Genomic DNA, 55,010 nt, shown 5'->3' with positions numbered 1-55,010 from the left:
TGGTGATCCTGCCGGCGGAGCAGGTCAGTGAGACAGTCAAAGCCACGCTGAAGATCGAAGAACACGACGGCACCCTCATCGTCCGCGCAACCGAGGGCACTGCCCTTCCCGCCAACCTCGTCATTGTCGATGGGGACGACACCCCCATCGCGATCTACTCGGCTGCCGAGCTGCCCCGGCCAGTCGCGTTGCAAGGACGCACGGCCGACATCCAGGTCCTCACTCAGACCCTCGATGGATTCAACGACTGGCTGCTCACCGAATCAGGCGAGCCCCGCCAGTAGTTCGCATCCACGGGCACTACTGGCAGCGGCTGCCACGAATCCGTCGTGAGCGACAGAGCCCTGGAGACACCTTGGTGTCTCCAGGGCTCTGTCGCGTACGCCCGACATTGGCCTCCGGCCCTGCGCATCAGCGCCGCCCCCGCCATGCACCGCCGTCTCCTCGCCCGCTGCCAGCCGCTCAACGGCGCCCAGGGCGTCCCGGCGGTCCCGGCCCAGCGCAAGGCCCGCCGCGAGTACGAGAACCGGGTCAGCACACTCACGCCGCCCGGACCATGATCGTTCTCACCGATAACCGCTGTACCGATGTTCCCTGAGGCCGGTATTCCGGCACTCGGGCTGCGACAGGAGACTCCGGAGGCGGCGGGCGGCACCAAACGGACCTCACCGACGCCGGGATGTCTTAGCCACCTCGCGCTCCGGGAGCCAACCTCACGGACGGACCGTCCGCCCGAAATTCCGGGGAATCCTCGCCGCCGTTGAGACATTGGCGCCCCCGAGCCGTATCCCTCGTCACCGGAGCCGTCCGGTGACGCGCGGACGCGTGCGGAAAGGGGACAGGGCGTTGACGACGGTGACGAACAGCCGGACCGACCGGCGGGAGGTGATGCGGCGCATCCGTCCCCGCCGCTCCCCCGCGGTGCCGCTGATCCTGCTCAGCTGGGCGGGGGCCGCGGCGGTGGTCACGCTGTGGTGGCAGAACACCCCGAACGTGGTCGGCAACGCCGAGTGGCTGGTCGGCGGGGGCCGGCTCACCGGGCTCCTCAGCGGGTACTCCATCGCGCTGGTCGTGCTGTTGATGGCGCGGGTTCCGGCGCTGGAGCGGCGCGTGGGGTCGGACCGGGTCGCGCGGTGGCACGCCGTGGCCGGCCGGTACACGCTGTGCCTGATCATCGCCCATATCGCGCTGATCATCTGGGGGTACGCGGTCCAGGCGCGGACGAGCGTCGTCGACCAGACCGTCACGGTGGTGACCGAGTACCCGGACATGATCAAGGCGACGGTCGGCACCGGGCTTCTGCTGCTGGTCGGCCTGATCTCGGCGGGGGTGGTGCGCCGCCGGATGCCGTACGAGGCCTGGTACTACCTGCACCTGATGACCTACGCGGGCGTGTTCCTGGCCTTCTGGCACCAACTGGCCGCCGGCGCGGAGTTCGTCGCCGACGAGGTGGCGCGCATCGCCTGGTACGTGCTGTACGGCAGCGTCACCCTCGCCATGGTGTGGTTCCGGGTGCTGGTCCCGGTGGGGCTGAACCTGCGCCACCGGATGCGTGTGTTAGCCGTGGTGCCCGAGGCGCCCGGCATGGTCTCGGTGGTGATCGGCGGCCGGGATCTGGACCGGCTGGGCGCGGAGCCGGGGCAGTTCTTCCGCTGGCGGTTCCTGGCGCCGCGGCTGCGCTGGGGCTCGCACCCCTACTCGCTGTCCGCGCCCCCGCAGCAGGAGCGCATGCGGATCACGGTCAAGGCGGTGGGCGGGCACAGCACGGCGCTCGCCACGCTGGAGCCGGGCACGCGGGTGTGGGCCGAGGGGCCGTACGGGGCGATGACCACCGGGCGGCGCAGCCGCAGCAAGGTGCTGATGATCGCGGGCGGGGCCGGGATCACCCCGCTGCGGGCGCTGTTCGAGACGCTGCCCGGCCGCGGCAGCGACATCACGCTCCTCTACCGGGCCCGCAGCATGGAGGACCTGGCGCTGTGGGACGAGCTCCAGCGGATCGCCGAGGCCCGCGGGGCCCGGCTGCTGTACGCCGTGAACGGGCCGGACGGCGCCCGCCCCGAGATCACCTCCGAACGGCTGCGCTCGGTGCTGCCCGACATCGACCGGCACGACGTCTTTCTGTGCGGGCCCCCCGGCCTGGCCGAGCACGCCTACGCGGCGCTGCGCGAGGCCGGGGTGCCCGATCGCCGTATCCACCACGAGTCCTTCGAAATGTAGGGAGGCGGAGTCATGAAGAGGAAGCATCCGCTGCGCCGGATCATCCTGGGCACCGCGGCCACCGTCTCCGGGGTCGTGCTGCTGCTCGCCCTGAAGCAGCCGGCCTCCGAGCCGGTCGCCGCGGCCGGCTCGCAGAACGCCGGGCAGGTGCCCGCCACCGCGCCGCCGGCGCCCGGCGGAGACAGCAGGGGCGGAGGTGGCGGTGGCGGTGGCGGAGGCGGCGCCGCGCAGACGGTCACCGGCGACGAGGCCAACACCCAGTACGGCCCGGTCCAGGTGAGCGTCACCGTCACCGGCGGAAAGATCACCGCCGCCACGGCCGTCAAGACCCCCGACTCCGGCCCGCAGAGCGAGCAGATCGCGGCCGATTCGGTGCCCAAGCTGAACCAGGCGGCGGTGACCGCCCAGAGCGCGAAGATCGACACCGTCTCCGGCGCCACCTACACCAGCGAGGGCTACCGGAAGTCCCTCCAGAGCGCGCTGGACAAGGCCGGTCTGTGATGGACGGCGAGCCGCGGCGCATGCTGCATGTCGAGGAGACCATGGGCACGGTCTTCTCCCTCGACGTCCGCGAGGTGGCCGACGCCGACCGGCCCCGGGTGCGGGCCGCGCTGGACGGGGCCGCGGCCTGGCTGCACCGGGTCGACGAGCTGTTCTCCACCTGGCGCCCCGACAGCCAGATCAGCCGGCTGCACCGCGGCGAGCTCGACGTGTCGCAGTGCGACGCGGACGTACGGGACGTGCTGCGGCTGTGCGAGGAGGCCGAGCGGCTCAGCGACGGCTGGTTCTCCACCCGCCACGCCGGCCGGGTGGATCCGACCGGCCTGGTCAAGGGCTGGGCGGTGGAGCGGGCCGCCCAGATGCTGGCCTCGGCGGGGGCCGGGTCGGTGTGCGTCAACGGCGGCGGGGACATCCAGACGCACGGGGGACCGTGGCGGGTGGGCATCGCCGATCCGCTGCGCCCCGGGGAGCTGATCGCCGTGGTGGAGGCGCGCGACGAGCTGGCGGTGGCGACCTCCGGCCCGGCCGAGCGCGGCTGCCACATCCTGGACCCGTACACCGGCGCGCCTCCCGCGGAGCCGCTCGCCTCGGTCACCGTGGTGTGCCGGAGCCTGACGGACGCGGACGCCTGGGCCACCGCGGCCTGCGCGATGGGCGCCGAGCGGGCCCGGCCCTGGCTCCAGCGGCTTCCGGACGCGGCGGCGTTCGCGGTCACGGCGGACGGCGCGACCTGGCAGACGAGCGGGTTCGCGCGGTACGACGCGGCGATGTTCGTGTAGCGGTGTTCCGGCCGCGCCGCGCGGCACCCCCGGCGATCGATGTAGGGACCACATAACGAGACGGCCTTGCGCGTCGCCCCGTCGAGGGCGTTCCATCACGCGGTGCGATCAGAAGACACGAGCCGCAGGGCGGACGCCACAGCGCCGCCGACACCGACGCAGTCCGCCACCACCGACCGGGCGGCCAGACGGGCCGTCACCGTCTTCCCCATCCTGGTCCTCGCCGCGGGCGCGGCGGGCCTGGCGACGCCCGGCACCTTCAGCGGCTGGGCGCCGAACGTTCCCTACCTACTGGGAACGATCATGTTCTGCATGGGTCTGACCATGACCACGCAGGATTTCTCCGGCGTCGTCAAGCGGCCGTGGGCCGTGGCGCTCGGCCTGGTGGCGCACTATGTGATCATGCCGGGCCTGGGGTGGCTCATCGCCCATGCCCTGGGCCTGTCACCGCAGTTGGCGGCCGGTGTGATCCTCGTCGGCTGCGCCCCGAGCGGTACGGCCTCGAATGTGGTGACGTACCTGGCGCGCGGCGACGTGGCGCTGTCGGTCTCGGTGGCGACCGTCTCCACGGTGCTCGCCCCGCTGGTCACCCCGCCGCTGACGCTGCTGCTGGCCGGGGAGTATCTGCCGGTGGACGCCGGGTCGATGGTCACCGACATCCTCAAGACGGTGCTGCTGCCGGTCCTCGGCGGCCTCGTCGTACGGCTGGTGGCGGGGCGTTACCTCGGCCGGGTGCTGGGCCTGCTCCCCTGGCTGTCGGCCGCCACCATCGCGGTGATCGTGGCGGTCGTGGTGGCGGCCAGCGCGGACGCCATCAAGTCGGCGGCCGGGCTGGTGCTGTTGGCCGTGGTGCTGCACAACGGCCTCGGGCTCGCGCTCGGCTACGCCGCGGGCCGGGCCGCCCGCCTCGGCGAGCCCGCCGGGCGGGCCATGGCCTTCGAGGTCGGCATGCAGAACTCCGGGCTCGCGGCGTCCCTGGCGTCCGCGCACTTCAGCCCGCTGGCCGCGCTCCCGGCCGCCATCTTCTCCGTCTGGCACAACATCTCGGGCGCGCTGGTCGCCGCCTGGATGTCCCACCGCTCGCGCCGCGCGGAGGGCTGACGGCGGGGGTCACACGACGACCGGGTCCTCCCAGGCCCGGTCGACCACCCGCACCAGACCCAGGTCCGTCAGCTTGATCTGCGGCGACACCGGGAGGGTCATGGTGGACACGCTCATGAAGGCGTTGCGGTGGCGCCAGCCCCACCCGTGCAGCGCCTCCCGTACGGCGCCCGCGCCGGCCGCGACCTCGGGCGCGGGCGCGGCGGACATCACGCCGCCCACGGGCAGCGGCAGATGGACGTCCGGCCGCCCGGCCACCGCCACGCAGATCCCGCCGCCCGAGGCGATGACGCGGTTGGCCGCCCGGCGCAGCGCGCCCGCGTCGGTGGCCACGACGGTGAGGTTGTGGCTGTCGTGCGCGTACGTGGTGGCGGTGGCGCCCTCCGCGAGGTCGAACCCCACGACGGGGGCCATCGTCCGGCGGCCGGTGCCGTGGTGGCGTTCGTACACCGCGAGCACGGCCGTCCTGCCCTCCCAGTGCACGACACCGTCGCGTACGGGCAGCACGACCTCGGCCGGCTCGGTGAAGGTGTCGACGGGGTTGACCCGCAGCGCCCGGAAGGTGTGCTCCCCGTCGGGGAGGTCGGCGCGCCACACGCAGTCGGCCTCCTCCAGCGGGGCGAGGCGGACGGAGTCGGCGAAGGGGTTGTCGGGCGCCGGCCCGGCGGTGTCGTCCCCGGCCACGACGCGGCCCCCGCAGACCACGGTCACCGGTGTCGGGTCGTCGAGGGCGCGCAGCAGGACCAGGTCCGCCCGCTTGCCGGGGGCCACCACGCCCCGGTCGTCCAGGCCCAGGCGGCGGGCCGGGTGCAGGGTCAGGGCACGCAGTACGGTGGCGGGGCTCATCCCGGCGTCGAGCGCGACACGGGCGATGTGGTCGAGGTGTCCGCGGTCGAGGATGGCGTCGGCCGCCAGGTCGTCGGTGACCAGGCAGAAGTCGGGCAGCACGGGGAGTTCGTGGAGGCGGCGCACCAGTTCGGCGCTCAGGCACTTCTCCTGGAGCATCAGCAGCATGCCGAGCCGCGCCTTCTCGACCGCGACCTCGGGGGTGTTCTTGGTGTGGTCGGAGTCGATCCCCGCCCACAGGTATTCGCCGAGGTCGTCGCCGGTGAGGTTGGGGCAGTGGCCGTCCAGGCGGACGCCCTTGCGCCGGGCCGCGTCGACGATCGAGCGCATGCGCGGGGAGCCCGCGACCACGGCGCGGTAGTCCATCACCTCGCCGAGGGTGGTCACCCCGTCCCAGTCGAGCATCTCGGCGATGTCCTCGGCGGTCAGCGAGGAGCCCGCGGTCTCGAAGCCCTCCAGCGCGGGCACGCAGGAGGGCACGGCCCAGAGCATGGTCTGCTCGGCCCCGCGGCCCTGCTCGATCATCCAGGCCATAGCCTCGCGCCCCGCGACGTTGACGATCTCGTGCGGGTCGGCGAGGACCGTGGTGGTGCCCCGGGGCAGGGTGATCCGGGCGAACTCGGCGGGGGTGAGCAGCGAGCTCTCGATGTGCATATGGGCGTCGATGTAGCCGGGCGCGACGATCAGCCCGTCGGCGTCCAGGACGCGCTCGGCCTCGATCCGTACACCCGGGGCGGCCACGGCGCGGATGAGGTCGCCGGTCACCACCACGTCGGCCGGCAGGATCTCGCCGGTGTGCACCGAGAAGACGCCGGCGCCACGGATGAGGAGGTCGCAGCGGCTTGGCATCGGCATGGGGTCTCCTGCTCGCTTCCTGCTCTGGGGGGTTGGTGAGGGGTGCGGCCGTTACGGCACGGGGGTGGTGTCCGCGCCGTAGTGGCCGCGCAGCCGGGACATCAGGAAGGCCCGGAACGCCTCCGCGTCCACGCCGGTCGCCACGCGCGCGTTGGGCGGAAGGCCGGTGCGCCCGTGCACATCGGCCACCAGGGCGCCGCGGGTGAACTCGCCCGCGCACTCGACGGTCACCCACGCCTCCGTCCACTCCAGCAGCTCCGGGCGGACGGCGGCGGCCACGGCGAGCGCGTCGTGCACGGCGCAGGCGCGCACCTGGTGGCGGCGGGCGTAGCGGTCGATGAGGTGGCGCAGCATCTGCCCGGCCGCCGTGGTGACGGGCGCGCCGTCGGCGACGAGCGCGTCGGCGTCGGCGAGCGGGGTGAGGGCCTGGCGGGTGACGTCGAGGCCGACGATGCGCAGCGGGACGCCGGACTCGGTGACGTAGCGGGCGGCCTCCGGGTCGGCGTGGAAGTTGAACTCGGCGGCGGGGGTGGTGTTGCCCGGGGCGAACGCCGCGCCGCCCATGACCACGATCTCCCGCAGCAGTCCGCGGGTGTCGGGGTGGGTGTGCAGCAGGGCGGCGACGTTGGTGAGCGGCGCGGTGGCGATGAGGGTGATCTCCCCCGGGCCCGCGCCGCGCAGCTGCTCGGCCATCCAGTCCACGGCGTGGCCGGGGTGGGCGGCGCGGGCGGCCGCGGGGAGTTCGACTCCGCCGAGGCCGTACGCGCCGTGGACCGGCTCGTCGGGGTGGCGCGGCACCCGGGCCAGCGGCCCGGCGTGGCCGCGGAGCACGGGGGTGGCCGCGGCAGGCCCGCCGATCAGGTCGCACAGCCGCAGGGCGTTGTCGACCACCTGGTCGAGGCCGACGTTGCCCGCGACCGTGGTCACGCCCGCGACCTCGAGCTCCGGCGACGCGTACGCCAGGAAGAGGGCGATGGCGTCGTCGATGCCCGGGTCGCAGTCGATCATGACCCGTCTGGGGGTCCGGCTCATCCGGAGACCTCGCGCTGGAAGCGGTCCACCCACGCGTCGTTGTGCTCCACGGAGTAGGCCAGGTCGGGCGAGGTGAACCCGGCGGCGGCCGGGTCGCTCGCGGCCTCGCCGGACACCTTGGTGATGGCGGCGGGGACCTTGGCGTCCTTGTTGACCGGCTTGTCGCTGAAGGAGGCGGCCGCCTTCTCCTGGACGTCGGCGGACAGCAGGTAGTCGAGGAACTTCTCGGCGCCCGCCTTGTTCTTGGCGCCCTTGACGATCTGGGCGGTGTTGGCGGCGACGTAGCGGCCCTTGTCGAACGGCACCCAGCCGATGGGCTTGCCGGCCTTGGCCGGGTCCACGGCGAACAGGTCGAGGCCGGGGGCCATCTCGACCTCGCCGCGGTCGAGGAGGCTGACCAGCTCGGTGGAGCGGTTGAAGAACTTCAGCACGTTCGGCTTGAGGTCGGAGAGCCTCTTGAAGCCGGTGTCGGTGTCCTTGGGGCCCGAGCCGTACGTCGCGGAGACGGCCTGGAGGAACGGGACACCGGCGCTGGTGGACAGGTCGGGGACGGCGACCTTGCCCTTGTACTTCGCGTCCCACAGGCTCTCCAGCGTGGGCGGCTGCTTGACCTTGTCGGTGCGGTAGAGCATCCCGAGCAGCTGGTAGGTGTAGGCGGGGCCGTAGCCGTCCTGGCTCTTGGCGAAGTCGTAGATCTTCGCCATGTTGGGGACCTTCTTGGCGTCGACCTTGTCGAAGAGGCCCTGCTTCTGGCCCATGGCGGCGAAGAGGTCGGAGATCATCACGACGTCCACGGTGGGGTCGTTCTTGTTGACCTTCAGCTTGGTCAGCCGGTCGGCGTTGGCCCCCGTCTCCAGGGTGACATCGATCCCGGTCTTCTTCTCGAACGGCTTGATCACCGTCTCCTCGAAGCGGTCGGCCCCGAAGCCGAAGGTGCTCACCGTCAGCTTCTTCGGGTCGGCCCCGGCGCTCTCCGCGCAGCCGGAGAGGGTGAAGGCGATCAGGGACGCGGCCAGGGCGCCGGTGGTGAGTCTGGCGGTGCGGATCATGCGGGACACTCCTGACGAGGGTTCTTGCCGAGCCGAGCGGCGCCGTCGTCGCCGGGCAGAGGGATGGCCTGCCCCAGGGGCAGATGGAGCCGCACCGACGCGCCCGCGCGCAGCGTCTCGTCGGTGGTGACGGCGTGCAGGACGCGGTCGCCGACGGCGGCGGTGACCGCGAAGTCGGTGCCGCGGAAGCGGACCGCGGTGACGGTCGCCTCGACCACCTCGCCGCCCGCGGGCGGCTCGGCGTCCGGGCCGAGGACGCCGATGTGCTCGGGCCGGATGGTGACCGGGCCGCGCCCGGGGAGGTCGAGGAAGTTCTCGTAGCCGAGGAACTCGGCGACGAAGCGGGTGGCGGGCGCCCGGAACACCTCGCGCGGCGGGCCCTGCTGGACGATCCGGCCGCGGTCGAGGATCACCATGTTGTCGGCGAGTTCGAGCGCTTCTTCCTGGTCGTGGGTGACCAGGATGGCGGTCAGCCCGGTCTCCCGCTGGACCCGCAGCAGCTCCTGGCGCATCTGCACCCGCAGCCGCGCGTCCAGGTTGGACAGCGGTTCGTCGAGCAGCAGCACCGAGGGGCGGATGGCCACCGCGCGGGCCAGCGCGACCCGCTGCTGCTGGCCGCCGGACAGCTGCTTGGGCTTGCGCCCGGCCAGGTGGGCCAGGCCGACCAGGTCGAGGACCTCGGCCACGCGGGTGCGGATCTCGGCGCTGGGCACACCCCGCATCCGCAGTCCGAAGGCGACGTTCTTCTCGACGGTCAGATGCGGGAAGAGCGCGTAGGACTGGAACACCATGCCGATGTTGCGGCGCTCGGGCGGCAGGGTGGTGGCGTCCTTGCCGTCGAGCAGGATCGTGCCGCTGGTGGGCGGCAGAAAACCGGCGATCATCCGCAGGGTGGTGGTCTTGCCGCAGCCGCTGGGGCCGAGCAGCGCGGTGAACTCCCCGCGGCGCACCGTCAGATCGATCGAGTCGACCGCCACCGAGCCCGAGAACTCCCGGCTGATGGACTGGAGCTGGACCACCGGCGTCGTCGTCTTGGTCACCGTCGTCGTCGTCGTCGTTGGCATCGTCGTCATGGGTGCATCCCTACTTGCCGAAGACCTTGTTGAAGCCGACGAGCCGCTCGGTCACCAGGGCGACAACCACCGTGGCCGCGAGCAGCAGGGTGGACACCGCCGCGACGACCGGGTCGAAGGAGAACTCGACGTAATTGAGCATCTGGACCGGGAGGGTGGTCACGCCGGGGCCGTTGAGCAGCAGCGACAGCGGCACGTTGTTGAAGGAGGTGAGGAAGGACAGCACGGCCGCGGAGACGATCCCGGGCATCATCACCGGCAGGGTGACGTGGAAGAAGGTCCGCAGCGGGCCCGCGCCGAGCCCCCGCCCCGCCTCCTCCAGCGCGGGGTCGGCCATGGCGAGCGAGGCGCCGGTCACCCGCACCGCGTACGGCAGCAGCAGCACGGTGTGGCCGATCAGCAGCGCCCCGAGGGCGGTGATCCGCAGGGTGACCATCAGCTGCTGGAACAGCGCGAAGCCCAGGACCAGCTCGGGGACGATCGCCGGGGACAGGAACAGCGCCTCGGCCGCCTTGCGGCCGCGGAACCGCCGCCGCTGGATCGCCAGCGCGGCGGGGATGCCGACGAGCAGCGCGAGCAGCGTGGCCCCGGCCGCCACCATCGCGCTGGTGGCCAGCGCGTCCTGGAAGGGCTGGTACGCCAGCGCCTTGGTGAACCACTTGCCCGACAGGCCGGGCGGGGGGAACTCCACGGTGTCGCCGGAGGAGAAGGCGATGGCCACCACCAGGAGGATGGGCCCGAGGAGAAAGACCAGGGCCAGCGCGGCCACGGCGGTCAGCAGCGGACGTCCGCGCATCAGACGGCACCCACCTTCGACAGCCGGCCGGAGATCCAGCCCGCGACGAGCACCAGCGCGGTCATGATCAGGGCCACCGCGCTGGCCGCGCCCCAGTCGAGCTTCACATTGGCGTAGTCGTACAGGAGCGTGGCCAGCGTGCGGTTGCGGGTGCCGCCCAGCAGCAGCGGGGTGGTGAACGCGGTGACCGCGCCGGCGAACACCAGCATCGCGCCGACCAGCACACCGGGCAGCGCGATCGGCAGCACCACGCGGCGGAAGGCCCGGCCGGGGCTCGCCCCGAGGCCGCGGGCGGCCTCCTCCAGCTTGACGTCGATGTGCGAGAGCGAGCTGTACGAGGTCAGGATCATGATCGGGGTGAAGAGCTGGGTGAGCCCGGCGATCAGGGCGAACTCGGTGTAGAGCAGCTGGGTGCCGCCGTCGGCGAGGCCGAGGGCGGTCAGCAGGTCGCTGATCAGTCCGTTGCGGCCCAGGATGACCAGCCAGGAGAAGGTCCGTACGACGGTACTGAGCAGCAGCGGGAACACCGCGAGGGCCAGCAGCAGCCCCTGGCGGCGCCGGGGCGCCCGGGCGATCAGATACGCCACCGGGAAGCCGAGCAGCAGACAGATGGCCGTGGTCAGGGCGGCGACCCGGACGGTGCGGGCCGCGACCTCCAGCACGTATCCGTCGCCGAGCATGCCGCCGAGCTTGCCGAGGACATCGGGGTTCTCTGCGGCGGGCGGTGCGAACAGGGTGATGCCGAAGGGGTAGAGGAAGCCGAAGGCGAGAAGTGCCACGCCCGGCAGGAGCAAGAGGCCAGAAGCCGCTCTGCGTGACACGAGCCGGACCCTCCTAGATGTTACTGATACGTCGTCTGCAACCGGTTGCGGCAACCGGTTGCAGGCAAGCTACGCTGGAGCCGGTGAGCCCGTCAACAACTGCCGGTTAAAAACATGTAACCGGCAACGGACAACAGAAGGCAGGGGCGGATGGTTCGGCTGGCAGATGTCGCACGCGCCGCGGGGGTGTCCACGTCCACCGCGTCCCGCGCTCTGAGCAGGCCCGACATGGTGGCGGCGGAGACCCGGGAGCGGGTCGCCAAGGCGGCCGCCGAGATGGGATTCACGCTCAACGCCACCGCGCGGGCCCTGACCACCGGCCACACCGGGCTGGTCGGCGTCATCGTCCCCACCCTCGCCAACCCGTTCTTCCCGCCCATCGTCACCGGTGTCCAGGAGTCACTGGCCGAGACGGGCGGAAACGTCCTCCTCGGGGTGTCCGACCGCTCCGAGGAGCGCGAGCGCGAGCTGGCGGCGCAGTTGGGCTCGCGGGTCGACGGGCTCGTCCTCGTCGCCCCGGTCAGCGGCGACGCGACGCTGCACGAACTCGCCGAGCGACTGCCGGTGGTGACGGTCGACCGCACCACCCCGGGGCTGCCCGGGGTGGTGGTGGACACCCCGGGCGGGGTGCGGGAGCTGATGGCGCATCTGCTCGGCCTCGGCCACCGGCACATCGCCTACCTGGGCGGCCCGCCCGGCTCATGGATGGACCGGCAGCGCACCAGGGCCGCCCGCAAGGCGGTCGAGGACGGCGGCGGCGAGCTGACCGTGCTGGACCCCGTGCCGCCCCAGGTCGACGCCGGCCTCGCGGCGGCCGAGCACCTGGTGCGGCGGGCGGAGCGGGTCACCGCGGTCATGGCGTACAGCAGCTACGTCCTGCTCGGCCTGCTCATGGGGTTGCGCGGGGCGGGGCTGCGGGTGCCCGAGGACATCAGCCTCGCGGCGTCCGACGACCTCACCGTCATCGGGATGACCCAGCCGGGCACCACCGCGCTGCACGTCCCGCTCCAGGAGGCGGGAGCGGCGGCGTGCCGGCTGGTGCGGGAGGCTCCGCACACGGGCGAGCGCCCGCCGCGCGTCCGCGTCCCCACCCGCCTGGTCGTCCGCGGCTCCACGGCCCCGCCGCCGAAGAAGCGCTAGCCGTGCCGGCGGGGGTTTCTGGGGCGGCGGGCTGTGAGCGCCACGATCGAGTGATGCTCGATCGAGCGCTGCTTCGATCCTGCGGTTCGCATTCGGAGTGTCGCGGCCGGACGAGTGCCGGCCTTCGCCTGAAGGGGAATCTGTGATCTCGAAAACCAAGCGCGCCGTGTGTTCCATGGCCGTGGTGCTCGCCGCGGCGGCCGCGTCCACTGTCACCGTGTCGAGCGGCACCGCCTTCGCCATCGACCATGTCCAATGCGTCGGCGGCGAGAACTTCCTGAAGATCTGGTCGCACCTCGACGGCCGCGAGAGCGTCGACTGCTACGCGAACGCCGGCCGGACCGACTTCGGCGGGTGGTGGGTCGACCGCATCTACACGGGCAACAACGACCTGATCTACTACGACGCCAACGGTGACTCGGTGAAGATCGAGCGCTGGCACGACATCACCTTCCCGAACCGCCCGCCGAGGGTCGTCTCCATCCAGATCCTGTGACAACCCGCGGCGGAAGCTCTAGCGCTCCTTCTGGGCCAGCCGGAGCAGGTGGTCGGCCAGCGCCTGGCCACCTGCCGACTCGCGGCTGATCAGCAGCACCGTGTCATCGCCCGCGATGGTGCCCAGGATGGCGTGCAGCTCCGCCGAGTCGATGGCCGAGGCCAGGAACTGGGCGGCGCCGGGCGGGGTGCGCAGCACCACCAGGTTCGCGGACGCCTCCGCCGAGATCAGCAACTCGGCCGCCAGCCGCGCCATCCGGGCCTCGCTCGCCGACTCGCCGAGCGGGGCCCGGGGCGTGCGGTCGCCGCCCTCGGCCGGGACGGCGTAGATCAGCTCGCCGCCGGTGTTGCGGATCTTCACCGCGCCCAGTTCGTCCAGGTCGCGGGAGAGCGTCGCCTGGGTGACGGAGAGCCCGTCGTCGGCGAGGAGCTTCGCGAGCTGGCTCTGGGAGCGGACCGGCTGCCGGTTCAGGATGTCCACGATCCGGCGGTGCCGGGCAGTGCGGGTCTGCGGCACGGCCGGGCCACCATTGTTGTGGTTGCCGGTGCCCTGCGCCTCGGTGTGCTGCGCCTCGGTCATCGTCTCGTCAGTCTCCGGATCCGTCAGTGCCCGTGTCTCCCCTGGGCGGCGTCCAGGGCGGTGGGGAAGGCCCGGAGGAACGCATCCACCTCCTCGTCGCCGATGACGAGCGGCGGGGCGAGCCGGACCACGTCCGGCGCGACCGCGTTGACCAGGAGTCCCGCGTCCTGAGCCGCCTGCTGCACCTGCGGCGCGAGGGACTCTGTCAGCACGATACCCAGCAGCAGGCCGGAGCCGCGGACATGGTCGATCAACGCGTGGCCGAGGGACTCGATCCCGTCACGCAGCCGCTCGCCGGTCCGCTTGACCCCGTCGAGGACACCATCGGCCGCGAGGGTGTCGAGCACCGCCACCGCGGCGGCGCACGCCACCGGGTTTCCGCCGAAGGTCGATCCGTGCTGACCTGGGGTCAGCAGCTCGGCGGCGGGCCCGAAGGCCACGGTCGCACCGATGGGCAGGCCGCCGCCAAGACCCTTGGCGAGGGTCACCACATCGGGCTCGACGCCCTGCGCCTGGCATTCGAACCAGTGGCCGGTGCGGCCGATTCCCGTCTGGATCTCGTCGACGACCAGCAGGGTGCCGGTGGCCCGGGTGATCTCGCGGGCCGCCGCGAGATACCCCGCCGGAGGCGCCACGACGCCGTTCTCACCCTGGATCGGCTCCACGATGAACAGCGCGGTGTCGGTGGTGACGGCCGCGCGCAGCGCGTCCACGTCCCCGTACGGGACATGGGTGACCTCGCCGGGCAGCGGCAGGAACGGGTCCTGCTTGGCGGGCTGGCCGGTCAGCGCGAGGGCGCCCATGGTGCGGCCGTGGAAGCCGCCGGTGGTGGCCACCATGTGCGTACGGCCGGTGCGCCGCCCGATCTTGAAGGCCGCCTCGACGGCCTCCGCGCCGGAGTTGGAGAAGTAGACCCGCCCGGGGCGGTCGAAGAGCTGGAGCAGCCGCTCGGCCAGCGCCACCGGGGGCTCGGCGATGAACAGGTTGGAGACATGGCCAAGGGTTGCGATCTGGTCGGACACGGCCCGTACGACCGCGGGGTGGGCGTGGCCGAGGGCGTTGACGGCGATGCCGCCGACGAAGTCGACGTACTGGTTGCCGTCGGCGTCCCAGACCTTGGCGCCCTCGCCGTGGGTGAGCGGGACGCGGGGCGTGCCGTAGTTGTCCATCAGCGCGCCCTGCCAGCGCTGTGTCAGCTTCTCGTTGCTCACCGGTCCGCCCCCTCATTTTTGTTGCTGTCGTTGTCCGGGTCGGGCAGGACCATCGTGCCGATGCCCTCGTCGGTGAAGATCTCGAGCAGGATGGAGTGCTGGACCCGCCCGTCGATGACGCGCGCGGTGGTGACGCCGTTGCGCACGGCGTACAGACAGCCCTCCATCTTGGGCACCATGCCGCTGGCCAGGTCGGGCAGCAGCTTCTCCAGCTCGCTCGCGGTGAGCCTGCTGATCACCTCGTCGCTGTTGGGCCAGTCCGCGTACAGGCCCTCGACGTCGGTGAGGACCATCAGCGTCTCGGCGCCCAGCGCGGCGGCGAGCGCGGCCGCCGCGGTGTCGGCGTTGACGTTGTAGACGTGGCCGTCATCGGCGCTGCGGGCGATGGAGGAGACGACCGGGATGCGGCCGTCGTCCAGCAGGGCCTGGACCGCGCCGGTGTCGATCTCGGTGATCTGGCCGACCCGGCCGATGTCCACCCGCTCGCCGTCGATCTCGGCGAAGTGTTTGGTGGCGGACATCAGATGGGCGTCCTCGCCGGTCATGCCGACGGCGAGCGGCCCGTGGCGGTTGAGCAGCCCGACCAGCTCGCGCTGGACCTGGCCGGCCAGCACCATCCGTACGACGTCCATGGCCTCGTCGGTGGTGACCCGGAGTCCCGCCTTGAACTCGCTGACCAGGCCGTGCCGGTCGAGCTGAGCGCTGATCTGCGGGCCGCCGCCGTGCACCACGACGGGGCGCAGGCCGGCGTGGCGCAGAAAGACCACGTCCTGGGCGAAGGCGGCCTTCAACTCCTCGTCGACCATGGCGTTTCCGCCGAACTTGATGACGACGGTCTTGCCGTGGTGGCGGGTCAGCCAGGGCAGCGCCTCGATGAGGATGCGCGCCTTGGGCAGGGCGGTGTGTTTACGGGCGGTCGGCTGGCTCATGAGGAGTAGGCGCTGTTCTCGTGGACGTAGTCGGCGGTCAGGTCGTTGGCCCAGATGACGGCGGATTCGGTGCCCGCGGACAGGTCGGCGGTGATCCGGACCTCGCGGTAGCGCATGTCGACCAGCTCGCGGTCCTCGCCGACGGAGCCGTATCTGCACACCCACACGTCGTTGATGGCGACGTTGAGCTGGTCCGGGTCGAAGGCGGCGGAGGTGGTGCCGATCGCGGAGAGCACCCGGCCCCAGTTGGGGTCCTCGCCGTGGATGGCGCACTTGAGGAGGTTGTTGCGGGCGATCGAGCGGCCCACCTCCACGGCGTCGTCCTCGGTGGCGGCGCCCACCACCTCGATGCGGATGTCCTTGGAGGCGCCCTCGGCGTCGCCGATCAGCTGCCGCGCCAGGTCGGCGCAGACCGTGCGGACCGCCTCGGCGAACTCGTCGGCGGCGGGGGTGACTCCGGACGCGCCGGAGGCGAGCAGCAGCACGGTGTCGTTGGTGGACATGCAACCGTCGGAGTCGACCCGGTCGAAGGTGGTGCGGGTGGCCGCGCGCAGCGCCGCGTCCAGGTCCTGGGCCTCGACGTCGGCGTCGGTGGTGAGCACGACGAGCATGGTGGCAAGGCCGGGGGCCAGCATGCCCGCGCCCTTGGCCATGCCGCCGACGACCCAGCCGCCGGCGCCCTCCGCCACGGCGGTCTTGTGCACGGTGTCGGTGGTCTTGATGGCGATGGCGGCCTTCTCGCCGCCGTGGGCGGTCAGCTCGGCGGCCGCCTTCTCCACGCCGGGGAGCAGCTTGTCCATGGGCAGCCGGATGCCGATGAGCCCGGTGGAGGCGACGGCGACCTCACCGGCGCTGTGTCCGAGGACCTCCGCCACCTTCTCGGCGGTGGCGTGGGTGTCCTGGAAGCCGAGCGGGCCGGTGCAGGCGTTGGCGCCGCCGGAGTTGAGGACGACCGCGCTCACCGCGCCGCCCTTCAGCACCTGCTCGGACCACAGGACGGGGGCGGCCTTGACGCGGTTGGAGGTGAACACGCCGGCGGCGGCCAGGCGCGGCCCGTTGTTGACGACGAGGGCCAGGTCGGGGTTGCCGTTCTCCTTGATGCCCGCTGCGACACCGGAGGCGGTGAAGCCCTTGGCTGCCGTAACGCTCACTGTGACTCCTTGTTCGCCCCAGGGGGGCCGGTTTCGTGGGGTGCGGCGTCGGCCGCGCGACTCGTTCCGGTCGGGCTTATGGCGCGATTCCGGTGGTGGGGAGCCCCAGCTCCTCCGGGAGGCCGAGCGCGACGTTCATGCTCTGAACCGCGCCGCCGGCGGTGCCCTTGGTGAGGTTGTCGATGGCGCTGATGGCGATGACCCGGCCGGCCGCCGCGTCGAGGGCGACCTGGATCAGCGCGGTGTTCGATCCGTACACGGAGGCGGTGGACGGCCACTGCCCCTCGGGCAGGAGGTGGACGAACGGCTCGTCCTGGAACGCCTTCTCGTACGCGGCCCGCACCGCCTCGGCCGTCACCCCGGGCCTGGCCTTGGCGCTGCACGTGGCGAGGATGCCGCGGGGCATGGGGGCGAGGGTGGGGGTGAAGGAGACCGAGACCGGCTCCCCCGCCGCGGCCGACAGGTTCTGGATCATCTCGGGGGTGTGCCGGTGGCCGCCGCCGACGCCGTACGGGCTCATGGCGCCCATGACCTCGCTGCCCAGCAGGTGCGGCTTGGGCGCCTTGCCCGCGCCCGAGGTGCCGGAGGCGGCGACGATCACGGCCTCGGGCTCGACGAGCCCCGCCGCGTACGCCGGGAACAGCGCGAGGGAGACGGAGGTCGGGTAGCAGCCTGGGACCGCGACGCGCTTGGACCCCTCCAGCGCGTCGCGGGCCCCGGGCAGCTCGGGGAGGCCGTAGGGCCAGGTGCCCGCGTGCGGCGAGCCGTAGAACCGCTCCCAGTCCCCCGCGTCCTCGAGCCGGAAGTCGGCCCCGCAGTCGATGATCAGGACCTCGTCGCCCAACTGCTCCGCGACGGCGGCGGACTGGCCGTGGGGCAGTGCGAGGAACACCACGTCGTGCCCGGCGAGCGCCTCGGGGCCGGTCGGCTCCAGGATCCGGTCGGCGAGCGGCGGAAGGTGCGGCTGGAGGGCTCCGAGGCGCTGGCCGGCGTTGGAGTTGCCGGTCAGGGCGCCGATCTCCACCTGGGGGTGGGCGAGCAGCAGGCGCAGCACCTCGCCGCCCGCGTATCCGCTCGCTCCGGCCACCGCCGCACGTATCGCCATCGAAACAACCTCCCTGTCGATGGCATGACTATACGGTTGACCGAAGCTTTATGCAATGAGTGTTTCGGACAGCCGGGGGCGGTGACACGGCGGGGGTGACGCGTGTTACGCGCCCAGAGGGGGTCGGGCCCTTTCGAGAGGGGGCCGGCAACGAGATATCTTGATGTCGAGCAATGTTGCAGACGTGGAGCGGAGCACCCGGTGACTGACTCGACCATCATCTATACGCACACCGACGAGGCCCCGGCCCTGGCGACGTATTCGTTCTTGCCGGTGGTCCAGGCGTACGCGTCGACGGCCGGGGTCGCTGTGGAGACCCGTGACATCTCGCTGGCCGGGCGCATCATCGCCGTCTTCCCCGAGTACCTGGAGGAGGGCCTGCGGATCCCCGACGCCCTCGCCGAGCTCGGTGAGCTGGCCAAGACGCCCGAGGCCAACATCATCAAGCTGCCGAACATCTCGGCCTCGATCCCGCAGCTGAAGGCCGCGGTCGCCGAGCTCCAGCAGCAGGGCTACACGCTGCCGGACTACCCGGACGACCCGAAGACCGACGAGGAGCGCGAGATCCGCGCCCGCTACGACAAGGTCAAGGGCTCCGCGGTCAACCCGGTGCTGCGCGAGGGCAACTCCGACCGCCGCGCCCCCGCGTCGGTCAAGAACTACGCCAAGACGCATCCGCACCGCATGGGCGCCTGGACCGCGGAGTCGAAGACCAACGTCGCCACCATGGGCGTCGACGACTTCCGCGCCACCGAGAAGTCCGCGGTGGTCGCCGAGGCCGGCTCGCTGCGCATCGAGCTGGCGGGCGACGACGGCTCGACCACCGTGCTGCGCGAGTCCGTACCCGTGCTGGCCGGCGAGGTCGTGGACGCGTCCGTGATGCGCGTGGCCGCGCTGCGCGAGTTCCTGACCGCTCAGGTGGCCCGGGCCAAGGCCGAGGACGTGCTGTTCTCGCTGCACCTCAAGGCCACGATGATGAAGGTCTCCGACCCGATCGTCTTCGGCCACGCGGTGCGGGCCTTCTTCCCGAAGACCTTCGCCGAGTACGGCGAGGTGTTCGCGGCGGCCGGTCTGACCCCCAACGACGGGCTCGGCGGCATCCTCAAGGGCGTGGAGTCGCTGCCCGAGGGGGCCAGGATCAAGGAGTCCTTCGAGGCCGAGCTGGCCGAGGGCCCCCGGATGGCGATGGTCGACTCCGACCGCGGCATCACCAACCTGCACGTCCCCTCCGACGTGATCGTCGACGCCTCCATGCCGGCAATGATCCGCACCTCGGGCCACATGTGGGGCCCCGACGGCCAGGAGCACGACACCCTCGCCGTCCTGCCCGACAGCAGCTACGCCGGCATCTACCAGGCCGTCCTCGACGACTGCCGGGCCAACGGCGCCCTGGACCCCGCCACCATGGGCTCGGTCCCGAACGTCGGCCTGATGGCGCAGAAGGCCGAGGAGTACGGCAGCCACGACAAGACCTTCGAGATCCCCGTCACGGGCACCGTCCGCGTCGTCGACGAGGCCGGCAACGTGGTCCTGGAGCAGGTCGTCGGCGCCGGTGACATCTTCCGTATGTGCCAGACCAAGGACCTGCCGATCCGCGACTGGGTCAAGCTCGCCGTCACCCGCGCCCGCGCCACCGGCGACCCGGCCGTCTTCTGGCTCGACGAGAACCGCGCCCACGACGCCCAGCTGATCGAGAAGGTCAAGGCGTACCTGCCGGAGCACGACACCGAGGGCCTTCAGATCGAGATCAAGGCCCCGGTCGACGCGATCACGTTCTCCCTGGAGCGGATCCGCCGCGGCGAGAACGCCATCTCGGTCACCGGCAATGTGCTGCGCGACTACCTGACCGACCTGTTCCCGATCCTGGAGCTGGGCACCAGCGCCAAGATGCTGTCGGTCGTCCCGCTGATGGCGGGCGGCGGCCTCTTCGAGACGGGCGCCGGCGGCTCCGCGCCGAAGCACGTCCAGCAGCTGGTCAAGGAGAACTACCTGCGCTGGGACTCGCTGGGCGAGTTCTTCGCGCTGGTGCCGTCCCTCGAGCAGTACGCGAAGACCACCGGCAACGCGCGCGCCCAGGTGCTCGCCGACACCCTCGACCGGGCCACGGCCACGTTCCTCAACGAGGACAAGTCGCCCAGCCGCCGGGTCGGTGGCATCGACAACCGCGGCAGCCACTTCTACCTGTCGCTGTACTGGGCGCAGGAGCTGGCCGGGCAGACCGACGACGCGGGCCTGGCCAAGGCCTTCGGCCCGCTCGCCGAGACGCTCGCCGCCCAGGAGCAGACGATCGTCGACGAGCTGATCGCCGTCCAGGGCGAGCCGGCCGAGATCGGCGGCTACTACCAGCCCGACCCGGCCAAGGCCGCCGCCGTGATGCGTCCGTCGGCGACCTTCAACCAGGCCCTCGCCACCCTCGGCTGACGCGGCGGTCTTCCCTCCGCCTCTTCTGCCTCTCGCCGCCGCCCCGGCCGGACACCGTTCCGGCCGGGGCGGCGGCTTGTGTGCGCCCGTCCCCGCGCGCTTCTCCGCGGCCCCGCCGGGCGCGCTCCCCCGCAGCCCCCGCCATGTGCGCTCCGTGGTCCCCCGGTCACCGTGCCGACAACCAATAGCGGAGCCCTACAAAACCCGGACCCCGGCCTGCTGGGATTGCGCCATCTGCCCGGCCGTGAGCCCCCTGACAGAGTGGCCGACAAGTGATCTCCTCCCGCGAACTTCCACGCGGGAGTCGTGTGTCCACTACACGGGGGTAGTTTTCGATGAGCGCTGACACCGAACAGGTGGTGGTCACCGGTCTCGGGGCCACCACACCGCTCGGCGGCGATGTGGCCTCGACCTGGTCCGGGATGCTGAGCGGGAGATCCGGGATCAGCCGCATCGAAGAGGCGTGGGCGACCGACGCCCCCGTGCGGATCGCGGGCCAGCTGGCGGTCGAGCCGACCGAGGTCCTGGACCGGGTGCAGGCCCGGCGCATGGACCGCTGCCAGCAGATCGCGCTGATCGCCGCCCGCGAGGCCTGGGCCGACGCGGGCGCCCCCGAGGTCGAGCCGGAGCGGCTGGCCGTGGCCATCGGCACGGGCACCGGGGGCACGCTGACCATGCTCCGCCAGAGCGACATCATGGAGTCCTCGGGGATGCGGCGGATGTCCCCGCACTCCGTCCCGATGCTGATGGCGAACGGTCCCGCCGCCCTGGTCAGCATCGAACTCGGCGCGCGCGGCGGCGCCCACGCCCCGGTCAGCGCCTGCGCCTCGGGGGCCGAGGCGATCGCCATGGGCTTAGACCTGATCCGCCTCGGCCGCGCCGACGTGGTCGTCGCGGGCGGCACCGAGGCCTGCGTCAACCCGCTGGTGCTGGCCGGATTCGCCCAGGCCCGAGCCCACTCCACGCGCAACGACGAGCCCGAGCGGGCGTCCCGGCCCTTCGACGTCGACCGCGACGGCTTCGTCATCGGCGAGGGCGCTGCCGTGGTCGTCCTGGAGCGCGCCGAGTTCGCCGCCGCCCGGGCGGCCCGCACCCACGCGACGCTCGCCGGGGCCGGGGTCACCTCGGACGCCCACCACATCACCGCCGCGCACCCGGAGGGTCAAGTCCGCGCCATGCGCATGGCGTTGGCCTCCGCGAAGCTGACCCCGCTCGCGATCGAGCTCATCCACGCCCACGCCACCTCCACGCCGATGGGCGACCTCGTCGAGGCCGAGTCGATCGCCGAGGCCATCGGCATCCACCCGTCCGTGACCGCGACCAAGTCCATGACCGGCCACCTCTTCGGGGCGGCGGGGGCGGTCGGCGCGGTCGCCGCGATCCTCGCGGTGCGCGACGGGGTGATCCCCGCGACCCAGAACGTCGACGCCCTCGACCCGCAGGTGAAGCTCGACGTCGTCACGGGAGCGCCCCGGCGCGGCGCGGCGCCGACCGCCGCGCTCAGCAACTCCTTCGGATTCGGCGGCCACAACACCTCGCTCGTGTTCACTCCCGCGCCGTAGTCCGGCCGCGGAGGGTGTCCGGTGGGCATCCGGGCCGACCGGGAGCCGCCGGCCTCCTCCGGGCCGGGGCGCCGGGCAGCGGCCCTGGATAGGCTCGGGGCCCATGACCTCGGACCACCCCAACGCCTGGGCGGCGGACGCGATCCGGCGCCTCCGCGCGGAGGGCCGCGGAAGCGGCCCGACCCCGCTCCGGCCGCTTCCGCTGCCCGCGCTGCCGGACGTCCGGGTCTATCTCAAGGACGAGTCCGCACACCCCACCGGCAGCGTGAAACACCGCCTGGTGCGGGCCATGTTCCACGAGGCGATCGCGACCGGCCGGATCACCGCGGACACCACGGTGGTCGCCGCCACCGGGGGCGCGGTCGCCGTCGCGGGAGCCCACTTCGCGCGGCTGCTGGATCTGCCGTTCCTCGCCGTCGTACCGGCGAAGACCCCGGCGGACACCCTGGCCCGCGTCGAGCGGGAGGGCGGGCGGTGGCAGGTGGCCGAACAGCCGCCGGCCGCGGTGCAGGAGGAGGCCCGCGCGGTGGCCGAGCGGCTCGGCGGACACTTCCTCGACCACTTCACCGACGCCGAGCCGGCCCTGGCCGCAAGCCGCGAACCGACGATCGCGGACGAGATCTTCACGCAGCTGCGCGAGGAGCCGCATCCGGTGCCCGCGTGGATCGTCACCGGCGCCGGCACCGGCGCCACCTCGGCCTCGATCGGACGCCATCTGCGCCACCACGGCCATCCGACCCGGCTGGCCGTGGTGGACCCGGAGAACTCCGCCTACTTCCCGGCGTGGGCGAGCGGCTGCCGCGACTACGCCACCGGCATGCCTTCCCGGATCCCCGGCATCGGCCGCCCCCGCACCGAGCCCGGGTTCCTGCCCACCGTGATCGACCTGGTGATCCCGGTTCCGGACGCCGCGTCCCTGGCCGCCCTGCGATGGCTGCACGACACGGCCGCCGTCCCGGCCGGCCCGGCGGCCGGGACCGGGCTGTGGGGCGTATGCCACCTGGTGGCGCGGATGCGCGAGTCGGGAGCGCGGGGCAGCGTGGTCGGCCTCGTCGGCGACCACGCCGAACCGTACCGGAACACCCACCTGGACCCCGAGTGGGTACGCGCCCGGGGGCTCGACCCGGCGCCGTACGCGGGCGTCGTCGAGCGGTTCGCCACCACCGGGGAATGGCGGCCGCCGGCCGGTTAGGCCGTGTCCGGCCGTCCCGGACCCGGCACTTCGCGGACACGGCCGGGCGCCCCCGGCTACCGCTGGGAGGTACCCCCGCCGGCGGTAGCCGGGGGCGCGTGCGATCGCAAGGCGGAGGGCCGCCCTCGCGGGCCCGACAACGCAGCGCGAGGGCGCGTGCCAGGCGTCGCGGGCCCGCAGAGATCAGGGCCTAGCGGAACCGGCGAGTTGCCGGGCGCGGTGCAGGCCCGCGGTGACGTCGGCGAGGGTCGCGCAGGGGACGCCGCCCAGCGGTAGCCGGGGGACGGTGACCAACGGTCCGGCGGGCAGCGGGAGATCGGCCGACGGGCGACGGGCGGCGACCGCGTCGGCCAGGTCCGACAGGGCGGCCCGCAGCCCGTCCGCGAGGGCCGGCTCCGGGCGCGGCGCGCCGTGGTCCAGCCGGACCCCGCACGCCGTCGTCGCGTCCACGATCTCCTCGAGCGCGGCCACCACCGGGGCCCACGCCGCCAGGTCGCGCCCGAACGGCGGGTGTTCGGCGCCCGCCACCTCCACCGCGCGCCGGGCGTCCGCCAGCGCGCGGTACGCCTCGCGACGCAGCCGCAGCCGTACCGCGTACGGCGCGTCGGCATCCAGCACCCGGTCCAGGTGGTCGCGGGTGGCGCGGACCGCGAGCGACAGCCGTACGGACACCTGGGCGCGCGGGCCGCCGAGGCCGGGCAGCGCGCCCGCCGCCAGCACCACCGCGCAGGCCAGCAGCGTGTCCGTGAGCCGCGCGTACCCCGCGCCGCGGTCGCCGCCGAGGTACACCAGGGACAGCAGCAGTGGCGTGAGCACCGCCGTCTGGAGCGCGAAGTGGCGTACGGACACCGGGATCAGCGCCGAGCACACCGCGGCGACGGCCACCGGCCACACCCCGTCCGCCCCCGCGAGCGGGCCGAGCAGCGCGGCGAGCCCGCCGAAGACGGCCACGCCGACGGCGGTGCCGAACGCGCGGCTCACGGCCCGCGACACCAGCGGGCCCATGTCCGGCTTGACCAGGAAGGCGGCGGTGGCGGGGAGCCAGTACCAGTGTTCGCCCGGCAGCGACCGGGCCAGCGCGGTGGCGACGCCCACGCACAGCCCCACCCGGGCCGCGTACTCCCGGCCCGCCGGGCCGAGCGCCCGGCGCAGCCGCTGCCGGGGGCCGGGGCCGACCGCGCCGACGGCCGGGGCCGGTTCGCCGTCGAAGACACGGGCGGCCAGCAGCACCGCGCGGTGCGCGGCGAGGCCGCCGGCGGTGTGCGGCGCGGGCGCGGGGAGCGGGCCCGGCGGCCGGCCGGTGCGCACCGAGCGGGCCAGCAGCGCGGGGGTCCGCGCCACCCGGGCGGGCAGCGGCTCGCCCTCCCACAGCAGGGTCACCGCCGTCTCGCTCAACGCCCCGGCCACCGCCAGCAGATCGCGCAGCCGGCGCCGGCCGGCGTCGGGGCGGTGGAGCGGGACACGGTGTGCGTAGAGCGATTCGTAGGCGGCGTCGTACGCGGCGGTCAGCCGGCGCCGGGCCGCATGGCCGCGCTCGGTGCCGACCGCCGCCATCAGGTCGGCGAGCGCGTCGTAGACGGCGGCCACCGCGACCCGCTCGTCGGGCAGGCCCGCCGCCGGGCGAACCGAACCCCGAAGGGGGGCGAGCAGCGGCAGCAGCCACGCCATGGCCAGCACCCACGCGGCGCCGGCGAGCAGCAGCCCGGCCCGGGCGGGCGGGGATTCGGGGGCGGGCATGCCCGTGCCGACCACGCACACCACCATCAGCTGGACCCCGGCCGAGGAGCACACCGGCCCGATCGCGCTGATCGCGCCGGACACCAGGCCGACCGCCGCGAGTGCGAGCGCGATCCAGGTGCCGAGCCCCAGCGTGCCCAGCCATGCCCCGGTGAGCATGCCCACGGCCCCGGCCAGGGCGGGCAGGCCGATGCGCACCAGGCGGGTGGCGCGGGTGGCGGGCCGGTCGTTGATGTGCGCGAACATCGCGCCGAGGCCCGCGGTCACCCCGGCGGAGGTCTGCCCCGCGGCCACTCCGGCCGCCAGCACGGGCCCCACGCCGAGCGCGCCGCGCGCCACCGCCGCCCAGGGCACGGGCCCGCGCAGCCCGCGAGCGCCGGGCAGCGGGTGGGTGAGCCAGCGGGGCAGTGCGGGCGAGGTGTGCGGGGTGCGCAACGGTGTCCTCCGGGCGGTCGGGCGGGGGGGCTTCCCTCGTCGTCGAGGACACGTCCCCTCGAACGTACGCGACCGATGCCGACATTCCGTAACCGCTGCGTTTCCACTGTGTAGACCGCTGTGTGGACCGCTGTGCAGACCGCTGGGCGGGCCTTACAACTGCGCTTCGCGGTCCACGCACAGCCGCCACCGCCCGGCCCCGCCGATCAGCGTGACGGTGGACAGCGGGAGCACATCGACGTTCCAGTAGCAGTGCGGCGGCGCCTTCATCGCGTGGGTCACCGCGGCGCGGATCACACCCGCGTCGGCGACGGCGAGCATCCGGTCGTCGAATCCGGCGGGCCGGTTGTCCAGCCATCTGCCCACGCGGTTGATGAACGCCGACAGCGACTCGCCCCCGTGCGGCGCGCTGCCCGGGTCGGCGAGCCAGGCGTCGACCGCCTCGGGCTCGCGCTCCTTCACCTCCTCCAGGGTCCGGCCGCGCCAGTTGCCCATGTCGCAGTCGCGCAGGGAGGTTTGGGAGAGCGGCATGAAACCGAGGATGTCGCCGGTCTCCCGGCTGCGGGCCGACGGAGAGCAGTAGCGCAGCTCAGCGGCGGCCAGCGGAAGCAGCGAGGGCGCCACGCGCTCGACCTCGCGCCAGCCCGCCGGGTCGAGCGGCCGGTCGTCGTCGAAACGCTCGGCGAGCCGGGAGGAACTGCGGGCGGAGGCGATCAGCGTGAGCCGGAAGTTCATCCGGGCATGGTAGGCGGCATGGATCATGGTGGCGGCTGCCGAAGCCCGTTCCGCCGTGTGGGAATGGGTGGCGCGATGTGTGGGGTGTGTGTCCTTGCCGCCATCCGGGACAGACCGCAGGGTGGAAGGGTGAACCAGCGACACGTCGTCTTCGTGATCTACGAGGGGTTCCAGTCGCTCGACCTGGCCGGTCCGCTGGAGGTGTTCCAGCACGCCGACCGCCTCGCGGGCGGCTACTCCTGCCGGATCGTGGCGCCCCTCCCGGGCCCCGTGCGGTCGTCCGGCGGCCTGCCGGTGCACGCGGCGCACGGGGTGGCCGATCTCGACCCCGGCGGGATCGACACGCTGGTGGTGGCGGGCGGCCGCGGGGTGGACCGGGCCCGCCACGATCCGGCGCTGACCGGCTGGATCGCGTCGGCCGCGGCCGGCGCCCGGCGGGTCGCCTCGGTGTGCAGCGGGGTGTTCCTGCTGGCCGCCGCCGGGCTCGTGGACGGGCGGCGGGTCACCACCCACTGGGGCCGCGCGGAGCAACTGGCCCGGGAACACCCCGGGGTGCGGGTCGACTGCGATCCCATCTTCGTCCGGGACGGGAAGGTGTGGACCTCGGCGGGCGTGACCGCCGGGATGGATCTGGCGCTCGCGCTGGTGGAGGCGGATCTGGGGCGGAAGACGGCCCACACCGTGGCCCGGGAGCTGGTGTTGTTCCTGCGCCGCCCCGGCAGCCAGTCCCAGTTCGGCGTGGGGCTGTGGTCGGCGCAGCCGGCCACCGACTCGATCGGCGCCGCGGTGTCGGCGATCCACGCCGACCCGGGCGCCCGGCACACCGTCGCGGATCTGGCGGGGTGTGCCGGGCTGAGCACACGCCATCTCCAGCGCAGGTTCGCCGCCGAGCTCGGCGTGCCGCCCGCGGTCTATGTGGAGCGGGTGCGGGTCGAGGCGGCGCAGCGCGCGCTCGTCGAGGGCGGCGACCCCGTCGAGGCCATCGCCCGGCGGTGCGGCTTCGGCACCGCAGAGACCCTGCGCCGCGCCTTTCACCGCCATGTCGGCGTCGCCCCGTCCGACTACCGGGACCGTTTCCGATCCACGAGGGAGTACACATGACCACCTACGGACTGCTGGTGTTCGAGGGGGCCGAGGAGCTCGACTTCGTCGGCCCCTGGGAGGTGTTCACCGCCTCGTCGATGCTGCGCGACCACGCCGACACCGCGCTGCTCATCGCCGAACGGCCCGGCGCCGTCCGCTGCAACAAGGGCATGCGGGTGCTGCCGGACCACACGCTGGACGACCATCCGCCGCTGGACGTCCTGCTGGTGCCCGGGGGCATGGGCACCCGCCGCGAGGTGTCCAACCCGGCGGTCATCGACTGGATCCGCAAGACCTCCGCGCACACCGAGTGGACCACCGGCGTCTGCACCGGGGCGCTGCTGCTGCACGAGGCGGGCCCGGCGCGCGGTCGCCGGGTGGCCACCCACCACGCTTTCGAGGACGCTCTGGAGGCCCGCGGCGAGGTCACGGTGGTGCGCGACGCCCGCTATGTGGTCGACGGCGACCTGGTCACCAGCCAGGGTGTCTCGGCCGGGATCGACATGGCGCTGTGGCTGGTCGGCCGCCTGCACGGCCGGGACCACGCGCGCGCGGTCCGCCGGTACATCCAGTACGAGCCGGCGCCGCCCTACCTCGCCGACGAGCCGCTGGGGTCTTCTGTCTGAACACCTCCTGACGTAGTCGGCCGGCGCGGGTGCCTGGTTCCCGCGCCGCACCGGGAGAAACCTCACGCGCCCCGCCCCCGTGCCACGGCGTCCGCACGGTGTTCCGGCGTGCCAGCATGACGGCGGCCGACCAGGCCATGTGCTCTCGCAGGAGTGATGATGACGGACCACCATCCCCCGTCCCCCGAAAGGCGTGTCGCCGTGCGGCGCCTCGCGCCGCCTCCCGCGCTGCTGGGCTTCCTGGTGCTGCTCGGGCTGCTGTTCGCGGCCTCCTACGCGGTGGGGGCGGCGGCCGGGCCGGTCGCCCCGTGGATGCGCCCGTCGAGCCCGTCCGGGACCGCCCCGGGGGACGGGGGCGGGGGCGGAGACGAGGGCGGGGATGGCGGCGGCGGGATGCACGGCATGGCCGCGCGGCCGGGTGGCGGGCGGTGACCGCCGCGGCCCCGCAGGTGGCGCCGTCGGCCGGGCTCGCGATGCCGCCGCAGCGCCCGGGCCCTGAGGACGTGGCGGCCGACATGGCGGCGCCGGAGCGCCGGCGGCTGCTGGTCGCCGCGGTGCTGGCGCTGCCCGTGCTGGTGCTCTCCGTGGTGCCGGGCGCGCAGTTCCGCAACTGGCAGTGGCTGTGCTTCGTACTCGCCGCGCCGCTGGCGGTGTGGGGCGCCTGGCCGTTCCATCAGCGGGCGCTGCGAGAGCCGACGGTCGCCTCGGACACTTTGGTGTCGCTCGCCGTCGTCGCGTCGTTCGTCTGGTCGGCGTACGCCCTGTTCCTGGGCGGGGCCGGGGAGCCCGGGGCACGGCTGCCCTTCGACCCGACGGCCACCGCCGGAGTCGGCGCGGCACGCCCGTGTCCGGACGCGGTGGCCGGGGTCGTGCTGTGTGCCCTCGCCGGGCGCTGTCTGGAGGCCAGGGCCGGGCGCCGTACCGCCGCCTCGGCTCCGCTCCCGGCCGACGCGATGGCCCGGGCCTGTGTGCCGATGGTGGCGGCCGTGGCCGTGACGGTGCCGGGCTTCTGGCTCGGGGCGGGCGCCGAGCCACGGGCCGCGGTGGCCGCCGCCGTGGCGGTGCTGGTGGTGGCCGCCCCCTGCTCGCTGTTGGCGGCGGTCCCGGCGACGCTGCTGTCCGCCGCCCTGCGCGGCGCCCGGATCGGCGTTCGGGTCCGTCGGCCGCGGGCCTTGGAGGCGCTGCGCGCCGTCGACACCGTCGTGCTGAACACCGTGCGGCGGCCCGGCGATTACCGGGCGGTGCGCCATCTGAAGCGGCTCGGGCTGCGGCCGGTGCTGGTCACCGGGGAGCAGGAGGAGGCGGCCCGGGCCGCCGCCGACCGGTTGGGCATCGCCGAGGCGCAATCCGGTGTCGGGCCGCGCGACAAGGCCGTCCTGGTGCGGGAGTTGCGGGAGCGGGGACACCGGGTGGCGGTGGTGGGCGAGGGCGCCGAGGACGCGGCGGCGCTGGCCGAGGCCGACCTGGGCATCGCCCTGGGGGATGGCGACCCGGTGGCCGTCGGGGCGGCCGACATGACGCTGACGCGCGGGGACGTCGAGGCCGTCGTCGACGCGATCCGTCTCGCGCGGCGCACCGGGTACGTCCTCCGCGCCCAGCTGGTCTGGGTGCCGGGCTGCCAGGTGGTCGCCCTGGCGCCCGCCGCCGCCGGTTGGCTCAACCCGTCGGGCGCCGTCGTGGCGATGGCGGCCGGTGTTCTGCTCGCCGTCGCCGACGGCCTCGGCGCGTACGCCACCGGCCCGCGCCCGGCCCCGGCCGCCCGAAGGCTCACCCCATCATGAGGAACGTCATGCGCCCCGTGCTTTCGCCCACCCGTCGCCGCCTGGCCGGCGCCGTCCGCGGCGCGCTGGCGCCGCTGGTGGCGAGCGCCGTCGCCCTCGGCGGGCTGACGGCCTGGACCGCCACCGGCGCGGCCGGTTCGCCGGCCCGGCTCCGGATCACCGACGGCCGCGTCTGGCTGCCGTACGCCGGCAACGAGTTCACGGTGGCCTTCTTCCGGGTGCGCAACGCCGGGGGCGCCGAGGACCGGCTGGTGTCCGTGACCTCCCCGGTCACCGGCCGCGCCATGCTCTCCCGGACGGTGCGCAGGGGCGCCACGGAGTCCATGGCCATGGTCGACACGGCGGCCGTCCCCGCCCGCTCCGGGCTGACCATGTCGGCGGGCGGCCTCAAGGCGATGGTCAAGGTTTCCACGCCGCTGCGGCTGGGCGAGGAGCTGCCGTTCGTGTTGCGGTTCCGCGACAGCGGCCGGGTCACGGCCACGGCCCGCGTGGTGCGACTCGGCGACTGAAGCAGGTGTCAGGGCGCGGCGAGCGGCCGCGCCGCGTACGCCCGGGAGTCGCGGCGCCCGTCCGGAGTCCCGTTCAGACGCCCCTGGCGGCGGCGTAACGGGCCGCCACGTCCTCCCAGTTGACGAGGTCCCAGAGCTTGGTGACGTAGTCCGGGCGGACGTTCTTGTACTGGAGGTAGTAGGCGTGTTCCCAGGCGTCGAACACCAGCAGCGGCACCGCGCCCTGGCCGACGTTGCCGTGATGGTCGTAGACCTGCTCGACGATCAGGCGCTTGCCCAGCGGCTCCCAGGCGAGCACGCCCCAGCCGGAGCCCTGGACCGTGGTGGTGGCGGTGGTGAGCTGCTTCTTGAACGCCTCGAAGCCGCCGAGGTGTTCGTCGATGGCGTCGCCGAGCGCTCCGTCGGGGCGGTCGCCGCCGTCCCGGGACAGGTTCTGCCAGAAGATCGAGTGCAGGACGTGTCCGGAGAGGTTGAACGCGAAGGTCTTCTCCAGCCCGACCAGGCCGCCGAACTGCTCCTTGTCCCGCGCCTCGGCGAGCTGCTCCAGGGTGTCGTTGGCGCCCTTGACGTAGGCCGCGTGGTGCTTGGCGTGGTGCAGCTCGAGGATCTGACCGGTGATGGCCGGCTCCAGCGCGGCGTAGTCGTACGGCAGGTCGGGAAGCGAGTACGTGCCCATCAGGCACAGCCCCTTTCGGCTTTCGACGGTGAGTGATCGTGCCGGGACCCACCCTAGAGCCTTATTGCGACTTAGTTGCAACAACTACAGATATGCAGGAGCATGAAGGCGTGCGGGGCCGGCCCGTCAGCCTTCGCGATCGACGCCCGTAGCCATCCGGGCGCGTCCTTCCGAGGGGTGATCGTCTTCTCGCCCGGCGACCGCCGGTACCCGGCCGGCTCCGTGCACAACCACCCCCCTCCCGCCCCGCTCATTACCAAGTCTTTGCCGTTCGATAGGGTGTACGGGGGACGTCACCGGCCAAAACCAGCCGCCGTGCGTCCACCGCCAAGTGGCACACACGACGGAAGGATGGCCGTGGGAGCTCCGCGGATCAGCAGTACGCCGTTGCCCGGAATCGGTGTCCGTTACGACCTGACCACGCGAGAACACCAACGCATGTCGGTGGTCGCGCATCGCGACGGCGGGCGGACAGTGAGCGCGTATCGCGAGGACGACCCTGACGAGTGCGCGCTGTCCGTGCGGCTCACGGCCAAGGAGACGGAGTCCCTCATCGGCGCGCTGATGCCGTCGCACCACAGCCCCGCGCTGCTGTCCACGACCGAGCTGGGCCTGGTGGCCGAGCGGGTCGAGCTGTCGTCGGTCTCGCACTGGAACGGGCGGGTGCTGGGCGAGACGCGGATGCGGACCGAGACCGGCGCCTCGATCGTCGCGGTGCTGCGCCGCGCGGAGGCGATCCCCTCCCCGGCGCCGGACTTCCGGCTGGCCGGCGGCGACACCCTGATCGTGATCGGCACCCGCGAAGGCGTGGAGACGGCCGCGACGATACTTGGGCGGGAGTGATCGATGCATTCCTCCGCTCTTTTCCTGATCGAGTTCGGGGCGGTCATCCTGGGCCTGGGCCTGCTGGGCCGGCTGGCCGGACGCCTTCAGTTCTCCCCCATCCCCCTCTATCTGCTGGCCGGGCTCGCCTTCGGCGAAGGCGGTCTGCTGCCGCTGGGCGCGAGTGAGGAGTTCGTGGCGATCGGCGCCGAGATCGGCGTGATCCTGCTGCTGCTCATGCTCGGGCTCGAGTACACCGCCAGTGACCTGGTCAGCAACCTCAAGACCCAGTACCCGGCCGGACTGGTCGACGCCACGCTCAACGCCCTGCCCGGCGCCGCCATGGCGCTGCTGATGGGCTGGGGCCCGGTGGCCGCGGTGGTGCTGGCCGGGGTCACCTGGATCTCCTCGTCCGGCGTCATCGCCAAGGTCCTGGGCGACCTGGGGCGCCTGGGCAACCGCGAGACCCCGGTCATCCTGTCCATCCTGGTCCTCGAAGACCTGGCGATGGCCGTCTATCTGCCGATCATCACCGCCCTGCTGGCGGGCGTGAGCCTGGCGGCGGGCAGCGTCACCCTGGCCATCGCGCTCGGCGTGGCCGGTCTGGTGCTGTTCGTCGCCGTGCGCTACGGCCGGGTCATCTCGCGCTTCGTCTCCAGCGACGACCCGGAGAAGCTGCTGCTGGTGGTGCTGGGCCTGACCCTGCTGGTCGCCGGGATCGCCCAGCAGCTCCAGGTGTCGGCGGCCGTCGGGGCGTTCCTGGTGGGCATCGCGCTGTCCGGCGAGGTGGCCGAGGGCACGCACAACCTGCTCAGCCCGCTGCGGGACCTGTTCGCGGCCGTGTTCTTCGTCTTCTTCGGTCTGCACACCGACCCGGCGAGCATTCCGCCGGTGCTGCTGCCGGCCCTCGCGCTGGCCGTCGTCACCGCGGGTACGAAGATCGCCACCGGCTACTGGGCGGCGAAGCGCGCCGGGATCTCCGTCAAGGGCCGCTGGCGAGCGGGCGGCACCCTGGTCGCGCGCGGCGAGTTCTCCATCGTCATCGCCGGACTCGCCGTCACGGCGGGCATCGAGCCGGAGCTGGGGCCGCTGGCCACGGCCTATGTGCTGATCCTGGTGATCCTCGGCCCGCTCACCGCCCGCTACACCCAGCCGCTCGCCATGCGGCTGACCGGCCGCCGCAAGCCCGCCGAACCGGCCGCCCTCGCCGAGGCGGCCGAGGCCGCCGAGCGGCCGCAGGAGGCGGCGGAGCCGCGGGAGTCCGTGGACCAGCACGGCCACTGACCTGCCCGCGGCCCGGCCGCGTCACCTCCCCGGCGCCTCGGCGCCGGGGAAGCGCAGGGTCATCCAGTGCTCCGGGTCGTCCAGGAGCGAGAAGCCGATCTTCTCGTAGACGCCGTGGGCGTCGAACGTGGCGAGCAGGATGCGCCGCAGCCCGAAGGGCTCCAGGTGGTCACGGACGGCCGTGACCAGCGCGGTGCCGAGGCCCGTCCCGCGCGCGGACCGGTCCACGTAGACATCGCACAGCCAGGCGAAGGTGGCGTGGTCGGTGATGACCCGGGCGTACGCGACCTGGGTGCCCGAAGCGGTCTCGTACGCGCCGAAGTTGAGCGAGCCGGCGATGGCCAGGTCCTGCTTCTCGCGGGTGCGGCCCAGCGCCCAGTACGCGTCGGTGGACAGCCAGCGGTGGATCCGGGCCGGGTCGAGGCGGGCGGGGTCGCTGGATATCTCGTAGCCGTCCGGCACCGGCCGGCCGTTCGTGTCACTCATGGCGGGAGACTCGCAGGTCAAGGGGGCCGCGTCGAGGGGTTTTCGGCACGTGGAAGATCCTGCGTGCCGTCACCCCAGCACCTCGTCGCAGGCGAGGCGCAGCCGGCGCAGCCCCTCCGCCAGCTCGCCGGCGCCCGCCGCCGAGGCGAAGCCCAGCCGCAGGTGCGGGGCCGGCGGCTCGGCGCAGAAGTACGGGCGGCCGGGCGCGACGGACACCCCGGCGCGCAGGGCCGCGGCCGTCAGCGCGGCCTCGTCGGCCCCGTCGGGCAGCCGCAGCCACAGGTGGAAGCCGCCGGGCGGGACATGGCGCAGGGCGAGTTCGGGGAGGTCCCGCCGCACGCCCGTGGCCAGCGCCTCGCGGCGGGCGCGCAGCTCGGCGGCGACGGTGCGCAGATGGCGGGGCCAGGCGGGCGAGCCGACGAGTTCGAGCGCGGCCTCCTGGAGCGGGCGCGGCACGAAGAAGCTGTCGACGACCTGGATGGCGCGCAGCCGCTCCAGCGCCGGGCCGCGGGCGGCGAGCGCGCCCACCCGCAGGCTGGCCGAGGTGACCTTGGTGAGCGAGCAGACGTGGACGACGACTCCGTCGGGGTCGTCGGCGGCGAGGGTCGCGGGCAGCGGCCCCGCGTCCTCGTGGGCGAGGCGGCGCGCGAAGTCGTCCTCGATCACGAACGCGCCCGCCTCCCGGGCGACCCGCAGCACCTCGCGCCGCCGCTCGGCGGAGAGCACCGCGCCGGTCGGGTTCTGGAAGAGGGGCTGGCAGAGGAAGACGCGCGCCCCGGTCGCGCGCAGCGCCTGTTCGAGCAGATCGGTGCGGACCCCGTCGGCGTCCACGGGGACCGGGACCGGCCGCAGCCCGAAGGCGCGGGCGGCGGCGAGCGCCCCGGGGTAGGTGGGCGACTCCACGAGTACGGGCGCGCCGGGGGGCGCGAGGGCGCGCAGCGCGGTGGTCAGCGCGCTCTGGCCGCCCGCGGTGATCAGCACCTCGGAGGGGGCGAGGGCCCCGGCCCGGCCGCCGATCTCGGCGGCGAACCACGCGCGCAGCTCGCTCAGCCCGTCGATCGGCGGGCGGTCCCAGGCGCCGGGCCGCCGCCCGGCGCGGGCGAGGGCGGCGGCCAGCGCCCGCTCCGGCTGGAGCGAGGGGTGCAGATAGCCGCCGTGCAGTTCGAGTGCGCCGGGCGGCGGGACGGCCAGGGTCATCAGCACCCCGGAGGCGTCGACGGAGCGCGGGACCGACTCGCCGGACGTCTCGACGCTGAGGGCCACCTCCTGCCAGGAGGTGTCGCCGGGGCGCGGCGCCTCGGCCGCGCACGGCCGGGCGGCCCGGAAGGCCCCGGCGCCGGGGCGGGTGACGACGAGCCCCTCGGCGCGCAGCGCGGCGAGCGCCCGGGAGACGGTCACCGGGCTCACCCGGTAGCGGTCCACCAGGGCCCGGCTGGACGGCAGCTTCTCACCCGGAGAGTAGCGGTTCAGCTCCGTGCGGAGGATTCCGGCCAGTTCCGCGACACTGCTACGCTCTTGCATGAGAGCCCAAGATAGCGCTATTGCGAGCGAGACGATAGCGGTGAGCGGTGGCGCCGAGCCGCGCCCCGCCGCCCGGCCGCCGCTCGGCCGTCCCCGCCCCGCTCCGTCCCCCGTCCACCGCGGGGGCGTCCTCGGCACCGTCATGGCCGCGCTGGGCGTGGCCGCGTTCTCCCTGACCTTCCCCGCCACCGCCTGGGGTCTCGAGGGCCTGGGCCCCTGGTCGCTGGTCGCCTGCCGGCTCGCCCTGGCCGGGCTGGTCGCGGGCGGCGCGCTGGCCGCCCTGCGCGTCCCGCCGCCCGCCCGGCGCCACTGGCCAGGGCTGCTGGTGGTCGCCGGGGGCGTCGTCATCGGCTTCCCCCTGCTGTCCACCCTCGCGCTGCGGACCTCCACCACCTCGCACGCCGCCGTGGTCGTGGGCCTGCTGCCGCTGACCACGGCCGCCTACGCGGCGGTGCGCACCGCCGAAGGGGCGCGCCGCTGTCGAAAGGGAGAGCGCGCGCAGGCCCTGAGGAACGAGGGGCCGAGCACGGTCGACCGTCGACAGGGGCTGAGGCGCCCCGGAGGCGAACCAAACCCAAAAAAAGGAGCCAGGCCCACCCGTGTGTTCTGGATTGCGGCCCTGATCGGCGCGGCGGTGATCGTCGCCTTCGCGCTCCAGCAGAGCGGCGGCGCGCCGACCGCCGGGGATCTGTATCTGTTCGGCGCGCTGCTGGTGTGCGCGGCGGGCTACGGGGAGGGCGCCCGGCTGACGGCCCATATGCCGGGCTGGCAGGTGATCGGCTGGGCGCTGGTGGCCTGTCTGCCGCTGTCGGTGCCGGGCGCGGCGGCCGCCCTGGCCACCGAGCCCGTGCACCTCGGGGCGCACGCCGTCGCCGGGGTGCTGTGGCTGGCCCTGGGCTCCCAGTTCCTGGGTCTCGTGGTCTGGTACCGCGGGATGGCCGCCATCGGCGTGGCCAGGGCCAGCCAACTCCAGCTGGCCCAGCCCCTGCTCACCCTGGTGTGGTCCGTGCTCCTCCTGGGCGAACACCTCACCTGGGCCGCCCCCGTGGCCGCCGTGGCCGTCCTGGTGTGCATCGCCGTGACGCAGCGGGCGTCGACGGGCGCAAACCGGGAGGAGCGGCCATAAACTGGCCTCAGGGACCGCAACACCCTCCGGGGCACCGGACAGGAGGTCACGCGCATGGAGGCGACCGTAGGCGACAAGCTGCTGGTACACGGCAGGGTTGTCGGAATTCACGACCGGACCGCGGAGATCATCGAGGTACTCGGGGACCACGGGACCCCGCCGTACCGCGTCCGCTACGAGGACGACGGCCACGAGTGCCTCGTGTCCCCCGGCCCGGATTCGGTCGTGCGTCACCTGCCCACCGGGCGCCCGCGGCCGTAGCATGGCCCGGGCTGCTCAGCTCAGCGGGGCGGACGCACGCGATACGGGTAGTGGTCGGCGACCACGCGCGCCATGGCGCCGTTGCGGTCGGCGGCCACTTCCTTGGCGGAGAAGTAGACGTTGCCCCGCACCTGCGGATAGTCCCGGTCGAAGGTGAGGTGCCGGGACAGCTCCGCCGGGTCCTGCCAGGGCGCGGGCTGCGCCGGGTCCCCCGCCTTGTAGAGCGCCTCGCCGATGTACAGGTGCACATCGGTGCCCCGCACCACCTCCGCCCACCAGGGCACCAGCTTGGCGTAGTCGGCGGCGGCGAAGCCGATGTTCCAGTACACCTGCGGGACGATGTAGTCGATCCACTCCTCGCGGACCCACCTGCGCGTGTCCGCGTACAGGTCGTCGTAGGTCTGCACCCCGGCCCGGGTGTCGGAGCCCAGCGGGTCGGTGGCCTGGTTGCGCCAGACGGCGAAGGGGCTGATCCCGAACCGCACCCGCCGGTCCAGCCGCTTGATCCGCCCGGCGGTCTCGCGCACCAGCCGGTCGATGTTGTCCCGCCGCCAGGCGGCCCGGTCCGGGAACCCCGCGCCGTGGCGTTCGTACGCCGCGTCGTCGTCGAAGACCTGGCCCGCCACCGGATAGGGGTAGAAGTAGTCGTCCCAGTGGACGCCGTCGATGTCGTAGCGCGCCACCGCGTCCAGCATCGCGTCCTGGACGAAGCGGCGGACCTCCGGCAGGCCGGGGTTGTAGTAGAGCTTGCCGCCGTAGGGCACCACCCACTCCGGGTGCAGCCGCGCGGGGTGGGTGGGGATCAGCCGGGTGGGGTCGGTGTGGTTGGCGACGCGGTACGGATTGAACCAGGCGTGCAGCTCCAGGCCCCGGCGGTGGGCCTCGCGCACGGCGGTGCCCAGCGGGTCCCAGCCCGGGTCGCGGCCCTGGACGCCCGTCAGATACTCGGCCCACGGCTCGTACCGGGAGGGCCACAGCGCGTCGGCGGTCGGCCGGACCTGGAAGACCACCGCGTTCAGCCGCCGCTCGACCGCGGTGTCCAGGAAGGCGAGCAGCTCGGCGCGCTGCTCGGCGGCGGTCAGGCCCGGCCTGGAGGGCCAGTCCCGGTTGGCGACGCTGGCCAGCCACATCCCGCGGAACTGACGCGTGAGGTGTCCGCCGCTCCCCCGCGCCTCCTCACGCCCGTACGCCGCCGTCGAACCCGTCGTGACGGTCGCGGCCAGCGCTCCGGCGGCCGCGACCGTCAGTCCCCTGCGCGTGATCTGCCCCATCCTCGCTCCTCGCTCGCTCGCCTGTTGATCGTGGCTAACTCCCGCCGATGATGCGGGTCTTACGGGCACACGGCAATCCTTCCCACCCTTCCGGACCACTCGACTCTTCACCGCCACGCCCTCTTGACTCCACTCTTCTCGCCCGGTCATCCGGCCGCTAGCATCGGTGGTACGCACACATGGGAGCGCTCCCAAACCCGGATACGGACAGACCGGCACAGACACCCGCCCCCGTACCGCCGCGGCCCGCGGCGGATGCCCGGAGAGGAAGTTCCCGTGCGCTTTCATGGCAGGAGAAGACCACTCGGCGCGCTCATGGCCGCGCTGGCGCTCGTCGGCGGATTACTCACCGCGGCCGCCGCCCCCGCCGCCGCCCACCCCGACCGCGCCGCGAGCGACCGCGCCCCGAGCCGCCCCGCCGCCGGGCTGGCCGCCGCCACCTGGAAGAACGTCCGCGTCGACGGGGGCGGCTTCGTCCCCGGCATCGTCTTCAACCGCAAGGAGAAGAACCTCGCCTACGCCCGCACCGACATCGGCGGGGCGTACCGCTGGGACCAGACCGGCAAGCAGTGGGTGCCGCTGCTGGACTGGGTGGACTGGGACCGCTGGGGCTGGACCGGAGTGTCGAGCCTGGCCAGCGACCCGGTCGAGCCGAACAAGGTGTACGCGGCCGTCGGGACGTACACCAACAGCTGGGACCCGACCAACGGCGCGATTCTGCGCTCCTCCGACCGGGGCGCCACCTGGCAGTCCACCACCCTCCCCTTCAAGGTCGGCGGCAATATGCCCGGCCGCGGCATGGGCGAGCGCCTGGCGGTCGACCCCAACAAGAACAGCGTGCTGTACTTCGGCGCGCCGAGCGGCAACGGCCTGTGGCGCTCCACCGACTCCGGCGCCACCTGGTCGAAGGTGACGGCCTTCCCCAACGCGGGCAACTACGCCCAGGACCCGAGCGACTCCAGCGGCTATCTGAGCGACAACCAGGGCGTGGTGTGGGTGACCTTCGACGAGCGCACGGGCTCGTCGGGCACCGCGACCAAGACCATCTACGTGGGCGTGGCCGACAAGCAGAACACCGTCTACCGCTCGACCGACGCCGGCGCCACCTGGTCGCGGGTGGACGGACAGCCGACCGGCTACCTCTCCCACAAGGGCGTCCTCGACTCCAAGAACGGCTACCTCTACATCACCACCAGTGACAAGGGCGGCCCCTACGACGGGGAGAAGGGCCAGGTGTGGCGGTACGCCACGGCCACCGGCGAGTGGAAGAACATCAGCCCGATGGCGGACGCCGACACCTACTTCGGCTACAGCGGGCTGACGGTGGACCGGCAGAAGCCCGGCACGCTGATGGTGACCGGCTACAGCTCCTGGTGGCCGGACACCCAGATCTTCCGCTCCACCGACTCCGGCGCCACCTGGACCCGCGCCTGGGACTTCACCAGCTACCCCAACCGCTCCTTCCGCTACACCCAGGACGTCTCGTCCGTGCCCTGGCTGACCTTCGGCACGAACCCGTCCCCGCCCGAGGTCACGCCCAAGCTGGGCTGGATGACCGAGGCGCTGGAGATCGACCCGTTCGACTCCAACCGGATGATGTACGGCACCGGCGCCACGGTCTACGGCACCGAGAACCTCTCGTCCTGGGACTCCGGCGGCCAGATCAAGATCACGCCGATGGTCAGGGGCCTGGAGGAGACCGCGGTCAACGACCTGGCCAGCCCGCCGTCCGGCGCCCCGCTGCTCAGCGCCCTGGGCGACATCGGCGGCTTCCGCCACACCGACCTCGACGCGGTGCCCACCAAGATGTTCGCCTCGCCCAGCTTCACCACGACCACCAGCCTGGACTACGCCGAGACCAACCCGAACACGGTGGTGCGGGTCGGCAACAACGACGCCGCGCCCCGAATCGCCTTCTCGACCGACAACGGCGCGAACTGGTGGCAGGGCAGCGAACCGTCCGGGGTCACCGGCGGCGGCACGGTGGCCGCGGCGGCCGACGGCAGCGGCTTCGTCTGGAGCCCCGACGGCACCTCCGCCGTCTACTACACCGCCGGCTTCGGCAACTCCTGGACGGCCTCCAGCGGCATCCCGGCCGGGGCGGTCGTCGAGTCGGACCGCAAGAACCCGAAGAAGTACTACGGCTTCAAGTCCGGCACGTTCTATGTGAGCACCGACGGCGGCGCCACCTTCACCGCCAAGGCCGCCACCGGGCTGCCCACCGACGGCCCCGTACGCTTCAAGGCCCTGCCGGGCACGGAGGGCGACATCTGGCTCGCGGGCGGCAGCGCGAGCGGTACGTACGGGCTGTGGCACTCCACCGACTCGGGCGCCACCTTCACCAAGCTGTCCGGCGTCCAGCAGGCCGACAACATCGGCTTCGGCAAGGCCGCAACCGGCGCCACGTACCAGACGCTCTACACCAGCGCCAAGATCGGCGGCGTCCGCGGGATCTTCCGCTCCACCGACGCCGGGGCGAGCTGGGTACGGATCAACGACAACACACACCAATACGCCTGGACCGGCGCCGCGATCACCGGCGACCCCAGGGTCTACGGGCGGGTGTACGTGAGCACGAACGGGCGCGGCATCCTGCGCGGCGACTCCGCGTAACCGAGAGGCCGCCGACCACGGCCCCCGACCGCCCCAACGGGGCCCGCCGCCCGCCCACTTGAGATCCCGGGCCGGGGTCCGGACCACAAGGTTCCGGCCCCCGGCCCACCCCTCGGACCCGACCGGCAGGTAACGTCTGGGACGACCTACTGATCAGCGGAAGGGCACGAGGTGACCGACATCCAACGCGTCGGAGTGGTGGGCTGCGGCCAGATGGGCGCGGGCATCGCGGAGGTGTGCGCCCGTGCCGGCCTGGACGTCAAGGTCGCGGAGACCACCGGTGAGGCCCTGGAGCTGGGCCGCACCCGGCTGACCAACTCCCTCGGCAAGGCCGCCGAGCGCGGCAAGATCACCGAGGCGGAGCGCGACGCGACGCTGGCGCGGCTGAGCTTCACCACCGACCTCGGCGAGTTCTCCGACCGCGATCTCGTCATCGAGGCGGTCGTGGAGAACGAGCAGATCAAGACCGAGATCTTCCAGGTCCTCGACCAGGTCGTGACCCGCCCCGACGCCATCCTGGCCTCGAACACCTCCTCCATCCCCCTGGTCAAGCTGGCCGTCGCCACCTCCCGCCCCGACCAGGTCATCGGCATCCACTTCTTCAACCCGGCCCCGGTCCAGCAGCTGGTCGAGCTGATCCCCGCGCTCACCACCGGTGACCAGACCATCAAGCGCGCCGAGGCCCTGGTCCACGACGTCCTCGGCAAACACGCCATCCGCGCCCAGGACCGCTCCGGCTTCGTCGTCAACGCCCTGCTGATCCCCTACCTGCTCTCCGCCATCCGCATGTTCGAGTCCGGCATCGCGAGCCGCGAGGACATCGACAACGGCATGGAACTCGGCTGCGCCCACCCCATGGGCCCGCTCAAGCTCTCCGACCTGATCGGCCTGGACACGATCGCGGCGATCGCCGACTCGATGTACGGCGAGTACAAGGAGCCCCTGTACGCCCCGCCGCCGCTGCTGCTGCGCATGGTCGACGCCGGCCGGCTGGGCCGCAAGACGGGATCGGGCTTCTACGAGTACGTCTGACCCGCGCTAATACCTACGCTGAGCGATCACCGGAAGGTCCCGACGGGCATCAGCAAGGGCCGCTGTCCGCGAGTCGGATAGCGGCCCCGAGTGATCGTTCATGCCGCCAGGGAGTTCTCAGGGGGTTTCGGTGGGAGTTCACGTATCCCGCTCGCCACAGCGGATCTCACCGAGGAGCGGCACCGCCGGCGGCATGCGGGCACAGACCACCCACGTGCCGCCGAAGCACGCCCCCTGAACGAGGAGTTCCACCGACTGAGCAGCCACCGGCAGCGCGAGGGGCGCGAACTCCTCACATGCCAGCGGCTCCACCGTCACCTTCGAGGTGCTCGCCCGGCGACGGGTGAGGTGCCGCTGACCGCCGCGAACGTCGGGGCGGACCCGGCCGGGGCGGCGAGTAACGCGATGACCGCGCACCTGGCGGCGGTGGATCCGCACCCAGCTGGACGCCGCAGGAAAGTACGTGCCGCCCGACGCCCCCAGGCGGTTACCGGGTCTCTTGCAGAAAGCCCCGGTGTTCACGCCGGGGATGAATGCATCTCAAGACTGCTCTGACGTATACCTCAGAGCGGACGTTTTTGCTGCTCGATGTACTGGCGGACGATCGCCAGCGGTGCTCCGCCGCACGACGCGGAGAAGTACGAGGGCGACCACAGGTGCCCGTGCATGATGGCGCGGTTGATCCGGCCGGTGAACTCCTGCCGTATCCGGCGGGCGGAGACGCCCTTGAGGCTGTTGACCAGCTTTGAGACGGCGACCTTGGGTGGGTAGTGCACCAGGAGGTGGACATGATCGCGTTCGCCGTTGAACTCCTTCAGCTCCGCCTCGAAGTCCTCGCACACCTTGCGCGTGATCTCCTCGCAGCGTGTCAGCATCTCGTCTGTGAACATCCCACGCCGGTACTTCGTCACAAAGACCAAGTGCACATGCATCGCCGAAACTACGTGTCTTCCACGCCTGTAGTCGTTCTGCCCATCCATGAGATCAATCGCATTTAGGGTGGTGGGTGTGCAGCTCCGCTACAACTATCGGGCCTACCCGGATGCCACCCAGCGCCGTGCGCTGGCGAGTGCGTTCGGGTGCGCCCGCGTGGTGTGGAACGACTGCCTGCGCGACCGCAAGGAAGCGCACGCGGCGGGGCTGCCGTACGTGAAGTCGGCGGAGTTGTCCCGGCTTCGCATCACTCAGGCCAAGCGCACCGGGGAACGCGCCTGGCTCGCCGACGTGTCGGCGGTCGTCCTGCAACAGTCCCTTCGGGACCTGGACACCGCCTACAAGAACTTCTTCGACTCGGTCAAGGGCAAGCGGCCCGGCCGCAAGGTCGGCCCTCCCCGCTACAAGTCGAAGAAGGACACCCGGCAGTCGATCCGTCTCAACACCAACGCCTTCTCCCTCCAGGACGATGGCACCGTGTACGTGGCCAAGGTCGGCAGCCTCAAGGTCACGTGGTCCCGTCGGCTTCCGGCTGCGCCCACGTCCCTGACCGTCACCAAGGACAGCTGCGGCCGGTACTTCCTGAGCTTCGTGGTGGAAACCGAGCCGGACATCCTTCCGGAAGTGGAGACCGACGCCGGTATCGACCTCGGTCTGTCGGCCTTCGCGGTCCTGTCCGACGGGCGGAAGATCGAAAGTCCCCGCTTCCTGCGCCGGGCGGAGAAGAAACTCAAGCGCCTTCAGCGGGAGCTGTCCCGCAAGGCCAGGGGATCGAAGAACCGGGCCAAGGCCCGCATCAAGGTCGCACGCCAGCACGCCAAGGTCGCCGACCGGCGTCGGGACTTCCACCACAAGGCATCCACGCAGATCATTCGCGACAACCAAGCGGTGTATGTGGAGGACCTCGCGGTGTCCGGCCTCGGCCGCACCCGGCTCGCCAAGTCCGTGCACGACGCGGGATGGTCCGCGTTCGTCGGCATGCTGGAGTACAAGGCAATCAAGCACGGCCGCACCTTTGCCAAGGTGGACCGGGCTTTCCCGTCCTCTCAGGTCTGCTCGGCCTGCGGATTCCGGGACGGCCCCAAGCCCCTGCACGTCCGCGAGTGGACGTGCAGGAAATGCGGCACCGTGCACGACCGTGACCACAACGCGGCCCGCAACGTCCTCTTCGAGGGACGCCGTATCGTCGCCGCCGGACGGGCGGAGACGTTAAACGCCTGTGGAGCGCCGGTAAGACGGGCACACGTGCCCGCACAGCGCGTTGAAGCAGGAAGCCTCCGGAAGGGTCAGACGACCCAGGCCGGAATCCCTGGACTTTAGGCCAGGGAGCACGTCAATACTTCTCCCAGCACATCTTGTGTGACCCGATCCAAACCTTGTGGTTCTTGCCGTTGATGGGGATCGTCTCGTGGTGCGCCCCGATGGTCACGCAGTGTTTGTATCCCGGGCTCGGGCTGGGCGTGTCGTCACTGGCTGCCGCATGGGAGTGCGTCACCGAGGCGGAGGGCGTCGCGAAGGCGGTACCTGTCAAGGCCGCGGCCCCTCCACTGGCCAGCATGGCTGCGGCAGCACCGGTGGCCAGCGCGCGCGCAATCGGGTTCCGCATCACTGTCACCTTCTTTGATCGACTCGCGCATCTCTACGATCCATCGTTCGCTTCTCGCGTCCACGGTGCATCTCGATCACCGGACGTGGTCACGCACCCGGCAGGACCGGCCGCAGCTACCTCCGCATCGCCCGCCCCGCGCCCGCCGGCCGGGGCGTTCTTCATATCCAGGAGTTTCCGTATCGCTACACCCCTGTCCGCTGCCGCGCTGCTCTCCGACCTCAAGGCGGGTCGGCTCTTGGCGCACTCATAACCGGAACAGCAAGGGCCCTTGGCGTCCGGTGAACGGGGTGATGATCCACCACACCGTCACGTCCGGCACGAAGACCTCGGTCGACAACTGCCGCAACGGCTACAGCTCGCTGCCCGGACCGCTGCGCCATGGCGTCATCGACAAGGATGGCGTCGTCCATCTGGTCGGGTACGGGCGCACAAACCATGCGGGCGGCGGGGATCCGGCCGTGCTCACCCGGGTCGTCGCCGAGGACTACGGGGACCGGCCGCCCGCGCCGAAAAAGGGGCCACGCCGATGGCACCGACGGAAACCGGCACTTCTACGGGTTCGAGTGCATCAACCTCGGTGACGGTACGGCGAGTCGAGTCACGCCGTCGTGGCATCGTCGAGGGAATCCCGAGTACAGGGCAGTACGCTGCGCATCCAACTAGACACGGAGCGTGGCTAGTTCGAAGAGGAGGAGTCCTTCATGCGCATTCGATCTACCTGCGTCATGGTCGCCGTAGCGCTGAGTGCGACTGTGCTCGGGGTGAGCACCGCCGACGCGACGGGGCCGTTGAGCGGCACCAAGGTCCGCTCCTGGCAGGCGGGTCACGTCCTCGGCGTCGCCGGCAACTCGACGGTCGGCGGTGCCGAGGTCCAGTACCAGACCGACACCAACGACTTGGCCCAGAAGTGGGCCATCGATCCGGTCACCCGCGACACCTTCCTGCTGCGCAATCTCAACAGCGACATGTGCGTCACCGCTGTGGCCGGCGGCGACACGGAAGCCCTCCAGCAGCGTCCGTGCGACACCCGGTGGGACGAGCAGACCTTCACCATGGACGACTCCAGCAAGCCCAACCGGCCCCTGCTGCGCAACGTGGCCCACAACAAGTGCATGCAGCAATATGCCGGCACCGCGCCCACCTACGCCCGGTTGTACGCCTGCACCCGCGCCAGCACCTGGCAGATGCACTCGTTCGACGTCCGGTGACCTCGCTTAAGGGCGGGGTCACACAGCAAGCCAGCACGACCTGACCAGGCCCGACCCGAAGAAGGGGCGTCCGAAGCCACCTCCTATGGCTTCGGACGCCCCGGTCCGGTTCGCCTCCGTCGCCGTACGGGACGAAGGCGGCTACGACATCGTCCGCCGCGGCGCCACCCGGAGCGAATGCGAAGTCACCATCGAGACCAGCATCGACCGGATCGCGGGCGACCTCACCAAATGGCCGGCCGCCCGCGCTTGCCAGAAAGCTGCCTAACCCAGGTCGGTCAGGTCGATCGGCTGCTGCAACTGGTAGACGTCGCCCATGGGCGGGAAATTGCTCAGGCTCACCGAGAGGGAGCGCGGGACGATGACCTGCTCCCCTTTGACCTGGACCTCACCCTCAAGCCCCTGAGTCGCTGCGGCCTGAGAGAAGATCTCTGCCACCTCCTCGACGCTCTGTCCTTCCGTGGGCACGATGCGGATCACGTCGTCACTCAAAGGGGCCTCCAGAAGTCCGTACCGCCCGTGCGGCGGCTGGCGCCACACTCCCGGACCTTCCGGTCCCAGCCCCTCCGGGTCGAGGGAGAAACAGCCGGATCCACCTGATTGAGGACCCGGGCGTCACGGTGTCGATGACAACGGGCCAGGTGCAGATCGTCGTGACGAGACATCACTCAATGGGGATGGCTCCGGAACTCACTGCCGATCATGGCCCTACGGCGCCCCGCACGCTCCACAGACGGAGCCAAGTGGCTCTCACTCCCATCTAGCGGCTGGCCCGCTGACGTCCCACACTGTGCCCCCTCGTCTTGGCCTCCGGGCCGGGCGAGGGAGCTTTCGTCATGCCCAGACAGCACGACGGCCCCCAGGGTGATCTGGAGGCCGATCGCTGCACCCCCGGGTTCCCCCGGAGTACCGTCTGAGTGTCGAGTTCAGAACGGAGTTCAGTATGCCCGAAGAACCGCACATCGGCGCCTGGCTACGCAAGATCCGCAAGCGGCGCGGCCTGAGCCAGCGCGACCTGGCCGCCGCCTCCGGCGTATCACTCTCGCTCATCAGGAAGTTGGAGCAAGGCGACCTCCACGACACCCGCATGGAGACAGCCCACGAACTCGCCGTCGCCCTACGCGTGCCCACCAGCAGCCTGCTGGAGCGCGACGACGAGGAGACCGCAGGCGAGATGGCCGAGCAATGGCGACCGCTTCAGCAGGCCGTCCAGATCGCGCCCGTCCACGCAGGCGAGGCCCCGACAGTTGAGGGCGTTCGCGCCATGCTGCCCGAGGTGCGCTCCGCCTACTTCGACAACCGACTGGCCGAACTCACCGGCGTCCTCTCTCCGCTGCTACGTGATGCTGATGCGCTCGGCGACACCACCGATGCACGAGACGTGCGGTCTCATCTGCTGCAGATCGCCGGATCCATGCTCACCCAGGTCCGCCAGTACAGCGCAGCGGAAACCGCGCTACGCCGCGCCCTAGACGACGCCCCGGACCGGCTGCGCGCTGCGGGCATCATCGCCACCTGGAGCTGGCTGCTCGTCCGCCAGGGCAAGCTGGCCGCGTCGCGAGAACTGGCGACTCGGTGGGCCGATGACGTCGAGCCGCGGGTGTCCCGCGCGACGCCGGAGGAACTGGCCGCCTGGGGCTGGCTGCTGATGCAGGCCTCGGCGGCGAATCTTCGCGACAACCGGCGAGGGGAAGCGGACGACACCATGCGGCTCGCGCGGTCCGTCGCGGTCCTGATGGGCCGGGAGTTGCCACGCGGCACGGACCGGCTCACGACCTGGGGGCCAACCACCGTGCGGTACAAGGCGGCGGAGCGGCACATCGTCTTGCAGGAGCCGGACAAGGTACTGCACGCAGCGCAGCGTCCTGGTGGCCTGGCGGTCTCCACGGAGTATCACCGGCACCGGCTGGACGTGGCTAAGGCTCACACCATGATGCGGCAGTACGGAGACGCCATTTCGGTGCTGACCGAGGTAAACGTCAACGCGCCGGAGTGGCTGGCCAGTCAGCGTTATGCGCGGGACATCATGTCGGATGTGGTGGCGAGGCGGAGGACGCTAACTCCCGAAATGCGTACGTTGGCGGACGCGGTCGGCCTACCGATGTAACGCTCCTTGGCACTTTCGTCGGCGGCTCAACGAAAGTGCCATTGAGGTGTGATGCGTGTCTCACTTAGCGTCACGGCACGGACACACGTCACCCTCGTGGGAGCCGACCATGATGCCGAATATCCAACCGTGGACGCCGCCAACCAGCCGTAGCGTGGAGCTTCAGCCCGCTGGCAAATCGTGGGACGTCGTGCGCGTCCCCTTCTCCATCGGCATCAGCAAACGCACTCTCGACCTCCTGGGCGACGCGACGGGCGCGGTCATCGAGAACCCGATCGACAGGGTGCTGTACTGGCTCATCGCACCGGGCGCCGCTGCCGAGTGGGACATGAGCCTGCTGCCCTCCGTCCAGGTGTGGGGAGCGACCGCCTACGTCGAAGTTCCCCCTGTGGGCTTCGAGACGGGGCCGGGCGTGCGCTGGCGCGTACCTCTCCGGTACGACCGGTACCTCACCGACCCGGCGGCCCTCCTCGCCGCGCTCGAGACCGCGACCCGCGAAGCGCTCGGGCCCCGCGAGGAGGCCGCCCGGTGACGGAGTACTGCTACCGCTGCGACAAACCCACCCGCGAGCCGGTCACCGTGCTGCGCGCGTCCGCCTCCGGGCCCGGCTGCCTGCGCCACCTGTGTCCGGACTGCAACCGCCGACGACCGCACCCCGACGCCGACCTCTACGACGTGCTCGTCACCCTCCAGCACGAGAGGCAGACGACATGACCGCCCCGGCCGGCGGTCCACCCCAGCCGGACCCGAAGACGCTGAACGGCGAACAGTTGCAGGGCTGGAACTGCGCCCTGTGCAATGCCCGCCTGTTCGCCGACCGTTCCTTGGGCAAGGTCACCATCGACTACGGCCACGTCACAGAGACCTACGAGCTGTGGGCATGCCGACCGTCATGCCCTCCTCCGCCCCCGTCACACGGGCAGGGGGCCACGTAGACCGGTGGGCCGCCGGCGGTCCGGTCCCCGTGCCGGACGTGCCGGCGCCATAGGCCCACCCTTCAGCGTCCGCCCGCCTCTGTCTCGCCCCCGGAGGCGGGCGGGCACCCCCCCCCCGCTCCGGCCGCTCCCCGTCAGGTGAGGACGGCCGGCCGGAGCGGGCCGCACATGCACGACGACCGAAGATCCACATCGTGAAGGAGAGCACACCATGGCACCGACCCACACCCTCGATCGCCCGGGCACCTCGACCGTCAGGCCGTTCGGCCTGTCCAAGACCGTCCCGGTGACGGGCGAAGCGTTCGTGATGCCGGCCCTGCGCCTCTGCCCGGAGCGGCAGATCAGCGTGACCGAGACCGGGACGCCGTTCATCAGCGAGCCGTCGATGAAGACGAAGCTCACGACGACGACCCAGACCAAGGAGGACAACCAGCTGGCGACCGACACCGCGAACGACACGGACTGAACCGTCAGCTGACCGGAGGAACTGAACCATGACCGTCCTGGTGCTGACCCGGCCCGACGATGCGACCGCTGACCTGGTCATAGCGGAGCTCAACCAACGATCCGTACCCGTACATCGGCTCAGCCCCGGTGACTTCCCGGAGAACCTGACCGTGTCGGCCCGGATCGGCCCCGACCTGACGTCGTGGCAGGGCGTCTTGCGCAGCCAGCACCGGGACGTGTCTCTCAGCGACATCCGATCCGTGTACTACCGGCGCCCCGGAGCGCCCCGTCTCCACCCCGACATGTCCGAGCAGGACGCACGATGGGCGCAGGCCGAGGCACAAGCCGGGTTCAACGGGATGACGTACTCGCTGCCCTGCCTGTGGGTGAACCACCCGAACCGCAACGCGCTCGCTGCGTACCCGCCCATCGCCCTGGCCGCAGCGGCCCGCGCCGGGCTCTCTGTCCCCCGCACGCTGATCACCAACGACCCGCACCAGGCCCGCGAGTTCGTCTCCGCGCTGCCGGGCCAAGTCGCCGCATACAAGGCGCTCGGCACCGCCCACCCCAGCGACCAGGACGACCGGCCGCAGGCCCTGTGGACGACGCAGGTCCGGCCGGGTGAGGTCGATGCGTCCGTCAGGCGCACCGCGCACCAGTTCCAAGAGTGGGTGGACAAGGCGTACGAGGTGCGGCTCACCGCGGTCGCGCACAGCTTGTTCGCGGCCGAGATCCACGCCGGATCAGACGCCTCCCGCATCGACTTCCGCGCCGATTACGACAGTCTGACGTTCACGCCCTGCCAGGTGCCCGAGCGCACCGCCGGGGGCGTCCACATGCTGATGTACACGTTCGGCCTGCAATACGTCGCCCTGGACTTTCTCGTTAACCCGCGGGGCCACTGGTACCTGGTCGACGTCAACCCCAACGGGCAGTGGGGATTCATCCCGGACCTGAGGCCGCCCATCACCCGAGCACTCGCTGACCTTCTGGAGAGGGCCCACACATGATCACCGAAGTACCGTCGGCTGACGAGCTGCGGCACCACATGGCCGACCACCTGGTGAGGGCTGGCTGGATCCGGACCAAGCCGTGGCGTGCCGCCTTCCTGAACGTCCCCCGTCACGAGTTCGTCCCCGAATTCTCTGTCCGGTCACGCGGCAGCCTGCACAGGTACAGCAAGGGCGACCCCGCATGGCTGACCGCGGCCTACAGCGACGCCTCCCTGCTGACCCAGTTCGACCAGGACGGCACCGCCACCAGCTCGTCCACGCAGCCCTCCCTCATGGCCCACATGCTCGAAGCCCTCGACGTCCGCGACGCGGACACCGTGCTGGAGATCGGGGCCGGCACTGGCTACAACGCCGCCCTGCTCTCCCACCGCCTCGGCAGCGACAACGTCATGACTGTCGACGTCGACCCCGATCTGGTGGCGGCCGCGAAGATGCGTCTGTGCAAGGCCGGGTACGAGCCGACGCTCGTGGTCGGCGACGGGATGGTCGGCTGCCCCGAGCGGGCGCCGTATGACCGGCTCCTGGCGACGTGCGGCGTCGGCCGGATCCCGGACGCCTGGCGGGAGCAAGTCCGCCCGGGCGGGGTGATCGTGGCCAATGTGGGCTGCGGCATCGCGCGCCTGTCCGTGACGGCCGACCACTCGGCCGGCGGCCGGTTCCTCCCCGAGCTGGCCGGCTTCATGACCGCCCGGCGGAGCCCTGACACCGTGGCGACCGCCGCGGGGCGGCTCGTACAGCCGCTGCTGACGTGGTCCGACCAGACCCGGGAGATCACCATCCCGGCGAGCCTGGACGCTGCCGTGCCGCAGCTGCTTGCCTCGCTGGTGCAGCCGGGGGTCAACGAGTTCGCCCTGGCGGACGACGACGGCCGGCAGATGCGGTGCCTCTTCGACCCGGTCACCTCGTCGTGGGCGCGGATCACCATGACCGGGGTCCAGACCGCTCGGCTCGACCACGGCGGGTCTCGTGATCTGTGGGCCGAGCGGGAGCCGCTGCTCAGTCACTGGCGGGATGCCGGGCGGCCGGGGCATGACCGCTACGGCCTGTCGGTCTCCGCGGACGGTGCCCATGCGCTGTGGCTGGACGAGCCGGAGAGCGTGAGCTGGCGACTGCCTGACTAGGCACTCGCGCACATGGGGACCGCGAGCTCACCTCACCCGCCCCGTGGCGCGGGCGGTGGGCCCCGTACATTTTTTGATCTTGAGTAACGGGTACTGGCCGGTAGTCGCAGACGTGGTTGTTGCGTCGCGGTCATGATCTATCCGCCGGGCGCAGAGGCACCGCTTAGGCGCTCTCGGACTCCCGGCCGGGGGGATGCCGCCGTGGGAAGCGCGCCCCTCGCCGGGCTCACGACCGCCCCGCATCCCAAGGCGCGGGGCGGCCGTTCCTTAAGGCTGTCTGTACGGCGAGCACAAGGAGCCCCTGTACGCCCCGCCGCCGCTGCTGCGCATGGTCGACGCGGGCCGGCTGGGCCGCAAGACGGGATCGGGCTGTCTACGAGTACGCCTGACCCGCGCTCTCGTCCGCCAGGATGCGTTCCAGGGATCGCCGGCCCATCCGGCTCATGGCCGGGTTGCTTTCGACGTAGTACCAGACCAACCCCATCGCCTGGATGAAGGCCCAGGCCTTGCCTCGCTCCCATTCAAGGTCGTCGCAACCCAGCTGGTCGCGGAGCGCCTGCCGCGGCCCGGCCTCGAGCAAATGCCACGCGCTCACGAGATCCAGAGAAGGGCACGCCGCGCCGAAGCCGCCAACGTCGAGAATCCCCGCAAGCCGGCCGGCGGACACGAGCAGGTTGCCAGGAATCAGATCGCCATGGGCCATGACGTCCTCAGCCGCACCTCGGGGCAGATCACGCAGAGTTGCCCAGATACGGCGAAGCCGGGGAACATCCAGGAGTTGCTCACTGTGCGTGAAACAGGTCTCCATCCACGCGTCATGGGATTGCAGCTCGCCCCCACGACCCGTGCCGGCGAATGTGCGGCCACGCGAGTCGAGCGCGCGTAGGTCGCCGATGAGATCGGCCAAGTCGCGGGCGAACGGCACCGATTCGGCTGGATCCTCGTCGGCGGCCACGGTCCCGGGCAGCCACGTCTGCACCGACCACGGAAGCGGGTAGCCCGCCCCGGGTTCGCCGAGCGCGACCGGCTCGGGCGTGGGGAAACGCGTGCGACCCACCAGCTCGCGAGCCGCTTCCGCTTCGGACTTCAGCCAGCGCCGTGTCGCGTCGACGTCCGCGGACTCAAGAGGGAATCGAGCCGTGAACTGATCGCCGATGCGGAAAATGGCGTTGACCGTACCCTGCGCGGCGATGCTCTTGACCGGCAGGCTCCGCCACTCGGGGAACTGCTGGTCTACCAACGTGCGCACCGTCTCGGGCGACACCGTCAGCTGGTTGGCATGCATCTTCACGGTGGAAGCATCGGCGCCACGATCTTCGACCGCAACCCGTTTCTTCGTCGCGCAACCTCCGCGGAGGCAGTTGCAGCCGGCCCACTGCCCATGTTGTCCTGTTGTTGTGTGAGACCACAACTGCCCCGGCGCCGGGCTGAGCGGCGCGGTCTGAGCTTATGGCCTGTTGGCACCGTCCTCGCCCTGACCTTCGCCACCGCGATCGCCGTGGCCGCCGCGGCGTTCTTCGCCGGGTGGTGGATCATCGGAGCCCAGGGGCTCGAGTCCGAGCACCGAATCAGCTCCCAGACGCTGTTCGACCTGGTGAAACTGTCGTTGGGAGTGGTCGCCGGAGCCGGTGCCCTGGTCGCCCTGGTCGTGGCCTACCGGCGGCAGCGCGTCGACGAGGACGGCGCCCAGCGTGAGGCCACGCGCCTGCACACCGAGCGTTTCACCACCGCCGTCTCCCAGCTGGGGGCGGAATCGGCCGCCGTGCGCCTCGGCGGTGTTCACGCCCTGGCCGGCCTCGCCGACGATGCCCCCACCCGCCCGTTGCGCCAGACGTGCATCGACGTCCTCTGCGCCTACCTCCGTCTTCCGTACACCGCGGAGGCCGACCTCTCGCAGGACGACGCCGATGCCCGGCATGCGTACTTGGGTCTGCGGGAGGTCCGGCACGCGGTCATCCGTCTCATCTGCGACCATCTCCGCCTTCCGGCCGGGGAGGATCCCCACTCCTGGCAGGGCCATGACCTCGACTTCTCCGCCGTCGCCTTCGACGGCGGAGACTTCTACAACGCGGTGTTCTCCGGCGGCAGGGTCCGCTTCGACGGGGCGGTGTTCGCCCGCGGCACCGTCGCCTTCTACGGCGCCAAGTTCTCAAACGCTTCCGTCAGCTTCTCCGGCGCGGAGTTCTCCGGCGGCAAGGTCGACTTCTCCGGCGCGAAGTTCTCCGGCGGTGTTGTCAGCTTCTCGCACGCGGTGTTCTCGGGCGGCACCGTCGACTTCGGCTACGCCGCGTTCAGCGGCGGCACGGTCGTCTTCGAAGACGCGGAGTTCAGCGGCTCCACGGTCACCTTCGGCGACGCGGAGTTCACCGGCGGGACCGTCGACCTCTCCGGTGCGGCCGGAGTGGCGCCGAGCGACCTGGTCCCGTCGGGCGGGTCTCCTCTGCCCGCCGGGCTGAGTCTGCCTTCGGCGTGGTACCCGGTGAGACCCCAGTGGAGCAAAGGTTAGGCCGGTGTCGAGCGGGTGATGGTGGTCAGGGCCCGGCGGAGAGTGGAGTCGTTCGGTGGGCGCTCGCGCCAGCGGGCGCCGATGTGGCCGTCGGGGCGGATGAGCAGCGCTCCGTGTGGGCCGAGGTCGCAGAGGTCGGCGTGCTGGTCGGGAAGGGGCTCGATGCGCAGCGGCCATGCCGCGGTGAGGTGTCGCTCCCAGTGGGCGGGGTCGGGGGTGAGCAGGGTGAACCACTCGCCGACGGCGTCGAGCATGGAGCGGTCGGGGGTGAGCCAGAGGTGCGGCATGCGATGGCCGGGCTTCGCGGTGGGGACATAGTCCGTGCCCGGGTCCGACGGCTCGGGCGGGGCGGTGTGGTCGGTGAGGACGGCGTCGGAGTGGTAGGTGGTGCCGAGCACGAGCCCGAGTTGCGCGAAGTACCGGTCCGACCAGGGCAGTTCGACCCGGGCCGACGCCGCTTCGCCGGTCCGGAGCTGCTCGCGGCGCCGGTTCTGTACGTCGAGCATGAGCCGGGTGTTGGCCACCGCTTGGCGGAGCGTCCGGTGGGCGACGGGGTGCCGTTCCGTCTCGTAGGTGTCCAGCAGGCCCGGTTCGGCCCACCCGTGGAGAACACCCGCCAGCTTCCAGCACAGGTTGTGCACATCGGCGATGCCGGTGTTCATGCCCAGGCCGCCGACGATGGGCACCGCGTGTGCGGCATCGCCGGTCAGCAGGATCCGGCCGTGGCGGAACCGTTCGGCGACGAACGCGTTCATCACCCAGTGCTGGACCCGCGACACCTCGGCTCGTACGGGGGCGCCGGGGCCGAGGGCGCGCTGGACGAGGCCGGACCAGTCGGCGCGCGCGGCGTCTTCGGGGGTGGGCACGAACCAGGCCCACCCTCGCTCGGGGTAGAGCGGGGCGAACATGCCGTGTGCCGTGAAGTAGATCCCGGCGGGCTGGTGGGCGCACCAGCGGCTGAGGTCGGCGTCGAACAGGACGGTGGTGAAGTCCCCCATCGCCCCGGGGCCGGTGGTGTCGATGCCCAGCCGTTGCCGGGCGGTGGAGTTCGCGCCGTCGGCGGCGAGTACGTAGCGGGCGCGGACGCGGGTCTCCGCACCGTGTCGGTGGTCGACGAGCAGGGCCACGACGCTGTCGGCTTCCTCGGCCAGGTCGATCAGCTCGACCCCGAACCGCACCGGCGCGTCCGCCGCGGCCAGCAGGGTGGGCTCCAGCCGATCCTGCGAGGTGACCACGCCGATCGCGGGGCTCTCGGGTACCGGCGCGTTGACCCCGGCCATCGGCGCGGTGGCGAAGTCGCGGTCGTGCAGGGTGTCGCGGAAGCGGATGCGGCCGTACTCCGGTGCGAACGCGTCGGCCGTGATCGTGTCGGCGAGCCCGAGCCGGCGGTAGATCTCCATCGAGCGCACATTGACCAGCCGGGCCCGGGGAAAGGGCGACAGCCCGCCGTGTTTCTCGACCAGCGACGCCCGCACACCCCAGCGCTCCAGCAGCGCCCGGGCGGTGAGCCCGACCGGCCCACCGCCGACGATCAATACCGCCACCTCGGCGTTCACCGCGGGCATCTTGGCCTCCCGGACCGTGGATCGGTCGGACGGGATGAGAACGCCTCGGGGATCGCGCGGTTACGTCACCGGCGCGCGGAGCACTCCAAGGGGGGAGATGCCCTGGCTACGGGGCCGGTCACGAGTGGGCGGGTTCGGGGCTGCCCCGGTGGGCCGGGCTCGCGGGGCGGGTTGCGGAGGGACGGGGCGGGGTGGCGGCCTGGAGGCGGACGACCGCGTCGAGGCCGCCGTCGGGGGCGGGGCGCAGGGCGGCGTCGCCGCCGCTGGCGTGGGTGAGCCGCTGGACGAGGGAGAGGCCCAGGCCCGTGCCGCCCTTGGGCGCGTCGGGGGCGCGCCAGAAGCGGTCGAAGGCGCGGTGGCGCTGTTCGGCGGTCATGCCGGGGCCCTGGTCGATGACGTGCAGCTCGACCCAGGTGGGGCGCGGTGCGCGGTGGTGGCGGCGGTCGGCGGGGGCGGCGCGGATCTCGAGGACGACGGTGCCGGCCACGGGCGAGGCGCGCAGGGCGTTGGAGAGCAGGTTGTCCACGATCTGCTCGATGGCCCCGGGCACCGCGAACACCTGGCCGGCGAACTCGCCGTGCCGCACCAGCCGGACGCCGTGCTGTTCGAACAGCGGGGCCCAGGCGCGTGTCCGCTCGGCGCACACCCGGTCCAGGCCGACGGGTTCGCGGGTGCCCGCGCTCTCCTCCATACGGGCCATCGCCAGCAGTCC

Annotated in this window: 55 protein-coding genes and 2 pseudogenes (2 of these 57 running past the window's edge); 34 read left to right on the top strand and 23 right to left on the bottom strand. The window is 72.1% G+C overall.

Annotation, left to right across the window (positions count from 1 at the left end):
• The 6 genes from ACZ4WQ_RS25070 to ACZ4WQ_RS25045 all read left to right on the top strand — a co-directional run.
• On the top strand, window positions 1-284 hold the 3' portion of the coding sequence (locus tag ACZ4WQ_RS25070) for a hypothetical protein (protein WP_398377576.1). The gene continues 37 nt to the left of window position 1, outside the view; only the last 284 of its 321 coding nucleotides appear in the window; its start codon lies beyond the left edge, outside the window; it ends in the stop codon at window positions 282-284.
• Window positions 285-329: 45 nt separating this feature from the next.
• Window positions 330-560, top strand: coding sequence for a hypothetical protein (locus tag ACZ4WQ_RS25065; protein WP_398377574.1), 231 nt, complete (start codon window positions 330-332; stop codon window positions 558-560).
• Window positions 561-888: 328 nt separating this feature from the next.
• Window positions 889-2,217 (top strand): ferredoxin reductase family protein, encoded by a 1,329-nt coding sequence (locus ACZ4WQ_RS25060; RefSeq protein WP_311725905.1) that lies wholly within the window; start codon window positions 889-891, stop codon window positions 2,215-2,217.
• A gap of 12 nt (window positions 2,218-2,229) precedes the next feature.
• On the top strand, window positions 2,230-2,718 hold the full coding sequence (locus tag ACZ4WQ_RS25055) for an FMN-binding protein (protein ID WP_385345555.1): 489 nt from the start codon (window positions 2,230-2,232) through the stop codon (window positions 2,716-2,718).
• A complete protein-coding gene (locus tag ACZ4WQ_RS25050) occupies window positions 2,718-3,497 on the top strand; it encodes an FAD:protein FMN transferase (RefSeq protein ID WP_385345553.1) in 780 nt (259 codons plus the stop codon). Before ACZ4WQ_RS25055 ends, ACZ4WQ_RS25050 begins: the two co-directional genes overlap by 1 nt.
• A gap of 102 nt (window positions 3,498-3,599) precedes the next feature.
• Window positions 3,600-4,598, top strand: a complete 999-nt coding sequence (locus tag ACZ4WQ_RS25045; protein ID WP_398377571.1) for a bile acid:sodium symporter family protein — start codon at window positions 3,600-3,602, stop codon at window positions 4,596-4,598.
• 9 nt (window positions 4,599-4,607) lie between these two features.
• Here the strand turns inward: ACZ4WQ_RS25045 and ACZ4WQ_RS25040 are convergent, their stop codons facing one another.
• From ACZ4WQ_RS25040 to ACZ4WQ_RS25015, 6 genes are read right to left on the bottom strand one after another with little or no spacing between them, the layout of a single operon-like run.
• On the bottom strand, window positions 4,608-6,299 hold the full coding sequence (locus ACZ4WQ_RS25040; protein WP_398377569.1) for an adenine deaminase: 1,692 nt from the start codon (window positions 6,297-6,299) through the stop codon (window positions 4,608-4,610).
• Window positions 6,300-6,350: 51 nt separating this feature from the next.
• On the bottom strand, window positions 6,351-7,331 hold the full coding sequence (locus ACZ4WQ_RS25035; protein ID WP_398377567.1) for a nucleoside hydrolase: 981 nt from the start codon (window positions 7,329-7,331) through the stop codon (window positions 6,351-6,353).
• On the bottom strand, window positions 7,328-8,380 hold the full coding sequence (locus ACZ4WQ_RS25030; protein WP_398377566.1) for an ABC transporter substrate-binding protein: 1,053 nt from the start codon (window positions 8,378-8,380) through the stop codon (window positions 7,328-7,330). Before ACZ4WQ_RS25030 ends, ACZ4WQ_RS25035 begins: the two co-directional genes overlap by 4 nt.
• Complete coding sequence (locus tag ACZ4WQ_RS25025) at window positions 8,377-9,453, bottom strand: ABC transporter ATP-binding protein (protein ID WP_468022418.1); 1,077 nt, start codon at window positions 9,451-9,453, stop codon at window positions 8,377-8,379. The genes ACZ4WQ_RS25030 and ACZ4WQ_RS25025 overlap by 4 nt, the downstream gene beginning before the upstream one ends.
• Before the next feature lie 10 nt (window positions 9,454-9,463).
• Window positions 9,464-10,249, bottom strand: a complete 786-nt coding sequence (locus tag ACZ4WQ_RS25020) for an ABC transporter permease (RefSeq protein ID WP_398377562.1) — start codon at window positions 10,247-10,249, stop codon at window positions 9,464-9,466.
• Window positions 10,249-11,028 carry an ABC transporter permease gene (locus ACZ4WQ_RS25015; protein WP_385345541.1) on the bottom strand — a complete coding sequence of 260 codons (780 nt, stop codon included), beginning with the start codon at window positions 11,026-11,028 and terminating at the stop codon, window positions 10,249-10,251. The genes ACZ4WQ_RS25020 and ACZ4WQ_RS25015 overlap by 1 nt, the downstream gene beginning before the upstream one ends.
• Window positions 11,029-11,220: 192 nt before the next feature.
• Here ACZ4WQ_RS25015 and ACZ4WQ_RS25010 point away from each other — a divergent pair, with 192 nt between their 5' ends.
• Both ACZ4WQ_RS25010 and ACZ4WQ_RS25005 read left to right on the top strand, forming a co-directional pair.
• Window positions 11,221-12,210, top strand: coding sequence for a LacI family DNA-binding transcriptional regulator (locus tag ACZ4WQ_RS25010; protein ID WP_385345539.1), 990 nt, complete (start codon window positions 11,221-11,223; stop codon window positions 12,208-12,210).
• A gap of 142 nt (window positions 12,211-12,352) precedes the next feature.
• Entirely contained in the window at window positions 12,353-12,706 is a 354-nt protein-coding gene (locus ACZ4WQ_RS25005; protein WP_311725722.1) for a beta/gamma crystallin domain-containing protein, read from the top strand.
• 18 nt (window positions 12,707-12,724) lie between these two features.
• Here ACZ4WQ_RS25005 and ACZ4WQ_RS25000 read toward each other — a convergent pair whose 3' ends face one another.
• The 5 genes from ACZ4WQ_RS25000 to argC form a co-directional block, all read right to left on the bottom strand.
• On the bottom strand, window positions 12,725-13,285 hold the full coding sequence (locus ACZ4WQ_RS25000; protein ID WP_385345536.1) for an arginine repressor: 561 nt from the start codon (window positions 13,283-13,285) through the stop codon (window positions 12,725-12,727).
• Window positions 13,286-13,308: 23 nt separating this feature from the next.
• Window positions 13,309-14,496 carry an acetylornithine transaminase gene (locus ACZ4WQ_RS24995; RefSeq protein WP_385345534.1) on the bottom strand — a complete coding sequence of 396 codons (1,188 nt, stop codon included), beginning with the start codon at window positions 14,494-14,496 and terminating at the stop codon, window positions 13,309-13,311.
• Complete coding sequence (argB, locus tag ACZ4WQ_RS24990) at window positions 14,493-15,425, bottom strand: acetylglutamate kinase (protein WP_311725718.1); 933 nt, start codon at window positions 15,423-15,425, stop codon at window positions 14,493-14,495. Before argB ends, ACZ4WQ_RS24995 begins: the two co-directional genes overlap by 4 nt.
• Window positions 15,422-16,576, bottom strand: a complete 1,155-nt coding sequence (gene argJ, locus ACZ4WQ_RS24985) for a bifunctional glutamate N-acetyltransferase/amino-acid acetyltransferase ArgJ (RefSeq protein ID WP_311725717.1) — start codon at window positions 16,574-16,576, stop codon at window positions 15,422-15,424. The genes argB and argJ overlap by 4 nt, the downstream gene beginning before the upstream one ends.
• 76 nt (window positions 16,577-16,652) lie before the next feature.
• Complete coding sequence (gene argC / locus ACZ4WQ_RS24980; RefSeq protein WP_358848885.1) at window positions 16,653-17,681, bottom strand: N-acetyl-gamma-glutamyl-phosphate reductase; 1,029 nt, start codon at window positions 17,679-17,681, stop codon at window positions 16,653-16,655.
• Window positions 17,682-17,882: 201 nt separating this feature from the next.
• On the opposite strand from argC, the gene ACZ4WQ_RS24975 reads away from it, so the two are divergent.
• From ACZ4WQ_RS24975 to ACZ4WQ_RS24965, 3 genes are all read left to right on the top strand, one after another.
• Window positions 17,883-20,102 carry an NADP-dependent isocitrate dehydrogenase gene (locus ACZ4WQ_RS24975; protein ID WP_311725715.1) on the top strand — a complete coding sequence of 740 codons (2,220 nt, stop codon included), beginning with the start codon at window positions 17,883-17,885 and terminating at the stop codon, window positions 20,100-20,102.
• A 335-nt stretch (window positions 20,103-20,437) separates the two neighbouring features.
• Entirely contained in the window at window positions 20,438-21,664 is a 1,227-nt protein-coding gene (locus tag ACZ4WQ_RS24970) for a beta-ketoacyl-[acyl-carrier-protein] synthase family protein (protein WP_311725714.1), read from the top strand.
• 103 nt (window positions 21,665-21,767) lie between these two features.
• Complete coding sequence (locus ACZ4WQ_RS24965) at window positions 21,768-22,856, top strand: pyridoxal-phosphate dependent enzyme (protein ID WP_398377557.1); 1,089 nt, start codon at window positions 21,768-21,770, stop codon at window positions 22,854-22,856.
• A gap of 183 nt (window positions 22,857-23,039) precedes the next feature.
• On the opposite strand, the gene ACZ4WQ_RS24960 is transcribed toward ACZ4WQ_RS24965, so the two are convergent.
• Both ACZ4WQ_RS24960 and ACZ4WQ_RS24955 read right to left on the bottom strand, forming a co-directional pair.
• Window positions 23,040-25,028, bottom strand: a complete 1,989-nt coding sequence (locus ACZ4WQ_RS24960) for an FUSC family protein (protein WP_398377555.1) — start codon at window positions 25,026-25,028, stop codon at window positions 23,040-23,042.
• 153 nt (window positions 25,029-25,181) lie between these two features.
• Window positions 25,182-25,763 (bottom strand): histidine phosphatase family protein, encoded by a 582-nt coding sequence (locus ACZ4WQ_RS24955; RefSeq protein WP_398377553.1) that lies wholly within the window; start codon window positions 25,761-25,763, stop codon window positions 25,182-25,184.
• A gap of 129 nt (window positions 25,764-25,892) precedes the next feature.
• Between ACZ4WQ_RS24955 and ACZ4WQ_RS24950 the strand changes: the two genes are divergently transcribed.
• From ACZ4WQ_RS24950 to ACZ4WQ_RS24930, 5 genes are all read left to right on the top strand, one after another.
• Window positions 25,893-26,864 carry a GlxA family transcriptional regulator gene (locus ACZ4WQ_RS24950; RefSeq protein ID WP_398377551.1) on the top strand — a complete coding sequence of 324 codons (972 nt, stop codon included), beginning with the start codon at window positions 25,893-25,895 and terminating at the stop codon, window positions 26,862-26,864.
• Window positions 26,861-27,472: a DJ-1/PfpI family protein gene (locus ACZ4WQ_RS24945; RefSeq protein WP_311725709.1), complete on the top strand. Its 612-nt coding sequence runs from the start codon at window positions 26,861-26,863 to the stop codon at window positions 27,470-27,472. Before ACZ4WQ_RS24950 ends, ACZ4WQ_RS24945 begins: the two co-directional genes overlap by 4 nt.
• Before the next feature lie 159 nt (window positions 27,473-27,631).
• Window positions 27,632-27,904 (top strand): hypothetical protein, encoded by a 273-nt coding sequence (locus ACZ4WQ_RS24940; RefSeq protein ID WP_385345518.1) that lies wholly within the window; start codon window positions 27,632-27,634, stop codon window positions 27,902-27,904.
• Window positions 27,901-29,253 (top strand): HAD-IC family P-type ATPase, encoded by a 1,353-nt coding sequence (locus ACZ4WQ_RS24935; protein WP_398377549.1) that lies wholly within the window; start codon window positions 27,901-27,903, stop codon window positions 29,251-29,253. Before ACZ4WQ_RS24940 ends, ACZ4WQ_RS24935 begins: the two co-directional genes overlap by 4 nt.
• Before the next feature lie 8 nt (window positions 29,254-29,261).
• Window positions 29,262-29,762: a copper chaperone PCu(A)C gene (locus ACZ4WQ_RS24930; RefSeq protein WP_398377547.1), complete on the top strand. Its 501-nt coding sequence runs from the start codon at window positions 29,262-29,264 to the stop codon at window positions 29,760-29,762.
• A 73-nt stretch (window positions 29,763-29,835) separates the two neighbouring features.
• Here ACZ4WQ_RS24930 and ACZ4WQ_RS24925 read toward each other — a convergent pair whose 3' ends face one another.
• Window positions 29,836-30,438 carry a superoxide dismutase gene (locus tag ACZ4WQ_RS24925; protein WP_311725706.1) on the bottom strand — a complete coding sequence of 201 codons (603 nt, stop codon included), beginning with the start codon at window positions 30,436-30,438 and terminating at the stop codon, window positions 29,836-29,838.
• Between the two features lie 351 nt (window positions 30,439-30,789).
• On the opposite strand from ACZ4WQ_RS24925, the gene ACZ4WQ_RS24920 reads away from it, so the two are divergent.
• Both ACZ4WQ_RS24920 and ACZ4WQ_RS24915 read left to right on the top strand, forming a co-directional pair.
• Window positions 30,790-31,281 carry a cation:proton antiporter regulatory subunit gene (locus ACZ4WQ_RS24920; RefSeq protein WP_311725705.1) on the top strand — a complete coding sequence of 164 codons (492 nt, stop codon included), beginning with the start codon at window positions 30,790-30,792 and terminating at the stop codon, window positions 31,279-31,281.
• Window positions 31,282-31,284: 3 nt separating this feature from the next.
• Window positions 31,285-32,544 (top strand): cation:proton antiporter, encoded by a 1,260-nt coding sequence (locus tag ACZ4WQ_RS24915; RefSeq protein ID WP_311725704.1) that lies wholly within the window; start codon window positions 31,285-31,287, stop codon window positions 32,542-32,544.
• 21 nt (window positions 32,545-32,565) lie between these two features.
• Here ACZ4WQ_RS24915 and ACZ4WQ_RS24910 read toward each other — a convergent pair whose 3' ends face one another.
• Together ACZ4WQ_RS24910 and ACZ4WQ_RS24905 are read right to left on the bottom strand one after the other, a co-directional pair.
• Window positions 32,566-33,030, bottom strand: a complete 465-nt coding sequence (locus ACZ4WQ_RS24910; RefSeq protein ID WP_398377546.1) for a GNAT family N-acetyltransferase — start codon at window positions 33,028-33,030, stop codon at window positions 32,566-32,568.
• 69 nt (window positions 33,031-33,099) lie between these two features.
• Window positions 33,100-34,551 (bottom strand): aminotransferase-like domain-containing protein, encoded by a 1,452-nt coding sequence (locus ACZ4WQ_RS24905; protein ID WP_468022417.1) that lies wholly within the window; start codon window positions 34,549-34,551, stop codon window positions 33,100-33,102.
• Here ACZ4WQ_RS24905 and ACZ4WQ_RS24900 point away from each other — a divergent pair.
• Both ACZ4WQ_RS24900 and ACZ4WQ_RS24895 read left to right on the top strand, forming a co-directional pair.
• Window positions 34,550-35,677 carry a DMT family transporter gene (locus ACZ4WQ_RS24900; protein WP_468022416.1) on the top strand — a complete coding sequence of 376 codons (1,128 nt, stop codon included), beginning with the start codon at window positions 34,550-34,552 and terminating at the stop codon, window positions 35,675-35,677. The genes ACZ4WQ_RS24905 and ACZ4WQ_RS24900 overlap by 2 nt on opposite strands.
• Before the next feature lie 54 nt (window positions 35,678-35,731).
• On the top strand, window positions 35,732-35,938 hold the full coding sequence (locus ACZ4WQ_RS24895; RefSeq protein ID WP_014175108.1) for a DUF1918 domain-containing protein: 207 nt from the start codon (window positions 35,732-35,734) through the stop codon (window positions 35,936-35,938).
• Window positions 35,939-35,958: 20 nt separating this feature from the next.
• Here the strand turns inward: ACZ4WQ_RS24895 and ACZ4WQ_RS24890 are convergent, their stop codons facing one another.
• A complete protein-coding gene (locus ACZ4WQ_RS24890; protein ID WP_468022415.1) occupies window positions 35,959-37,209 on the bottom strand; it encodes a glycoside hydrolase family 10-like protein in 1,251 nt (416 codons plus the stop codon).
• Window positions 37,210-37,524: 315 nt separating this feature from the next.
• Here ACZ4WQ_RS24890 and ACZ4WQ_RS24885 point away from each other — a divergent pair, with 315 nt between their 5' ends.
• Window positions 37,525-39,822, top strand: a complete 2,298-nt coding sequence (locus tag ACZ4WQ_RS24885; protein WP_468022426.1) for a WD40/YVTN/BNR-like repeat-containing protein — start codon at window positions 37,525-37,527, stop codon at window positions 39,820-39,822.
• Window positions 39,823-39,993: 171 nt separating this feature from the next.
• Complete coding sequence (locus ACZ4WQ_RS24880; protein WP_468022414.1) at window positions 39,994-40,854, top strand: 3-hydroxybutyryl-CoA dehydrogenase; 861 nt, start codon at window positions 39,994-39,996, stop codon at window positions 40,852-40,854.
• A gap of 563 nt (window positions 40,855-41,417) precedes the next feature.
• On the opposite strand, the gene tnpA is transcribed toward ACZ4WQ_RS24880, so the two are convergent.
• Window positions 41,418-41,834, bottom strand: coding sequence for an IS200/IS605 family transposase (tnpA, locus tag ACZ4WQ_RS24875; protein ID WP_361191808.1), 417 nt, complete (start codon window positions 41,832-41,834; stop codon window positions 41,418-41,420).
• Between the two features lie 28 nt (window positions 41,835-41,862).
• Here tnpA and ACZ4WQ_RS24870 point away from each other — a divergent pair, with 28 nt between their 5' ends.
• Window positions 41,863-43,107, top strand: a complete 1,245-nt coding sequence (locus ACZ4WQ_RS24870; RefSeq protein WP_468022425.1) for an RNA-guided endonuclease InsQ/TnpB family protein — start codon at window positions 41,863-41,865, stop codon at window positions 43,105-43,107.
• 13 nt (window positions 43,108-43,120) lie between these two features.
• Here ACZ4WQ_RS24870 and ACZ4WQ_RS24865 read toward each other — a convergent pair whose 3' ends face one another.
• The gene (locus ACZ4WQ_RS24865) at window positions 43,121-43,393 is read right to left on the bottom strand and encodes a hypothetical protein (RefSeq protein WP_358847412.1); all 273 of its coding nucleotides are present in this window, start codon (window positions 43,391-43,393) and stop codon (window positions 43,121-43,123) included.
• A 181-nt stretch (window positions 43,394-43,574) separates the two neighbouring features.
• Between ACZ4WQ_RS24865 and ACZ4WQ_RS24860 the strand changes: the two are divergent.
• The 3 genes and pseudogenes from ACZ4WQ_RS24860 to ACZ4WQ_RS24850 form a co-directional block, all read left to right on the top strand.
• A pseudogene (locus ACZ4WQ_RS24860) lies at window positions 43,575-43,981 on the top strand (peptidoglycan recognition protein family protein); the annotation flags it as partial.
• A 116-nt stretch (window positions 43,982-44,097) separates the two neighbouring features.
• Window positions 44,098-44,604, top strand: coding sequence for an RICIN domain-containing protein (locus ACZ4WQ_RS24855; protein ID WP_361191814.1), 507 nt, complete (start codon window positions 44,098-44,100; stop codon window positions 44,602-44,604).
• Window positions 44,605-44,689: 85 nt separating this feature from the next.
• Window positions 44,690-44,872, top strand: coding sequence for a hypothetical protein (locus tag ACZ4WQ_RS24850; protein WP_468022413.1), 183 nt, complete (start codon window positions 44,690-44,692; stop codon window positions 44,870-44,872).
• Here ACZ4WQ_RS24850 and ACZ4WQ_RS24845 read toward each other — a convergent pair.
• Window positions 44,869-45,096, bottom strand: coding sequence for a hypothetical protein (locus ACZ4WQ_RS24845; RefSeq protein ID WP_361191817.1), 228 nt, complete (start codon window positions 45,094-45,096; stop codon window positions 44,869-44,871). The two genes, ACZ4WQ_RS24850 and ACZ4WQ_RS24845, sit on opposite strands and share 4 nt — an antisense overlap.
• Window positions 45,097-45,547: 451 nt before the next feature.
• Between ACZ4WQ_RS24845 and ACZ4WQ_RS24840 the strand changes: the two genes are divergently transcribed.
• The 7 genes and pseudogenes from ACZ4WQ_RS24840 to ACZ4WQ_RS24810 form a co-directional block, all read left to right on the top strand.
• The gene (locus ACZ4WQ_RS24840) at window positions 45,548-46,711 is read left to right on the top strand and encodes a helix-turn-helix domain-containing protein (RefSeq protein ID WP_468022412.1); all 1,164 of its coding nucleotides are present in this window, start codon (window positions 45,548-45,550) and stop codon (window positions 46,709-46,711) included.
• A gap of 190 nt (window positions 46,712-46,901) precedes the next feature.
• A complete protein-coding gene (locus ACZ4WQ_RS24835) occupies window positions 46,902-47,243 on the top strand; it encodes a hypothetical protein (RefSeq protein WP_468022411.1) in 342 nt (113 codons plus the stop codon).
• Entirely contained in the window at window positions 47,240-47,425 is a 186-nt protein-coding gene (locus tag ACZ4WQ_RS24830; protein ID WP_468022410.1) for a hypothetical protein, read from the top strand. Before ACZ4WQ_RS24835 ends, ACZ4WQ_RS24830 begins: the two co-directional genes overlap by 4 nt.
• Window positions 47,426-47,857: 432 nt before the next feature.
• The gene (gene tgmA, locus ACZ4WQ_RS24825; RefSeq protein ID WP_468022409.1) at window positions 47,858-48,112 is read left to right on the top strand and encodes a putative ATP-grasp-modified RiPP; all 255 of its coding nucleotides are present in this window, start codon (window positions 47,858-47,860) and stop codon (window positions 48,110-48,112) included.
• A gap of 28 nt (window positions 48,113-48,140) precedes the next feature.
• Window positions 48,141-49,103 (top strand): ATP-grasp ribosomal peptide maturase, encoded by a 963-nt coding sequence (gene tgmB / locus ACZ4WQ_RS24820; RefSeq protein WP_468022408.1) that lies wholly within the window; start codon window positions 48,141-48,143, stop codon window positions 49,101-49,103.
• Window positions 49,100-50,227 (top strand): methyltransferase domain-containing protein, encoded by a 1,128-nt coding sequence (locus ACZ4WQ_RS24815; RefSeq protein WP_468022407.1) that lies wholly within the window; start codon window positions 49,100-49,102, stop codon window positions 50,225-50,227. Before tgmB ends, ACZ4WQ_RS24815 begins: the two co-directional genes overlap by 4 nt.
• Before the next feature lie 277 nt (window positions 50,228-50,504).
• Window positions 50,505-50,597: pseudogene (locus ACZ4WQ_RS24810) on the top strand (3-hydroxybutyryl-CoA dehydrogenase); the annotation flags it as partial.
• A 3-nt stretch (window positions 50,598-50,600) separates the two neighbouring features.
• Here the strand turns inward: ACZ4WQ_RS24810 and ACZ4WQ_RS24805 are convergent.
• On the bottom strand, window positions 50,601-51,518 hold the full coding sequence (locus ACZ4WQ_RS24805) for an aminoglycoside phosphotransferase family protein (protein ID WP_468022406.1): 918 nt from the start codon (window positions 51,516-51,518) through the stop codon (window positions 50,601-50,603).
• 108 nt (window positions 51,519-51,626) lie between these two features.
• On the opposite strand from ACZ4WQ_RS24805, the gene ACZ4WQ_RS24800 reads away from it, so the two are divergent.
• The gene (locus tag ACZ4WQ_RS24800; protein WP_468022405.1) at window positions 51,627-52,733 is read left to right on the top strand and encodes a pentapeptide repeat-containing protein; all 1,107 of its coding nucleotides are present in this window, start codon (window positions 51,627-51,629) and stop codon (window positions 52,731-52,733) included.
• Here ACZ4WQ_RS24800 and ACZ4WQ_RS24795 read toward each other — a convergent pair.
• Window positions 52,730-54,298 carry an FAD-dependent monooxygenase gene (locus ACZ4WQ_RS24795; protein WP_468022404.1) on the bottom strand — a complete coding sequence of 523 codons (1,569 nt, stop codon included), beginning with the start codon at window positions 54,296-54,298 and terminating at the stop codon, window positions 52,730-52,732. The genes ACZ4WQ_RS24800 and ACZ4WQ_RS24795 overlap by 4 nt on opposite strands.
• A gap of 118 nt (window positions 54,299-54,416) precedes the next feature.
• Window positions 54,417-55,010 carry the end of a sensor histidine kinase gene (locus tag ACZ4WQ_RS24790; protein ID WP_311725695.1) on the bottom strand. Its footprint extends 885 nt past the window's final position, so the window shows 594 of its 1,479 coding nt (coding positions 886-1,479); its start codon lies off the right edge, out of view; its stop codon occupies window positions 54,417-54,419.

Source organism: Streptomyces sp. NPDC028305, assembly GCF_055569495.1.
This window is presented reverse-complemented; position numbering and strand designations above follow the sequence as displayed.

Bases quoted from the DNA above. Each gene is read 5' to 3' on its own strand.
- ACZ4WQ_RS25060 (WP_311725905.1), top strand. From the start codon at position 889: ATGCGGCGCATCCGTCCCCGCCGCTCCCCCGCGGTGCCGCTGATCCTG.
- ACZ4WQ_RS25055 (WP_385345555.1), top strand. From the start codon at position 2,230: ATGAAGAGGAAGCATCCGCTGCGCCGGATCATCCTGGGCACCGCGGCC.
- ACZ4WQ_RS25050 (WP_385345553.1), top strand. From the start codon at position 2,718: ATGGACGGCGAGCCGCGGCGCATGCTGCATGTCGAGGAGACCATGGGC.
- ACZ4WQ_RS25040 (WP_398377569.1), bottom strand. From the start codon at position 6,299: ATGCCGATGCCAAGCCGCTGCGACCTCCTCATCCGTGGCGCCGGCGTC.
- ACZ4WQ_RS25035 (WP_398377567.1), bottom strand. From the start codon at position 7,331: ATGAGCCGGACCCCCAGACGGGTCATGATCGACTGCGACCCGGGCATC.
- ACZ4WQ_RS25030 (WP_398377566.1), bottom strand. From the start codon at position 8,380: ATGATCCGCACCGCCAGACTCACCACCGGCGCCCTGGCCGCGTCCCTG.
- ACZ4WQ_RS25025 (WP_468022418.1), bottom strand. From the start codon at position 9,453: ATGACGACGATGCCAACGACGACGACGACGACGGTGACCAAGACGACG.
- ACZ4WQ_RS25020 (WP_398377562.1), bottom strand. From the start codon at position 10,249: ATGCGCGGACGTCCGCTGCTGACCGCCGTGGCCGCGCTGGCCCTGGTC.
- ACZ4WQ_RS25010 (WP_385345539.1), top strand. From the start codon at position 11,221: ATGGTTCGGCTGGCAGATGTCGCACGCGCCGCGGGGGTGTCCACGTCC.
- ACZ4WQ_RS25000 (WP_385345536.1), bottom strand. From the start codon at position 13,285: ATGACCGAGGCGCAGCACACCGAGGCGCAGGGCACCGGCAACCACAAC.
- argB (WP_311725718.1), bottom strand. From the start codon at position 15,425: ATGAGCCAGCCGACCGCCCGTAAACACACCGCCCTGCCCAAGGCGCGC.
- argC (WP_358848885.1), bottom strand. From the start codon at position 17,681: ATGGCGATACGTGCGGCGGTGGCCGGAGCGAGCGGATACGCGGGCGGC.
- ACZ4WQ_RS24970 (WP_311725714.1), top strand. From the start codon at position 20,438: ATGAGCGCTGACACCGAACAGGTGGTGGTCACCGGTCTCGGGGCCACC.
- ACZ4WQ_RS24965 (WP_398377557.1), top strand. From the start codon at position 21,768: ATGACCTCGGACCACCCCAACGCCTGGGCGGCGGACGCGATCCGGCGC.
- ACZ4WQ_RS24955 (WP_398377553.1), bottom strand. From the start codon at position 25,763: ATGAACTTCCGGCTCACGCTGATCGCCTCCGCCCGCAGTTCCTCCCGG.
- ACZ4WQ_RS24945 (WP_311725709.1), top strand. From the start codon at position 26,861: ATGACCACCTACGGACTGCTGGTGTTCGAGGGGGCCGAGGAGCTCGAC.
- ACZ4WQ_RS24940 (WP_385345518.1), top strand. From the start codon at position 27,632: ATGACGGACCACCATCCCCCGTCCCCCGAAAGGCGTGTCGCCGTGCGG.
- ACZ4WQ_RS24930 (WP_398377547.1), top strand. From the start codon at position 29,262: ATGCGCCCCGTGCTTTCGCCCACCCGTCGCCGCCTGGCCGGCGCCGTC.
- ACZ4WQ_RS24925 (WP_311725706.1), bottom strand. From the start codon at position 30,438: ATGGGCACGTACTCGCTTCCCGACCTGCCGTACGACTACGCCGCGCTG.
- ACZ4WQ_RS24920 (WP_311725705.1), top strand. From the start codon at position 30,790: ATGGCCGTGGGAGCTCCGCGGATCAGCAGTACGCCGTTGCCCGGAATC.
- ACZ4WQ_RS24915 (WP_311725704.1), top strand. From the start codon at position 31,285: ATGCATTCCTCCGCTCTTTTCCTGATCGAGTTCGGGGCGGTCATCCTG.
- ACZ4WQ_RS24910 (WP_398377546.1), bottom strand. From the start codon at position 33,030: ATGAGTGACACGAACGGCCGGCCGGTGCCGGACGGCTACGAGATATCC.
- ACZ4WQ_RS24900 (WP_468022416.1), top strand. From the start codon at position 34,550: ATGAGAGCCCAAGATAGCGCTATTGCGAGCGAGACGATAGCGGTGAGC.
- ACZ4WQ_RS24905 (WP_468022417.1), bottom strand. From the start codon at position 34,551: ATGCAAGAGCGTAGCAGTGTCGCGGAACTGGCCGGAATCCTCCGCACG.
- ACZ4WQ_RS24895 (WP_014175108.1), top strand. From the start codon at position 35,732: ATGGAGGCGACCGTAGGCGACAAGCTGCTGGTACACGGCAGGGTTGTC.
- ACZ4WQ_RS24890 (WP_468022415.1), bottom strand. From the start codon at position 37,209: ATGGGGCAGATCACGCGCAGGGGACTGACGGTCGCGGCCGCCGGAGCG.
- ACZ4WQ_RS24885 (WP_468022426.1), top strand. From the start codon at position 37,525: ATGGCCGCGCTGGCGCTCGTCGGCGGATTACTCACCGCGGCCGCCGCC.
- tnpA (WP_361191808.1), bottom strand. From the start codon at position 41,834: ATGGATGGGCAGAACGACTACAGGCGTGGAAGACACGTAGTTTCGGCG.
- ACZ4WQ_RS24865 (WP_358847412.1), bottom strand. From the start codon at position 43,393: ATGCGGAACCCGATTGCGCGCGCGCTGGCCACCGGTGCTGCCGCAGCC.
- ACZ4WQ_RS24855 (WP_361191814.1), top strand. From the start codon at position 44,098: ATGCGCATTCGATCTACCTGCGTCATGGTCGCCGTAGCGCTGAGTGCG.
- ACZ4WQ_RS24850 (WP_468022413.1), top strand. From the start codon at position 44,690: ATGGCTTCGGACGCCCCGGTCCGGTTCGCCTCCGTCGCCGTACGGGAC.
- ACZ4WQ_RS24840 (WP_468022412.1), top strand. From the start codon at position 45,548: ATGCCCGAAGAACCGCACATCGGCGCCTGGCTACGCAAGATCCGCAAG.
- tgmA (WP_468022409.1), top strand. From the start codon at position 47,858: ATGGCACCGACCCACACCCTCGATCGCCCGGGCACCTCGACCGTCAGG.
- tgmB (WP_468022408.1), top strand. From the start codon at position 48,141: ATGACCGTCCTGGTGCTGACCCGGCCCGACGATGCGACCGCTGACCTG.
- ACZ4WQ_RS24815 (WP_468022407.1), top strand. From the start codon at position 49,100: ATGATCACCGAAGTACCGTCGGCTGACGAGCTGCGGCACCACATGGCC.
- ACZ4WQ_RS24795 (WP_468022404.1), bottom strand. From the start codon at position 54,298: ATGCCCGCGGTGAACGCCGAGGTGGCGGTATTGATCGTCGGCGGTGGG.